Source organism: Lactobacillus sp. WILCCON 0149 (assembly GCF_057197965.1).
This window is the reverse complement of record NZ_JBUBHO010000001.1, coordinates 1724964-1782271: the sequence shown is the minus strand read 5'-3', so window position 1 is coordinate 1782271 and position 57308 is coordinate 1724964. Positions and strand designations below refer to the sequence as shown.

Below are 57308 nucleotides of genomic sequence, written 5' to 3'. Positions count from 1 at the left end.
TCCGCAGCCGCTAAGAAAATTTTTTAGAAAAGAAGCAACCGCTTCTTTTCTTTTTATTTGCCGGGCGAAATGATAGAATAAAGCTATTCTGAAAAATGGAGAACGATTAATGAACAAGAAACCCTTAATTATTTCAACTGATCCCGGGATCGACGACGCGGTCTGCTTAACGATCGCCCTGTTCGCCAAGGAACTGGACGTAAAGATGATCGTGCCAACCTGGGGCAACGTTTCTTTGGAGAAGACCTTGAACAACACCCTGCGCCTGCAAGCCTTCCTGGGCACCAAGGTGCCGGTTGTGGCTGGGGCCAAGCTGCCTTTGGTCAAGGAAGCCATCGATGCTTCTGAAGTGCACGGGGCAAGCGGGATGGACGGCTTTGACTTCCCGGAAGCTGACCGGAGCCTTTTGGTAGAGGGCCTGGCCGCTACCAAGATCCACGAAGTAGTCAGTCAAAGTTCAGAAAAGGTGACCTTGATGCAGATCGGGCCAGCTACGGACTTTGCCCTTTACTTCCGCCAATATCCGGAAGACTTGGACAAGATCGACCGCCTTTACATCATGGGCGGGGCCTTGGGCCGGGGCAACTACGGTCCTTACGACGAATACAACGTTTCCGGGGACCCGGAAGCAGCTAAGATCGTCTTTGACTTAGGCGCCAAGGGCCTGGATATCTATGTGGCTCCTCTGGAAGTCGGCAACCAGGCCTTCGTTGACGCGGCCAGCCTGGAAGAAATCAAGGCTTTGGGCCGGGTCGGGGAAATGATCTACGGCCTTAACTCTCAATACGAATTAAACGATGCTGACGCGGACAAGGGCAAGCGGATCTATGACGCCTTGACGGCGGCCATGCTGCTGGCGCCAGACCTGTTTGAAGTCAAGGAAGCATACGTGGCGGTAGACACCAAGGGCCCATACACTTATGGGGCTTCAGTCATGGACTTTGATGGCTTCTTTGGGCAAAAGGCCAATGCCAAGATCGCGGTCAAGGTTGACCGCCAGGCCTTCAAAGACTGGTTCCTGGCTGCGATTGCCCAGGCAAAGTAGGTGAACTGAATGGCTGATTATGTTTACAAGACGGTCATGCATGACATCAAGCGCCGGATTTTAGCGGGCGAATATGAGGGGATGCGGCTGCCCGACGAGCGCAGCCTGGCCGAACAGTACCAGGTCAGCCGGTCGTCGATGAAGCGGGCCCTGGAACTCCTTGCCCAGCAGGGCATTGTGTTTAAGAAGCGGGGCAGCGGGACTTTTATCAATCCTTTGTACCTAAAGAACCAGGCGATGTTTCGCTATGAAGGGTCCAACCTGGGCCTTACGGACAGCTTTTTGGTTCCAGGCAAGAAGCAGGGGATCAAGCTGCTGGAATTTAAAGTGGTCAAGGCCAGTCCTGAAACGGCCCAGGACCTCTTCTTGAGTGAAAATGACTTCGTTTACCAGTTTAAGCGCCTCCGCCTTTTGGATGGCCAGCCCTTTTTGATTGAAGAAGGCTTCGTGCCGATCAAGATCCTGCCGGAGCTTAAAGAAGAGATTCTGCAGGGGTCCTTGTTCAACTACTTGGAAGACGCGCAAAACAAAGCGGTCACCAGGTCCTATTTGACTATTACGGTTTCCCCATCAAGCAAAGAAGACCAAGAAGAGTTGCAGCTCAAGGCAACTGAGCCAGTCGGCGTGATGGACGGGATCTTCTTTTTGGATGACGGAACGCCATTTGAAGTCTCCAGCATGCGGGTTCACTACAAGTACATGCGCTTCAACAGCTTTGTCAATTTGAATTAAGACAAAAGATATATGCGGACAGGTGATACCTGTCCGTTTTATTTTTCACTATTTCTATCTATTTTTCCTCTTTGCAAAGTATTTTAAGGATTTGCAAAATTGGTAGGATCCAATTAATAAATTAGTTGACTTATTTTCAGCAAATGGTATGATTAAAGCAAATAAAGAAAACAAGTTTCCTCAAAGGAGTAAAAAGATGGCAGTAGATTACGATTCAAAAGAATACTTAAAGAGCGTTGATGCTTGGTGGCGGGCCGCCAATTACTTGTCAGTCGGGCAACTCTTTTTGCTTAAGAACCCTTTGCTTAAGGAAGAACTGACGGCTGATGACGTTAAGATCAAGCCAGTTGGTCACTGGGGTACGATCGCGCCGCAAAACTTCATCTACGCCCACTTAAACCGGGTCATCAAGAAGTATGACTTGAACATGTTCTACATTGAAGGTTCCGGTCACGGCGGCCAAGTTATGGTTTCCAACTCATACTTGGATGGGTCATACACTGAAATCTACCCGGAAATTACTCAAGATGAAGCCGGGATGACCAAGCTTTTCAAGCGCTTCAGCTTCCCTGGCGGGGTAGCATCTCACGCGGCTCCAGAAACCCCAGGTTCAATCCACGAAGGCGGGGAACTTGGCTACTCCTTGTCACACGCAACGGGTGCCATCCTGGACAACCCAGACGTGATTGCCGCTACAGAAATCGGCGACGGGGAAGCAGAAACCGGCCCGCTGGCAGCTGGCTGGTTCTCCAACCGCTTCATCAACCCGGTCAAGGATGGGGCTGTTTTGCCGATTTTGCAGGTCAACGGCTTTAAGATCTCCAACCCGACCATTACTTCCCGCATGAGCGACGAAGAACTGACCAAGTACTTTGAAGGCATGGGCTGGAAGCCTTACTTCGTATCTACCTTCAAGGGCGGCCGCTTTGACGGGATGAAGAACATTGACCAGATTCACGAAGAAATGGCCAAGACCTTGGACGCTATCATCGAAGAGATCAAGGCCATTCAAAAGAATGCCCGGGAAAACGGCGATGAATCATTTGCCCACTGGCCGCTTTTGATCTTCCAATGCCCGAAGGGCTGGACTGGTCCTAAGGCAGATCTGGATGGCAAGCCGATTGAAAACTCCTTCCGGGCCCACCAGATTCCGCTTCCGGTTGACCAGAAGCACATGGACCACAAGGAACTTTTGCTGGACTGGCTGAAGAGCTACAAGCCAGAAGAACTGTTTGACGAAAACGGCTACCCGACTGACTTAGTCCTGCAAAACGCGGTTCACGGCGACCAGAGAATGGCCATGAACCCGGTCACCAACGGCGGGATCAACCCTAAGCGCTTGAACCTGCCAGACTGGCGCGACTTTGCCTTTGAAGTTGGCAAGCCTGGTTCAAAGAATGCCCAGGACATGGTGGAATGGGCCAAGTACCTGACCAAGGTGGCGGAACTGAACCCGACTACTTTCCGCGGCTTTGGTCCGGATGAATCCAAGTCCAACCGGCTCTTTGACTTCCTGGACAGCGAAAAGCGGCAATGGGAAAGCGAAATCCATGAGCCAAACGATGAAAATCTGGCTGCGCAAGGGCGCTTGATTGACTCGCAATTGTCAGAGCACCAAGACGAAGGGATGCTGGAAGGTTACGTATTGACTGGCCGCCACGGCTTCTTCGCTACTTATGAAGCCTTCGGCCGGGTGGTTGATTCTATGCTGACCCAGCACATGAAGTGGCTGCGGAAGGCTAAGGAACAATACTGGCGCCGCGATTACCCATCATTGAACTTTGTGGCCACTTCAACTGTCTTCCAGCAGGACCATAACGGCTACACTCACCAGGATCCAGGTCTTTTGACCCACCTGTTTGAAAAGAACCGGCCGGATATGATCCATGAATACCTGCCAAGTGACACCAACACCTTGCTGGCTGTTGCTGACAAGGCCTTCCGTGACCGGGAAGGGATCAACCTGCTGGTAACTTCCAAGCAGGAACGGCCGCAATGGTTCACTCCTGAAGAAGCAGCCAAGCTGGTTGACAATGGCTTGGGCTACATCGACTGGGCTTCAACTGACAAGGATGCCAAGCCGGACGTGGTCTTTGCTTCAACTGAAACTGAACCGACCATGGAAACTCTGGCAGCTATCGACATCCTGCACCAGAACTTCCCAGACCTGAAGATCCGCTATATCAACGTGGTTGACGTGATGAAGCTGATGGCACCGAAGGATAACCCGGCCGCTATTTCTCAAGAAGAATTTGACCGCCTCTTCCCAACTGACGTACCGACCATCTTCGCATGGCACGGCTACAAGACCATGATGGAATCCATCTGGTTTGCCCGCAAGCGTTACAATGTTTCAATTCACTGCTATGAAGAAAATGGTGATATTACCACGCCATTTGACATGCGGGTCTTGAACCACCTTGACCGCTTCGACCTGGCCAAGGACGCGGTTGAGCAAATTCCAGCCTTGAAGGACAAGAGCGCGGCCTTCATTGACAAGATGGACAGCCTGCTGTCTAAGCACCACGCTTACATCCGGGACCACGGTGAAGACATTCCAGAAGTAACTTCTTGGAAGTGGACTGGCCTGGACAAGTAAGAAGAGAAAAATAATAATTACAGAATTAGCAGATATCGTTCCAAAAGGGACGATATTTTTATTTTTACTAGCTGAAAAGGATTAAATGTGATAAAATGTAGTTTGAACAAGATAGCTATATTCTTATTTTTAAACTTTAATAAGGATAGGCAAACGGATCTGGCATCTCGATGGAAGGATGCAATTAATACGTGCCAATTGGTACAGGAAATATTAAATTGCAACGGGAGAACCTAACATGATGCAGATTATGAAAAAATCCAGAGCTTTTTTGCTGGCTGCAGTGTTGATTCTGCAGCTTATTTTGCCTTCCTTTGCGGGAGTGAGTCAGGCCGCTGCCAGTGAGGTCAGTGACCAGCTCGTCTTCATGCAGAAGGACAAAGAGCTGACTGGTAAAGATAAAAATGATTCCTTAAATTTGAAGCTGAGTTGTCAAGAAACGCTCACGCTCAAGCGGAGTAAAAATGAGGCTGACCTGGAGGTAAAAGTCAGTCTGCCAGACTTGGTAGATTTGGATAAAACCGCCACGGACAAGGCCAATAAAGAATTGAAGATTGACAAGCCGGAAGAGGCTGTCAAAGAGGTAGCCGCTTCTGAAAAAGAAGGCCGGCACCTTTTGCTGCACTTTGCCAAAGGGCAGAGCGAGCTGAAGTTTACGCTGACTGGCAAAGAAGTCGGCAGCGGTCAGCTGATCGCGACTTACCAGGAAGATGGCAAGGACTATTCCAGCTATCCGCTGGTGGTCAAGGTGGAGAATGAAGATACTGAAGAATCATCATCTTCTTCATCTACGTCATCTTCTGCTTCTTCATCATCAGCAGCAGGTAATTCTTCAGTAAGTACTTCTTCAGCCAGTTCTGCGAAAGAAAAGCAAAGCTCACAAACTCAGAGCTCAAGCATACAGTCTTCTGCAAAAGAAAGTTCAAAGAGTTCTGCAAGTACTTCTAGCAGCTCAGTTTCTTCAGCAAAAGAAGACTCTGCAAGTACTTCTAGCAGCTCAGTTTCTTCAGCAAAGACAGCAACTAGTACATCCAGTTCAGAAAAATCTGCAACTAGTTCAATTAATTCTGAAAAAACAGTCACTGCTTCAACTAATCAGCTGACTACCAACCTGAGCCAGGCGAAGTCTGACTTCAGCGCTATCAACGCCCGTCTGTTTACCAGCAATCTGCTGGCCAGCACGACGGTAACAAGCAAGGCTAACGCTGACTTGGCAATTTCGTCTGATAACAACGGGTACATGGTTTGGTCAGGCGATACGGCTTTGTTTACGATCAACTTCAAGGTTTCTGGCTCCCGCTATGATGAGGCTGACCGCTGGCCGGCCACGCTGACCTTTAATTTGACGGGCAATGCCAATGGTCACTTGAAGCTGAAAACTGATGTCCTGCCAGAAGTTGCTGGCGTTAAGCCGACTGTTTCTGACGGCAAGGTCATCTATACTTTCCAAAAGTCCGACCTTAAGGCAGGTCAGTCCTACAGCTTCAAACTGGCTGTCAACACTGACAACGGCTACATCAATCATGCTACTTCATTAGAACTTGCCGGCAGCTTCAAGGACAACACTGGCTATGAAACAAAAGCCAGTGCCTACACCCAGGTTGCCGCAACTACCAGTGCCTCAATCAGCACGACTTTTTTGGGTGCAAAGAATGGCTCATTGAACACTGCTCCTGGCAGAGGGGACACTCTGGCTTGGCGGATCAGCTACTCGATTCCGAATAAGACTGGTCTCAACTTCTTAGACCCGACTCAAAAACTGCAAATCAGCTATTTGATGCAGGATGGCGTTTATGCCGGCATTACGGATCCGAATGGCAATGTGACATATGTTGGCACTAACGGAAAAACTATTACCTGGGAAATACCAACGCCTTCTATTGAGGAGCAGGCGGCCAGCTTGGCCAGTGGCCAGCCACTGGTGTCGGGGTCCTTTATTGTCTACACCAAGCCTGGCAATAGTATTTTTTCTAAATGGACTGCCAATGAAGTAATTACTAATACGGCCACACTGACTGCGAAAAATCTGCAGAATAATACGATTTCGGTTCAAAGCAGCGCAACTGGTCAAATCGGCCAAGTCATCAACGGGAATGTAAATTCTAACGGTGATGTTCTTTACCCGAACTTCTACGGGCCAAGCGATGGTGAAGGCAATATGGGCCTTAATGCCCTAACGACTGTTTATGACACGGCCAGCCTGCTTTTTGCCAGCCAGTACTTTACTGGGACTGAAGGGCTTGCAACAACGAAACAATACAACAGCAGAGGCAGTTTGGTCGGAAGCAATATCAGTTCTGGCACTTTCAACGGTTCAATTATCAATGGTCTGCTTAACACAGGCTTGCAAAAGTCGGTAGTTCACTACGATATTGATTCCCACATTATCATCAAGACCTTGGAATTCGCTACCCCATGGCTGCAACTTTATGTTTCTGAAGGTTCAACCAGCTACCCAAGCGGGATGGCTCCAGGGACTATGGCTACTTTGTACGTCAAAAATATGGAAACTGGGGCTCAAAGGACGATCACCAAGTATGTGACTAAAAACGGCCAGATTCCATTGTCAGACTTTGGCGTTAAAGACAATGAGCGCCTGGTTAGTGCTGATTTCAGTATTCAGTACGAAGATACCAGCCAGCTGATCAATACCAAAACGTCAGGGGCGGTCTACATGCGTGGCGGCGTTGAGGAAGGCTATGTTGGCAAGGCTACGATAACTACCCAAGCCTACATCGTAACAAAGGACGGGACCAAGTACGTCCACGAGTCAACGACCAACCAGAAGACTAGCACTGGTGAATTCAGTCCGATTGGTCCACGGTCAGTTCAAGTCATTAAGAAGTCCAGCTCAATTCCAATTGGCCGGACTGACGTTTCTTTTGCTCAGCATGCCCCAGAAGGAGACACAGTTATCAGAAAGAATGCCTCCAACCGGGTTATTGCTGACTTCTACAATGTGACCAACTCCCCGATCGCTACGAAGTCACCAACGGTTTTGTCAGTTCTTTTGCCAAAAGGGGTGACGGTTGACAACGCCAATACCGATGTCAAGATGTATCTTGTCAATGACAGTACCGGCCAAGAGACGCTCTTAGAGAGATGGGGTTCAGCCGGCAACTGGTCTGGCGCTTTCAATTACAAGCAGACCTTGAAAAATGCGGACAGCGTTGATACTGGCCAGCAATACGTTAAGTTTGTTATGGGTGAAGGACAAGGGGGCCTGCAGCCGGGTTACCACATCCGTGGTGAATTCAACGTCAATGTTGGAGATGTCAGTGGACCAGTAACCTTGAAGGCTTACGGTGCTTCCTATAGCCAGAAGCTGCTGGCTCCAACGGGTTACTCCCTGATCACGGACAAGGAATCTGACAAGGTCAAAGACGGCGAAGCCTACAGAGAAGTCGCCGATCTCTTTGGCGACGGAAACTTGAAGGTGGCTGTTGCTAGCCAGCAATCCTACAGCCTGTCAAACTATGATGAGTTGAAGACAGAAAAAGAAGTCAAGGGTGACCTGGACAGTGACTACTCTAGCATGGCTCATGCCAGCTTGGGCGGGCAGATTTCCTACCGGCTCAAGTTCAGCAATACTGACGGCCAGGCCATCACCAAATTGACCTTGCTGGACGTTTTGCCAACTGTTGGCGACTTAGGCATTACTGACAATGTTGACCGGGGCAGCCAATTTACTCCGGTATTGGCCGGCCCAATTACCTTGAGCAACTCCAACCTGGAGATCAAGTACTCAACTTCCAGTAAGCCAAGCCGGGCGCTTTTGAACAACTCAGTAGCTAACTGGCCATCTGGCGCCCAAAAGCTGCAGGACCCATCCGGGGCTGAAAGCCCAACTTGGCTGACGCAAGATCAAGTGACTGACTGGTCCAAGATCCGGTCCTTTACGATCAGCTTGAAGAATGGGCAAACGATCAAGGCAGGCCAAACCACAACCATCGAGTTCACCATGCAGGCGCCAAAGCGGACTGACTTAACAGCAAGTCAGCTGCAGACCTTGCTTAATCCAAATACGGATGAAAGCAGTCGGGCAGCCTGGAACAGTTTTGCGGTCACGACCAACAACCTGCTTCCAGTTGAACCAGCCAGAGTTGGGGTGGTACTTGAGGACGCGTCAGCGGCGATCATCAAGAAGGACGCTGCTTCCGGCAAGACTCTGTCGGGCGTTGAATTTAAGCTGGCGGACAGTGAAGCTAACGCCAAGGCAGGCAAGTTCCTCCGTCTGGCAGACGGCAAGGTTGTCGCGCCAAGTGATTCTAACTACTCTTCCGGCCAGGACTATGTCTTAAAGAGTGATGACAACGGTCAATTGCTCTTTACCGGCCTTAAGAGCGGCCAGACCTACTATGCGGTTGAAACGAAGGCGTTAGACGGCTACCAGCTGGATTCTACGCCTCACGCGGTAAAGGCCAGCTACCAGACCAGTCAAGCGGCTGTCACGGTATACAACCAAAAGCAGCCAATTCTGCCGCAAACCGGTGGACCAGGTGCTTTGATCTTTATCTTGTTAGGTTTGATCATGCTCTTGCTAGCTGTTTTGGGCTTAAGAAATTATAGTATTATAAAACACTAATGTACAAAATGGACTGAAAGCGTTGCGCCTCTAAGGCGCAGCGCTTTTTTGCCCTATTAGTAAAGAAGTATAGAAAAACTAATGATCTTATATTGAACTTTTTATAACCCGATGATATAATTATGATAGATTCAAGGAAATGAAGAAATAACAAAAGAATAATTAGCGAAAGATCTAGCTGGTGGCTTTCGGCCTGCAATCGCAGGTAAGCAGAATTGCTGATCCAACTTGTTCACGAAAACGAGATGCCATTGGCGGGTATTTTCCATCACACGCCCGCGCTAGACCAAGCACTAAGCCACTTTTAGGAGGTGACAGGACTTTAGGGAAAAAACGGAGATTGCTGATAATTAGTGTGAATTAAAAGAGACGGAGAAAAGACCATGAAAAGAGGAAAATTAGCAACTTTGCTGGCTGCCTTTACTTTGGCAGCCGCACCTATCCTGTCTAGCGCTGGCCTGGTAAGCGCCGCTGAAGACAACTATACGACTACTAAGCCTAACGAAGTAACTGTGGCCATCCACAAGTACAAGACCACCAGTGACTTGTCAGGCAAGACCAAGCAAAACGCTGACTTTGACACCAAGTCAACCAGCGATTTGAAGAACTTGCTGGGCCTTAGCGACAGTGACAACCTGGAGCCAATGGCTAATGTCAAGTTTAAATACTTCAAGGTCAATGACAGCGACAAGCTGGCAGACTTGGCCAAGAAGTCAGTTAAGGAACTGGAAGCAGCTTACTCAACTAACGGCGAGATGACTACTGACGCTTCTGGTTTGGCAACTAAGGTTATTCCAGAAGCTGATTACGGCAAGTATTACTTTGTCGAAGTAACCAAGACTGACTCAGCCTTTGAAACTGCACCATTCCTGCTGGAAGTTCCATCATACATTTCCGGCAAGGGTTACGCTAAGACCATGAACGTTTACCCGAAGAACAAGGTTACTACCCCAACTCCGGGCAAGGACGTCAGCGATCTGGGCAACAACGACGACTCAGCCAAGGTCGGCGACCAGGTTAAGTGGTACTTGAAGGGTACTATTCCTGCCGATATCGACACTTACCAAACTTACGAATTCATCGATACTTTGGATTCAGCTCTGACTTACGACAAGTCCTTCACTCCAGTAGTTACTGTCGGCACTAAGACTTTGAAAGCCGGCGAAGATTACACGGTAACTGAACCAACTGCTGACAGCAATGTCTTCAAGGTTACCTTGACTGAAGCAGGTAAGAAGAAGGCCTACGAAGCTTACCAAGCAGCAGGCCAAACTCCAAGTGCTGAAGAAATCAAGGACATTGCCAAGAACACTGACGAAAACCCATTCATCGAAGTTGAATTTGCAACTACTATCAACGAAAAGGCCGTAATGGGCAAGACCATCGACAACAAGGTTGTCTTGAACTACCACAACGGCGGCAGCGTTTCTGGCAAGCCAGAATCTGACACTCCAGAAGTTCACACCGGTGGTATCCGCTTCGTTAAGAAGGACGCCGTTAACAAGAACGTTCTGGAAGGCGCAGTATTCGAACTGTACGAAGCAGACGGCACTACTCCAGTTAAGTGGACTCAAGCCATGATCGATGCCAACGGCTCAACTGGCTTCAAGGACCAAGCAGTTGGCAACCAAGTTAAGCTTGTTTCAAAGAAGGACGGCACTTTCGAAATCAAGGGCCTGAAGTACGGCTCAACTGGCAAGAACAACGATGATTCTTCTACTAAGTACGTTCTTAAGGAAGTTCAAGCCCCAGAAGGCTACAACCTGCCAGACAATGCCACTACTACTGTGACTGTCAACGCAACTTCCTACTACAAGAATCCAACTGCAGTTGATGCTGTAGCAGCTGATCCTGTAGAAATCCTGAACAACAAGACTCCAAACCTGCCAATGACTGGTGGCATCGGTGCCCTGATCTTCGCTCTGACTGGTTTGGCAGCTGTAGGCTTCGCCTTCTACGAAATCAAGAAGCGTCGTCAAGCCTAATTGACTAAACTTAGTTGATTTGTTGATCACAATTTGTTACTTTTTGAAGCGGGAAAGTCAATTGGAAATTCAATTGGCTTTCCGCTTTTCTAAAGCAGGGGAGCTGGCCCTGAGCTTGCCTGCTTTAGAAAGGTTAGTCTTTAAAAATAATAAATGGCTGCATTGTGGAAGAAAAACAGTGCAGAGTGTAGAGTATAAGAAGGGTGAGAAGGGAGAACAACTTATGGCGACTCATTTACGGCGCGGCCACTTGGCTTTTGCCTGGCTTTTGGCCTTGCTCAGTCTGCTTTTTACGGCTGGCCGGGCTCAGGCCGCCAGCCAAGACCTGACCTTGGTCAACCCTAGTCCAAACCAAGCGACAAGTTTCGTCTTTAAAGGCTGGAAGGTTAATGACCAGGCTAAGCTGGCGGACTTAAACAAGCAGACCAGCGAAGAACTGGACCAGTCCAGCCAGGCCGTTTTCCAGGAAAAAATGGCTGCCGGCCAGAGCCAATTAAAGCTCTCCCTGGATCCCGGCCGCTACTACATCAGAGAATTGACCAAGCCAGGGGTGACGGTCCAGCCGCTTCTTTTGACTTTACCTAGAAACGGCAGTAACCAGCTAACGGTCTACTTAAAGACTGAAGCCATCACTGGCCAGGTCCAGCTGACTAAGCTGGGCTATGCCAGCGCTTCAGCCAAAGGCAAGGCCCTGGCCGGAGTTAGTTTCTACCTTTATCAAGAAGGCAATAATCTTCCCTTGCGAGTTGATGCTTTGGGCAAATTGTCAACAGACGACCGGGATTCCCGCCTCCTTTTGACTGACAAAAATGGGCTGATCAAGGTGACCGGCCTGCCAGCCGGCAACTACTACTTCGTTGAACAGGCGACCCTGTCTGGATACGTGAAGAATACCAGCCCGCAGCACTTTACCGTCAAAGCCGGGGAAACGGCCTACGTGACTGTAAAGAACTACCAGCCGACCGTGCCGACTCAGCCGCAGAAGCCGACCGTGCCAAAGAGTTCCAGCTCTAGCTCGAGCTCTAGTTCAAGTTCCAGCTCAAGCTCAAGCAAGCCAAAGGTACCGACTCAGCCGCAAAAGCCTAACGTTCCTAGCCAAAAGAAGAAGGGCTTCCTGCCGCAGACCGGGGAAATCGTCAGCTGGCTGGCCGTCTTTGCCGGCCTGGTCCTCCTCGTCTTTGGCCTCTTCTTAGCTGTGAAGAGCCGGCGGAAAAATGACCAATAGGATTTACGGAAATGAAAAAAGAAGCAAAAAAGCAGGCAAATAAACAAAAGCAGCAAAATAAGAAAAAGGGGCCAATCTGGCCCTTTATTTTGCTTTTACTGGTCGGCTTGGGTCTTTTGGCTTATCCTTTGTCGACTCAGGTCTACAACTTTTGGCTGTCTCACCAGAAGGTCCAGTCTTTCCAAAAGGCGGCCGGTAAATTGTCAGAAGCTGAAGTAAAAAAGCGCCTCCGCCTGGCCCGGGCCTATAACGCCTCGCTCTTGTCACCAGGCCAGCAGGCCAGCTTCAGTGATCCTTTCAGTAAGAAGGAGAAACAAGCAGGCGTGGCAGCTTATGCCAAGATGCTGGAATTAGAGGAAAACATCGGCTATATCGATCTGCCTAAGCTCCACCAAGAATTGCCGATCTATGCCGGGACCAGTGAATCAGTCCTGCAAAAGGGCATTGGCCACTTGCCAGGTTCATCCTTGCCAGTTGGGGGCAAGAGCACCCGGGCGGTTCTTACCGGCCACCGTGGCTTGCCAAACTCCCGCCTCTTTACTGACCTGCCCCGGATGAAAAAAGGGGATGTCTTTTACGTCCACAACCTGGGCCAGACCCTGGCCTACAAGGTTGACCAGATTAAGGTGATCAAGCCGACCCAGGTTGACCAGCTCAAGATCGTCAAGGGCAAGGACCTCTGCACCTTGATGACCTGCACGCCATACATGATCAATACCCACCGGCTGCTAGTGACCGGCCACCGGATTCCATACAATCCAAAGGCGGAAGCCAAGGCCAAGGAAAGAAGCCGCAACCGCCTCTTCTGGATCATCATCGCTGTTCTTTTGCCAGTTTTGGCCATCATTATTTTCTTCTGGCACAAGAAGCGGAAGAAGAAAAAGCAAGGTAAAGCGGCAGAAAAGAAAGAACAAGAATAAGCAGATAAAAACGGGCCGTCCGGATTCACGCGGGCGGCCCGTTTAATATTTTTCTAGAATGAACTCCTTTGTGAAAAAAACTCTGCAAATAATGATAGAATAAAGGTAAATAGTTCAATTAGAGTAATTTAGGTGAATTACAGTGACTACGACACAAATCTGGATTAATTTACTAGCAATACTTGTAATCTTTGTTTTTGCCTCCTTCTTTGTCGCGGCGGAATTTGCCCTGGTGCAGGTCCGGCCCAGCCAGCTGGAGGACATGATCGCCAATGGACAGGGAAACGTGAAGAAACTTAAGCGGGCCCTGCACATGTCGCATAATTTGAATGAGTACCTGTCAACTACCCAAGTCGGCACTACCTTAGTTGGGGTTATCCTGGGCTGGTTCGGGGCTGATACTTTGGCCACCATCTTTGAAAGGCTTTTGGCTCTGACTCCCATGTCCAAGAGTCTGGTCAACTCAGTCGGAGCTTTGATCGGGGTTATTTTCCTGACTTATCTAGAAGTTGTTTTGACGGAAGTCGTGCCGAAAAATATCGCCATTGACGCCCCAGTCAAGATGCTGATGTGGATCGTAACGCCCCTCCACTTCTTCCATACTTTGGTTTATCCTTTCGTCTGGCTCTTGAACGCCAGCTCATCTGGTATTTTGAAGATAATGGGCTTTAACCCGGCCGATGAGGAAAACCAGGTTTATTCTCAGTCGGAAATCATCCGTTTGAGCAAGAACGCGGTGCATGGCGGGGCCTTGGACAAGGAAGACTTGACCTATATGGAAAGAGCCTTCCAGTTAAATGACAAGACGGCCAAAGACATTATGACCGACCGGACCCGGCTGACGGTTTTAGATGCCAGCGAAAACATCAAGACTGCCCTGGCCAAGTACCTGGAAGACGGCTACAGCCGCTTTCCGGTCGTGCGGGAAAATGACAAGGACGACGTGGTCGGCTACGTTTATGCCTACGACATCGTCCAGCAGAGCCGGGTGGACGACAAGGTGCCGGTGACCCGGGTCAACCGGACGATCATCACGGTGCCTGAATCCATGCCGATCCAAGACATTCTGCGTCTCATGATCAGCAAGCACACGCCAATCGTTTTGGTAGTTGATGAATACGGCGGCACCAGCGGGATCGTAACTGACAAGGACATTTACGAAGAGCTCTTCGGGTCAGTCAAGGATGAAATTGATGACGTTTCCGACGACTACATCATCAAGGACGCTGAAGGCAATATCCATGTTTCCGGCAAGACGACCCTGTATGACTTTGAACGCTACTTCCACCAGAATCTGAAGAGCTTCCAAAACAGCGACATCATCACCATCGGTGGTTACATGATGGAGCGCTATCCGAATTTGAAGAAAGAAGAGTCAGTAGAACTGGAAGGCTTCCGCTTTACCTTGGACGATATTCAGCAGGGTTTCATGCGCTGGTTTATCGTTGAAGGGCCAAAGACAAACGATCAAGCCGAAAAAGAAGAATAAGATTCTTAAAAAGGAACGGTTTTTAGACAAATGCCGTTCTTTTTTGTCAAAATAATGTTATAATCTGAATGTATCATTTTGAAAGCAATTAGTAATCGAGGAAACCTAATGAAAAGTATTCATGACGCAGTTGATCACAAGTTGTACAGCGAAGAAGACATCGCGGAAATGACCAAGCGGCTTGGCCAGCAATTGACCAAGGACTACGCTGGCAAGCGGGTGCTGGTTGTCGGCGCCTTGAAGGGTGCCATCTTCTTCTTGACCGACCTCCTGCGGGAAATGGACCTGGCTTGCGACATTGACTTCATCGACGTTTCCAGCTACGGCAACGGGACTGAATCCAGCGGCAAGATCACGGTAACCCATGACCTGGAAGCTGACGTGAAGGGCCGTGACGTCTTGATCGTTGAAGACATCGTGGACACTGGCCTCACTTTGAAGTTCATGAAGGACGAAATGCTCCGCCGCGGGGCAAGCTCAGTCAAGTGCTGCGTCTTGCTTAACAAGACGGCCCGCCGGACTACTGAAGTAGATGTTGAATACTACGGCACTCACGTAGGCAACGAATTCGTCATCGGTTATGGGATGGACTTTGCCGGCCTTTACCGGAACCTGCCTTACATCGGCGTCATCAAGCCGGAAGTTGTCGAAGAATTCAGCAGCAAGCACGAACACGACTAATTTTTCCTAAAAGAAAATGGATCATCCATGTGGATGATCCATTTTTTTGCTCTAGTGGAGCTTTTTCCAGTAGTAGACGGGCAGGCCCAGGAGGGTGATGCCCAGGCCGATCACGGAGAGGGCAAACTGGTTGATGACGGTCATCACGATGATGAACAAACCGCCAATAATGGAAATCAAAGGGATAACCGGGTAGGCTGGCGTCATGAAAGGCCGGGCCAGGTCTGGCTCTCTTTTTCTCAGCAAAATAACAGCCACAGACAGGAGGGTGGTGAAGGTCCACATGACAAAGACCAGCATGTTGGTCAAGATTTCAAAGTTGCCCAGGGCGATCATGATCAAGGCGATGGCGTTGACCAAAAGGGCGGAGAAGACCGGGACCCCGCTTCTGGCAGAAGTCTTAGCCAACTTCTCAGAGCCGGGCAGGCGGTCTGCTTGGGCCAGGATGTAAGGAGTCCGCATCCCTGTCAGCATAAAGCCGTTGCAGGCCCCGTAAACCGACAGCAGGATGCCGACCGTGACGATTTTGCCCCCGGCCTGGCCAAAAAGCTTCAAAGAAGCATAGTAGGCGGTATTGTCATTGCCGATGATTTTGGCAAAAGGCAAAGCAGTCATAAAGGCGTAGTTGACCAGGATGTAGACGACAGTGACCAGGGAGAGGCCGAGGATGATGGCCCGGGCCAGGTCCTTTTCGGGATTCTTCATTTCCTTGGCCAGATTGGTCACCACGATCCAGCCTTCAAAGGCGAAGAGGGCGGAGAGCAGGCCCTGGCTGATCCCGGCCAGCCAGCCGCCGCTGCTAGCCACCGTAACTGGCCAGAGGCTGACGGAGACTTGCGGGCGGATTAAGGCGAAAACGATGATCAAAAAGAGAGGGATCAGCTTGATGACCGTGATCACCGACTGCATCCAAGCTGAAGCCTTGGTGCCCAGCATGTTGATCAAAAAGAGCAAAAGGACCACCCCAGCGGCAATCCACTTGCTGCTGGAGGCTGGCAGGCCCGCCAAAACTACAAACTGCTGGCCGAAAATCGATGCCAGGGCCGCGATCTGAGCGGGGAAGTAGACGGTCATTTCCGCCCAGCCGAAGAGAAAGCCCCAGATATTGCCATAGCTGTAGTCCAGGTATTCAATGGCCCCGTTGACGTTCAAAGCTGCCGCGATTTCCGACACGGTCAAACCTGAGCAGATTGAGATAACGCCGGCTAAGAGCCAGACCAAAATAGTGGCTGAAGCTGACCCGGTGCTTTGGGAAATGCTGCCGATCTTAAAGAAGACCCCGGCTCCGATGACTGAGCCGATGACGGTCGCCAGTGCCTGGCCAAAAGAAATCTGTTTTTTCACGAAATCCCTCCAGTAATACAAGTCTAACTATTCAATTATACAGGAAATCTTTCTACTTGGTCTAGGCGGATTTCTCGGCTAAAATGGTAGAAGGAGGTTTTGGGCGATGGGGCAAAAGAAGCATTTTCAGCATCCGGCAACTCTGCCGGCTCTTTTGATTCTGCTGGCCGCGATTATCGGCCTTTTGGCTTATGGCCTGTACAATTATGCCAGCCAGACTACCCTGCCAAAAGGGGCCAGTCAAAGCGCTGTAGGCCTTAAGGTTGACCAAAGCCAAGAGGATATTGACCTCAGCCGCCTTCAAAAGGGCGGCTTGTCTTTCGTCTATCTGCCGGTTGACCAGAATTTTTCCGCTAGACGCAAGGAAGTTGCTAAGACCAAATTAGCCTATGGCAGCGTACTTGAAGTAGCAGGGGAGAAAAGCGCCAAGAAGCAGCTAGCCCGGGCCAAGCGCCTGTCTGCCGGCCACTGGGGCGCCTTGCCAATTCTGCTGGACAGCGGACAAGATGATCCAAGCGCAGCCAATTTGACTGCCATGAGCCAGCTGGCCGCTTCTTTGATTAAGAGCCATGAGGTCATGGTCAACGCGCCGGTGAAGTATAAGAAGCTTTTTCCAGCGGGATGCAAGTTCCTGGCCACGTCGACGTCAGCGCCAAGCAAACTGGACTACTGCTTCTGGCGCTATACAGAAAAAGGCCACGTGGCCGGAGTCAGCGGGATCGGCTACAAGAACGTCATGTATGCCTACATCGGGACCAGCCAGCAATATAAAGAAAAGTACGGACAATTAGCACAATGATTTACACAGAACAGATTCAAGCAGTTTTAAAGAAGGAACATAAGGACCAGCCAACCTTGATTCAAAAGGAGACTTATGAGGCTATCAAGAACGGGGCCAGCCTGGTAGCTTTGGCTAAGACGGGGACGGGCAAGACCCTGGCTTATGCCCTGCCGGCTTTAGAGCGGGTAGTTCCTGGGGAGAAAAATTCCCTGGTGATTTTGGCTCCGACGACTGAACTGGCCGTCCAGATCAGAAATGCCATCCTGCCTTTTGCCAAGGCCCTGGGCCTCAAGACCCTGGCCTTGGTGGGAGCCGGAAACCGGCAAAGACAGGACGAGCGGTTGAAGAAGGACAACTGTGAAGTCCTGGTCTGCACCCCGGGCCGCTTCTTCGACTTCTTCTCTTCTGGCCGGATCAAACTGGTTCAGATCAAGACCCTGGTCATCGATGAAGCCGACGACATTTTGGAATTTGCCAAGCTGGAACTTCTGAGTTCTTTGGGCCAGAACCTGCCTTCTACTAGTCAGATTTTGCTCTTTGGGGCTACTGAATCCCAGATCACCCAGGAAGCGGAGGAAATTTTTGCCCGCCACTTCTTCTTAGTCGATGTCCGCCCGGACCAGGGCAGCCGGACTGAGCATGTCTTTTTGCAGGTGGACAATGAGCACAAGCTGGAATACCTGCAGCGCCTGTGCAAGCTGGACGGCTTTAGAGGCCTGCTCTTCTTTGACTCAAACGAGGGGATGCTGCGCTTTGCCAGAATTTTTGCCCACAGCAAGACCCGCTTTGAAGTTTTAGCCAACAATTTCTCAAAAGACAAGCGCCAGCAGGCTATCCGGGACTTGGCCAAGGGCAAGGTCAAGCTGCTCTTAGCCACTGACCTGGCGGCCCGGGGGTTGGACATTCCGAAACTGACCTACGTGGTCAACTATGAAATCCCTACTGACGCCAACACCTACATGCACCGAGCTGGCCGGACCGGCCGGATGCAGCAGGAGGGCAAGGTGGTGTCTCTGGGCAATGACCACGACCTGCGCAAGCTGAAGAAGCTTTTGGAAGGGGAAGTAACGGTCGACCGGGTCTACTTTGCCGGCTACCACTTAAGCAAAGAAAAGCCGGTCAAAAAGGAAAAGGGTGAAGCAAAAGACAAGCAGGATAAAAAGACTGCTGTCCTTGCCCAGCCGGCTAAGAAGAAAAAGAAGTCCAAGAAGAAAAACAAGAACAAGGGTTATCATCCACATTACTTGAAGGGAAAGAAGCAGAGTGAATAACGTGATTGACTGGCTGGAGCGGCACCTGCTGCCCCTGGCCAATAATCTGGCCTCAGTCCGCTGGCTGGTGGCCCTTAGGGATGCTTTTATCTCCACCTTGCCGATCAGTTTGACCGGATCAGCAGCGGTCTTGATCAAGAGCTTGATTGTCGCTGCTAATCGAAATTTAGGCTGGCATGTTTTTTACCAGCTCATGCAGCCGGCGATCTCCATCTGCAACTTTGTCTGGCGGGGGAGCGTGGCCATGTTTGCCCTCTTCTTTGTCCTCAGCTGGGGCTACCAATTGGCCAAGGCCTGCGAGGTGGATCCATTGGCCGGAGCCATGACGGCTCTATGCTCTTTTATGATGAGCATTGCCAACTATTCCTACCTCATGCAGGGGAGTAAGCGGATCAAGCTGGACCAGGTATTTAACACCAAGCAGCTGTCAACGACGGGGATGTTTACCGCCATCCTCTTTGGCGGTCTGGGCGTGGCCCTTTACATCCTGGGGGTCAAGGCCAGACTGGGCCTGCACATCCAGACTGCCATGCCGCCGGCCCAGATTGCGGCCTTTGAGGCGGCAATTCCAGTCATGCTGGCCCTTTTTATCGTGGGCGGGCTGAACTATCTTTTCCAGACCATTACTGGCCAATATTTTGGTGACTGGCTTCTGGAGATCATCCAGCTGCCCCTTTTGAAACTGGGCCAGGGCTTCATCATGGTGATTGCCGTTACGGCCTTAACCCAGCTTTTCTGGTTCTTCGGGATCAATGGGGCCAGTGCCCTGGCTCCGGTCGTTGGGTCAATCTGGGCCACGGCCCAAAATGCCAATATATTGGCGGCAGCTAATGGCCACAAGATCCCGTATTTATGGACCAACACTTCTTTTATGATCTTTGGTGTCAGCGGGGCCTGCCTGCCTTTGGTGATCGCGATTTTGCTGACTTCCAAGCGCAGCGACCACCGGACTTTGGCTAAGGTGGCCCTGGCTCCGGCCGTTTTCAATGTCAATGAACCCATGCTTTATGGGCTGCCGATTATTTTGAACCCGGTTTACTTTTTGCCCTTTACCCTGGCTCCTATTGCCAATGTCTCTGTTGCATATTTAGCGACCAGGCTGGGCTGGATCAACCGGGTCCAGGCCTCTGTTCCAAATATCATGCCCCCGATAGTCGGCCCTTACCTGGCTTGCAACTATGACTGGCGGGCCTTGGTTCTTTCTTTAGTCAACCTGGTCATTGCTGTCTTAATCTGGCTGCCTTTTGTCAAGGCGGCTGACCGGATTGGCAGCAATGATGAACCACGGCGCTTTTTCATGCCCCAATACTAATGACTTAAGCTAAAGCACTAGCTTTTTCAGCACATTTTTTGTAGAATTAAATGTGTTGCATGGCCCGGTAGCTCAGTTGGATAGAGCACTGGTTTCCTAAACCAGGTTGTCGCGAGTTCAAATCTCGCCCGGGTCATTGCCTGCCCCTCACGGAAGTGAGGGGTTTTCTTTTTGCCTTTTTTCTCTATTTTTTGCTATTTTTCTCTATTTTTTCTTCCGAACTTATTGCCTTTTGCCTTTAACTTTGTCAAAAACGGACGGCTTTTTAACAAAAATTTAAAGAAAGTAAAGTTGATTGAAAAAGAAAGCGGATTTTTTGCTTTTGATAAGAAAATTATGAAAGTGTTGCGGAAAAGGATTGCAAAGGTTGAGATCTTTCTCTATAATTCTAGACATCAGTTTATGAGAGAGAAATTAAACGCTATTAGATATCTCATAATCTGCGTCAATGTAATTATATTTTTCTACCGTTAGGAGGCGGAGACTATATGTCTGAAACAACTCAAACAAAAGAAACAGTTGGATCATTTACGATGAAAGTCCTCAATGGTTCAGCGACTGCCATTATCGTGTCACTTCTTCCAAGTGCCATTTTGTCAACCTTCTTGACTCCTTTTGCCGGGAGCAACGCGATTGTGGCCAATCTTTTGCACATTGTGACCGTCTTCCAATACTTCTTCGCTGTGATGTGCGGTTTCTCAACTGCCAAGCAGTTTAACCTGGGCTACACTGAAGCTGCCTGTGTGGGCGGTGCTGCCTTCCTGGGCTCCGGCTGTATTACCGCGGTAACTACCACTGTTAAAGGCGTGACTACCACCAGCTTCCAATTAGCCGGGATGGGTGACGTTATCAACACCATGCTGACGGCAGCCGTTGCCGTACTGTTCATCAAGTGGGTCGGCAACCGCTTCGGCTCACTGGGGATCGTCTTCTTCCCAATCCTGGCCGGGACCGGCGTCGGTTTCCTGGGCAGCCTGACCAAGCCTTACGTATCCCTGGTAACCACGGCTATCGGTGACGTCATCAACACCTTCACCAAGCTGGCTCCATTCCCAATGTGTGTCCTGATCGCCATGTCCTTCGCGATCATCATCGTTACCCCACTGTCAACTGTAGCGATCTCCGTAGCCATCGGCCTGGCCGGCATGGGTTCTGCCGCTGCTGGTTTCGGTCTGGCAAGTACCGCGGCCTTCCTTATCTGGGCAACCCTGAAGGTTGACAAGCCAGGTGTGCAAGTTGCCATCTTCTTAGGCGCCATCAAGATGATGATGCCAAACTTCCTGAGATACCCAGTGATCGGGGTGCCAATCGCTTTGACGGCGGCTGTCTCAACCCTGTCCGTGCCAATCCTTGGTCTGCAAGGGACTCCGGCATCCGGTGGTTTCGGCCTGATCGGGGCAGTTTCACCGCTGGCTTCTTACAATGCCGGCTTCCACAACGTGCTGGTGCTGGTAATCGTCTGGGTAGTCGTACCATTCGCGGTTGGCTACCTGATGAAGAAGATCTTCGTCGACTGGACCAAGGTCTGCAAGCCGGAATACTTCGTCACTCCGGCCCGTTAATTGTCATTAATCTCCTTAAATTATTCCAATAAACCATATTTTTCCTTATATAATTCAAGTCCGCGGCTGAAGCTTTGTCAGCCGCGGCTTTTTTTGACCTTCCTTGACAAAAAATAATATTATTAGTAGGCTAAAGTAAGTCAATTGTTAAGGAACCTTTAAATTCAGTCCCGTGAGGCTGACAAGGACATTTTGTTCCGGGTTCCAGTATTTGGAAAGGAAGATTTCTTTTGAAAGAAAACAAGACATTCCGGAACCCTGAAGCGGTTTTGGACGTCCAGGACAAGCCGAAGTTTGGTCCCTGGCTGCTGCTCTCAATCCAGCACCTCTTTACCATGTTCGGCTCGACCGTCCTGGTTCCGCTTTTAATCGGTTTAAAGCCAAGCATCGCCCTCTTTTGTTCAGGGGTAGGGACCTTGGTCTACATCCTTTGCACCCAGGCGAAGATTCCTGCCTACTTAGGTTCATCTTTTGCTTTTATCGCGACTATGCAGGCCTTGATGAAAAATTACGGCTATCCGGCCGTCGGGCAGGGGGCCATCGCGGCTGGTCTGGTCTACGTTATCGTGGCCCTCTTGATTGCCCGCTTTGGCTCGCGCTGGCTGGACAAGATACTGCCACCAATTGTGGTTGGCCCGATCATCATTGTTATCGGCCTGTCACTTGCAACGACCGCGGCTAACGATGCCATGTTCAATGCCAGCGGCAAGTACAGCCTGACTTACTTCGGGGTGGCGATTTTTACCCTGGTCATCACGATTATCTTTAACATGTTTTTGAAGGGCTTCCCGAGCATGATCCCGGTTTTGCTGGGGATCATCTGCGGCTATCTTATGGCGCTTTTCTGCGGGATCGTTGACCTGTCCGGCGTTGAAAGCGCCAAGTGGTTCTCTTTGCCGGCCTTTGACGTCATGGGGGTCAACTACAAGTTCAAGTGGTACCCGGCCGCAATCATCACCATGGCTCCGATCGCTTTTGTCACCATGACTGAGCACATGGGCCACATCATGGTCTTAAACAAATTGACCAAGCGGAACTTCTTTGAAGACCCGGGCCTGCACCGGACCCTGCTGGGCGACGGTCTTTCCAGCATCATCGCCGGCTTTCTGGGTGGCCCGCCAACTACCTCCTACGGGGAAAACATCGGCGTTTTGGCCATGACCAAGGTCCACAGCGTCTTCGTCTTGGGCGGGGCAGCCTTCTTCGCCATCGTCTTCTCCTTTGTCGGCAAGGTTTCAGCGGTGATTGAATCCATTCCAACCCCGGTCATCGGGGGGATCTCCTTCCTGCTCTTCGGGATGATCGCGGCTAACGGCCTGCGGATCCTGGTTGACAACAAGGTCGACTTTGAAAAGAAGCGGAACCTGGTCATTGCTTCCGTCATCCTGGTTATCGGGATCGGGGGCACCTACCTCAAGATCGGCTCTTTCCAGCTGACCAGCATCGCCTTGGCCACGGTCTTCGGGATTGTCTTGAACCTGATCTTGCCGGAAAAAGCAGCCAGCGAACAGTAGAATTTTTGCAAATAGCTTTCCATAATTGCATGGAAGGCTATTTTTTATTTAAAAAAGCGGCGATTTGGTTTAAGATAGGTAAGTAACAAAGAAAAAACAGAGGGATTTTTTGATGAACAATTTACCAGAAGAATTAGCAAAAATTGTCAAGGAAGTCGACGAGCAGATCGCCGGGCGTCTCCAAGAAATCGATGAACAGGTTATCTACAACCAGGCCAAGGTCCTGGAGGCCTTTGTCGACAACGCGGTTGCTGAATCAGACCTTAAGGGGACCAACGGCTACGGGGACGACGATGAAGGCAGAGACAAGCTGGAGCGGGTCTACGCCCAGGTCTTCCATACTGAAGACGCGCTGGTAAGGCCGCAATTCGTTTCCGGGACCCACACCCTGGCAACTGCCCTTGATGGCAACCTGGTGCCAGGCGATACCTTGACTTATCTGACGGGGATGCCGTACGACACCCTGCAGCACGCCATCGGTCTTACTCCAGACAAGGCCGGTACCTTGATTGAAAAAGGGGTTAACTTCTCTTACGTGCCGCTGAAAGAAGATGGCAGCGTCGACTTTGAAGCAGGGGAAAAGATCTTAAAGCGGGACCAGCCTAAGATTGTGGCTATTCAGCGGTCCCGGGGCTACGATACCCGGGAAAGCTTCCCAGTTGCCAAGGTCAAGGAAATGATCGACTTCATCAAGGAAGTCAGTCCCCAGTCCTTAATCTTCGTTGACAACTGCTACGGGGAATTTTCTGAAAAGCATGAGCCGACTGAATATGGGGCCGACTTCATGGCCGGTTCTTTGATCAAGAATGCCGGAGGCGGGATTGCCCAAACTGGCGGCTACATCGTCGGCAGAAAAGACTTGATCCACCGGGCAGCCAGCCGGCTTTTTGCACCAGGGATCAGCGACTCAGAAGGCCCAACCTTAAACAGCCTGCATGAATTCTACGAGGGCTTCTTCCTGGCGCCAAACGTGACCGGGGAAGCCATCAAGGGGATGATCTATTCAGCTGCCTTGATGGAAAAGCTGGGCTTCAACGTGTCTCCTAAGTGGGACGCGCCGCGGACTGACCTCATCGAACTGATCACCTTCAACGACAAGGAGAAGATGATCAAGTTCTGCCAGGAAGTGCAGAAGAATTCGCCGGTTGACTCCTTCGTCACGCCAATTCCAAGCCACATGCGGGGCTATGAAGATGAAGTCATCATGGCTGGGGGGACCTTTGTGTCCGGATCAACGGTTGAATTCTCAGCTGACGGCCCGATTCGCCCGCCTTACGCCGTTTACATGCAGGGCGGTTTGACCTATGCTCACGACAAGATTGCCGTAACTAACGCGGTAAAGGCAACCTTGTTTGGCGAATAAGCAAAAAGGCCAAATAAAGAAAATAGTTCAAGATATAAAAAACGTTGACACTGTCTTGTGTCAACGTTTTTGTCATTCTAAGATTCTTTGAGGACTTCAGCCCAGACTTCGCCTCCTTCTTGGTAGACCCCTTGGATTTCCGGATCCAGGCCTGGGAACTTTTGGGCAGCGCCGATCAAGACTTGGAAGTAGGCGACGTCCAGGTCCTGCCAGCGCTCACCAGGTGCCACGATGAAGACGCCAGGCGGGTAAGGGAGGGCGCCTTCTAGAGCTACCCGGCCTTTGGCGTCAGACAGTTTGACCAGTTCGCTGTTGCCGTGGACGAATTCACGGTCTGCTTCTTTTGGCGTCATCTCGTAATTTTGGAAGCTGCCTTTTAAGAAAAGGGCTTGCTGGAGCTTAAAGATGTCATGCTCTTGGTAATAGTGGTGGAGCTCCTGGCAGAGCTGGTAGAGGGTATAACCATTATAGCGGTCAGGATACTGGCTTACCAATTCCGGCATGATGGAAGAGAGAGGCGCCTTAGTCAAATAGGCATCTTCAAAGGCCATTAAGGCAGAGAAGAGGCCGTTCATGTCAACCTGGCTTTCGCCTGGCGTTAAGAGGTAGAGGGTAGAGTAGCTGTCGGACTTTTCCGGGATGATGTGCTTTTCGTGCAAGTAGAGGGAAACGACCGCGCCGGGGATGCCTTCTTCAGTAAAGGCAGCTTTTGCCAGGTCAATGCCGGGCGTCATCAAGGTGACCTTGACCGGGCTTAAGGCAACTTCACCTGGGGCGATCAATTTGAAGCCGTGCCAATCATCGTCTGGGGACAGTTTCCAGGCTTCTGGATCGTGGGCCAGGACATCGGTTGGCAGCTCTTCCCACTTTTGCCCGCGGACAGTTGGCGGAACGAGGGGCTTAAAAAGCTTGCTTTCTTTTAAGAGCCGCTTGCGGAAGTCGATGCCTAATTTAACCGTGTCGCTCCACCAGTTGTTAACGGCCGGTGAAGCAGCCATGGCGCTGTTGGCGACCAAGGAAGCGTAGACCGGGTAGGAGTAGCTGGTCGTAACGTACTTCATGTAGGCGTGGTTGAAGTGCTTGTGGTCGACGTAGCGCTTTTGCCCCTTGATATGGCTGTCTTTTTTCAAAATCTGGGAAGCTTGGCCCACGCCGGCTTGCTGCTTGTGGACGGACTGGGTGACCAGGATGCCGGGATCATCGGGACCGTAGGTCTGCTGGAAAGGAGAGTAGTCTCTAAGGACGTCGACAAATTGTTCATAGCCGCCCCAGGCACAGTCAAAGAGGATGTAGTCACAGAGACGGCCGAGCTTTTGCAAGATGAGCTTGGCGTCATAGAAGATGCCGTCATAGGTCTCCAGCTGCAGGACTGCCAGGCGGAAAGGCCGGTCAGCCTGGGCGCGGTCAGGGTCGATCTTGGCGATTTCTTGGCGGATCAAGTCTTCGTCCAGACTGGCGGTGGTTAAAGGCCCGATCAAGCCGTCGGCGTTTCTGTCAGTTGGCAGGTAAACCGGCTTAGCCCCGGTCATGACCAAGGCACTGTTGTAGATGGACTTGTGGTTGTTCCGGTCAAAAAGGACCAGGTCGCCTTCATCTAAAAGGGCGGTGGTGCAGATGGTGTTGGCGCTGGTTGTGCCGTTGGTGCAGAAGTAGACCTTGTCGGCGTTGAAGGCCTTGGCAGCTTCTTGCTGGGCTTCTAAGGGTCCTCCGGTGTGGTTCATCATGTCGCCGAGTTCTGAGACGCAGTCGGAAGTGTCGGCTCTGAAGTAGTTGTCGCCGAAGAAGTTGCGCAAGACTGCTCCGGCTGGGTGGCGGTCATAGAAGCGGCCGTTGTGGTGGCCAGGAGTATCGAAGACCAGGTCATCTTGATCAGAAAAAACCGTCAGCTCCCGGATGAAGCGGGGAACATTGGCTTCTTCGTAGGCCTGGGCCTGGCGGCTGATTTCAGCTTGGCTTGTCTCAGGGTCAAATTCGATCAAGGGCAAATCCAGGCCCAGCTTTTCCTTCATGGTCTGGTAGATGCCCCGGGACCGGCTGTCTTTTTCGTCGATGACCACGGCAGCCAGGCTGGCCGGGTTGACCAGCTCGGTCAGTTCAGTTTTGGGCCAGTCGATTGGTAGATAGGGCAGAAGTTCTTTTTTAGCAGCGATTGCTAGATAATGCATTGAAAAAATCCTTTCTGTTTTATGGATAGATGGAAGTTGCTACTTGTACTTGCGGTCACGTTCATCGCGGAATAAGTGATCAAAGAGCCAGTCGTATTGAGAGATAAAAATGAGAATGCCGATGCCAGCCGCGACTTGAAGCCAGACGGGGATACCGTAATCTCTGGTCAGCTTAAGAAAAGCAGCTCTCAAGTAGGAATGGCCAACAAACAGCCAATACAAAGAGTCAAGAATAGCTATCGCGGACAAAAGCGTCGCCGTTACTCGCAAAAACTTTTTCATATCGATCCCTTTCTGTTACTTGACATATTTATAAAAGCGCTTACCACTTGATTCAGTACCTTTATAAAAAATTGTAGTAGGCATAGGTAAATTATACACTTTCAAGCTTTTTTTGCCAAAAAGCATTCTTAATCGCCGCCCTTAGTGATGTTTCCTTTTTGCGCATTTACTTGCACGAAAAAGGCCAGTTTCTCTTGTCAAGGGCAGATTAACCAAATATTTTTTACTAAAAGCTGGCTAATGACCGGTATGCGGATAACTTCTGCTTAACAATTGAAAGAATTTTCATTGAATTAAAAAAACTATAGAACTTTCAAAACAATAGGAATAAAATGAAAACGATACTTTTTTGATTGGAGACGGTGCAGTGACCAGCTTTTTAAAGCGCCAGAACAAGCCCCCGTGCTGGCAAATTGCCGCTTAAGACAATTTGACCAATAAGGAGCTTGATTTACAGAATGATTGAAGAAACCCCAAAGAAACACTACATGGCCTGGATGACCTTGGCGATGCTCGACTTCGTCACCATCATCCGCTTTGAAGATGTTTTCTACCCATACCAAAACCAAGGTCTGTCCGTAATCTTTTCATGGATTTTCCTTTTGATTTGCTACCAATTGCCATATACCTTGATTGCTACCCAATTGGGTCTGGCTTACAAGGATACTGAAGAAGGTGGCCTGGCCTCCTGGATCCGGCGGGGGACGGGCAGCGACGTATTAGGCTATGCTACCAGCTGGATGTACTGGGCCCAAACCGTGCCCTACCTGGTGGACGTGTCCAACTCCATCATCGTCTCCATTTCCTGGATGATCCTGGGCAACAACACTTTAGGCAAGCACATGTCGCCCTTCATGTTCGGTCTTTTGACCTTTGTCATTATTTTGATCTTTATCTTGTGTGAAAGTGCATATAAAAATTCCCTGGATCTTTTGTCCTTGATTGGGGGGATTGCCATGTTCGCCATGTCCGTGATCTTCGTGATCTTGATCATCTGGGCCCTCATGCACGGCGGCCACATTGCCACCAAGATGGAATGGTCCAGCTTTAAGCCGAACTTCAGTGTCCACTACTTCTCCACGACTGGCTTGTTGATCTTTGCCATGTCCGGGGCGGAACTGGCCGCGCCTTACGTGACGCGTCTCAAGAATCCCCGCAAGGAATTTCCAAAGTCAATGTGGATGCTTTTTGCCATGACGGTCTTCATGACCTTGACTGAAACTCTCGGTCTGGCTGTCCTCTTTGACGCCAAGCACATCCCGCACGACTTTAAGATGAACGGGGCCTTCTACGCCTTCCAGCTTCTGGGTGAAGAAGCTGGCATGGGCAAGAGCCTTATGTACATGTATGCCATCGTCTGCCTCTTGAACTTCATGGCCGACCTGGCCGCCTTGATTGACGCTGCCAGCCGGGTCTTTGCCTCTGACACTTCAGAAAAGTACATGCCAAGCTGGCTCAGAAAGAAGAACAAGGATGGCCTGCCAGTCAACAGTTACGTGCTGACTTGCAGCATCACGCTTTTCCTTTTGCTTTTGTCAGGGACCTTGCCGGAAATCAACGATATCTTCAACTGGCTTTTGAACTTGAACGGGATCGTCTCACCGTACAAGACTTCCGTTGTCTTCCTGGCCTTCTTGGCCTTCCGCTACCGGCATAAGACTTTTGCCGACGGCGACTTCGTCTTCATCAGAAACCACAAGGGGGCCCTGGCGGTCGGCTGGTGGTGCTTCATCTTCACCTTCATCTGCGCGACGATGGGCTTCCTGCCGCAGGATGTTACTTTTGACAGTCCGCAATGGACCAAGCAGCTCTGGATGAACATCATCACCGTTATCGTCCTCTTCGGGACTGGCTTCCTTCTGCCATGGCTCAGAAAGCTGGAAGTAAAGCACCAAGCCAAGGCTAAGGGCTAATGCAGAACAATAAAATAGAGTAAAGAAATAAGGAATCAGTCTGGCTGATTCCTTATTTTTGTTTCATCAATTTACAAGCAGTGGATTCTTCAAGAGCCAAATGGTCAAGGGGATGATGACCAGGAGCAAAATAAGGCTGGTAATCCGCAAAATCCGCCGCGCCTTTTGCCCTAAGGACCTGTCAAAAGAGTAGACCAGGCTGAAGCCGGCCAGGATGATCAAGAGGCTGTCGCCCAGGAGGGGGAAAATATTAACTGTCATAGTGCACCTCAAAATTGTTTTCTCGATTATTTTATGAAAAATTCGCCGCCTTCGCGCCTTTTTTGCTATGATTAAGTTAGCAATTTGCTAAGGAGGCAATAAACCCAGTATGCAGAAAATTAAAGTAATGACCGTTTTCGGGACCAGACCAGAAGCCATCAAGATGGCCCCTTTGGTCCTCAAGCTGATCAGTGACGACCGCTTCCAGCCAGTTACTGTGGTTACCGCCCAGCACCGGGAAATGCTGGACCAGGTCCTGGAGATTTTTAAAATCAAGCCGGATTACGACTTAAACATTATGCAGCCCCAGCAGACCTTGGCTGATATTACCACCCGGGTTTTGACCTCTTTGAGCCAAATCATCCAGGAAGAAAAGCCGGATATCGTCCTGGTCCACGGGGATACGACGACTTCCTTTGCCGCCAGCCTGGCTGCCTTTTACCAGCAGACTCCCCTGGGCCACGTTGAAGCGGGCCTGAGAACCTGGAACAAGTACTCACCTTTCCCGGAAGAGATGAACCGGCAACTGACCGACGTCTTGTCCGACCTTTACTTTGCCCCGACTTCAGTCAGCCGGGCCAACCTCTTAAAGGAAGGACACCCGGAAGAGAATATTTTTGTCACGGGCAACACGGCCATCGATGCCCTGGCCCAGACCGTCCAGGCCGACTACCAGCATGAAGTCTTAGACAAGATCGGCCAGGGCAAGCGGATTATCCTGGTCACCATGCACCGGCGGGAAAACCAGGGCGAGCCTATGCGGCGGGTCTTCAAGGTGATGAAGGACGTGGTTGACCAGACTGATGACGTTGAAGTCGTCTACCCGGTCCACCTTTCGCCAAGAGTCCAGGACGCTGCCAAAGAAGTTTTAGGCGGTGACCCCCGGATTCACTTGATCAAGCCTTTAGACGTGGTCGACTTCCACAACCTGGCCAAGCGCAGCTACTTTATTATGACCGACTCTGGCGGGGTCCAGGAAGAAGCTCCGTCTTTAGGCAAGCCGGTTTTGGTCTTGCGGGACACGACCGAGCGGCCGGAAGGGGTCAAGGCCGGAACCTTGAAACTGGTTGGCACTGAAGAAGACGCGGTTAAGGAAGCCATGCTGGAGCTTTTGAATGACAAAGCTGCCTACAAGAAGATGGCTGAAGCCAAGAACCCATACGGCGATGGCCAGGCCAGCGACCGGATCTTAAATGACATTGCCTGGTACTTTGCCGGCAAAAAGGAGCAAAAAACTGCCGACTTTGCCTAATTAAACAACTTGCATGAATGAAAAAAGCAGTGAAGCTCAGCTTCACCGCTTTTTAATTTTCTTCTCCAGTTTCCGTCTGAGGCTTCTTTCCTGTTGCTCGAAGACGGATTTGGTGGTCAGGTAGTTGAAGATGCCGACCAGGATTTGGTCGATGATCTTGACGATCAAGGCCGGCCAGCCGAAGATGCTCATCCCCAGCCACATGATCAAGGTGTCCGGCAGCAGGCTGATGATCCGGTAGGCAAAAAAGGACAGCAGCTTCTGCCACAAACTGTGCTCATGGTCCACGTTCTTGGTAAAGACCGCCTTGTGGTTGAACCAGAAGGAGGCCAGGTTGGATACGATAAAGGCAACCGTGTTGTCGATGACCAAGACGGTGTGCAAAACGTCATGCATGAACATGAAGACAACCGTGTTGATCAAGGCCGCGATGAAGCCGAAGAACATGTAGACCCATAAATTGCGGTGGCGCTTGAAGATCCGTTCACCTAAAGCCCGCCGCCGGTTAAAATTTTTATCCATTTAATTTGTCCGCCAACTCCTCAGCAGCTTCATCGATGCGGGCGATGTCTTCATCGTCTGGTGCGTTTTCAACCGTGAGCGGGGGAATCAGTTCCTTGGCCCCGCAGGCCAGAAAGGCCTTCTCAAAGTCATAAACGTTCTCGCAGTAGTGTTCCTTATAGGTCTTGTCGCCTGAACCCATGACCGCAAAAGACTTGCCGGTCAAGTCCAGCTCCTTGAGCTGGTCGTAAAAGTCGGCAATTTCGTCAGTCATGGCGCCTTCGCCGTAAGTATAGGTGATGAAGACGCACAGGTCGCTGTCTAAATAATCGCTGGCGTCAGTAAAGCTGACGTCAGAAGAATCTACTTCCAGGCCTTGGTCCAGCAGGTCTTCCTCCAGGATTTCAGCCATATCCTCGTCGTTGCCGGTCATGCTGGCAAAAACAATCTTTGCTCTCATAAGTTAAGCTCCCAAAAAACAATTTCTAGAGTATTATACACGATTTGCCCGAGCTTGGCGAATTGGGCGCTTTGCTACTTTAGCAAACTTTTAAAAAAGGTTATAATGGTGAAGACAAACTACTTCATTATGAAAGGAAAAACAAATTGATTACTATTAAATCTGTTCGTGAATTGAAGGGCATGCAGGCTTCAGGCCACTTGCTGGCAACCATGTTCGAGGCCTTGCGTGACGTGATCAAGCCGGGTATCTCCACCTGGGACATTGAAGAATTCTGCCAGGAATTCGTTTCCAGCCGGGGCGGCCGCTTGTCAGAACAAGGTTTTGAAGGCTACAAGTACGGTACCTGCATCTCAGTCAACGATGAAATTGCCCACAACATTCCCCGCAAGAATGTCTTTTTAAAGGAAGGCGACTTGGTCAAGGTTGACGTAACCTGCAACTTGAACGGCTATGAATCAGACTCCTGCACCACTTACGGGGTTGGCCAGATCTCAGAAGAAGACCAGCACTTGATGGACGTGACCAAGAAGGCCATGTACATGGGGATCGACCAGGCAGTTGTCGGCAACCGGATCGGGGACATCGGCGCTGTCATCCAGCATTATGTTGAAGATGAAGAAGGCTACGGTGACGTCCGGGAACTGATCGGCCACGGCATCCAGCCATCTATCCACGAAGACCCGGAAGTACCGCACTGGGGCAAGGCTGGTCACGGTCTGCGCCTGCGCGAAGGCATGACCATCACCGTTGAACCAATGGTTGAAGCCGGCGGGGACTGGCGGATTTTGCAAAAGACGGTTGACGACCCGAATGACGACTGGGTCTTCTACGCTACTCCGGACGGGTCCAAGTCAGCCCAGTTCGAGCACACTTTTGCCATCACCAAGGGCGGCCCGAAGATCTTGACTTTGCAAAAGCCATACGACGGCCTGGAAAAGTACATCCCGCACTTTGACGAAATGGAAGACTAGGCATGACGGAAAAAGTTGAGCCAGGACAAAAGGGGGTCCGGCGCTTTTTTGCAACTCTTTCCTCGGTCGTTTCCCAAGGGGAGATTTTTCAAAGTTCCATCGTGATTGCCTACTACATCCTGTTTTCAATTTTTCCCATCGTCATCATTATCGGTAACGCCCTGCCTTGGTTTCACCTGGACACGGGCCCGATTGCCGATTATGTAGAAATGATTTTTCCAAGTGACGTGGCCCGCTATATCATACCGATCGTTGAGACCCTGCTTAAGTCGAATTCGACCAGCTATTTCTCCTTCGGTGCGATCTTGGCCCTGTGGTCCATGTCCTGTATGGTGAACGCGGTCAGAATCGGGATGAACCGTCTGTATGGCGTCCACAACAAGGAACTGAAACTTGGTTTCTGGCACTTTATCTGGAACCGGACCTTGACCGTGATCTTCAGCGCTTTGATGGTCACCATGTTTATCCTTTTGGCCCTGGTTGTGGTTTTTGGCCAGGAAGTCCTGCATTTTCTGGCGCCCTACCTCAATTTGTCTCTGGACTGGATCGACAGGCTCTTCAGCTACCGTTGGCTTGTTCTGCTGGTCTTGATGCTGATCGGGGTCTATTACCTCAACGCCGTAGCGCCCAATGTTCACTTCAAGAAGGCGGTTTTGCCCGGGACCATCGTGACGGTAGCCGGCTGGGAAGCCCTGTCTTATCTTTTTTCCTTCTATTTGAAAAATTTTCCGGTCAAATGGGAAAATTATGGTATAGTTGGAACTTTTATCATTTTTATGCTCTGGCTCAACCTCCTGGCCATTCTTTTGCTTTTTGGCACGGCGGTCAACGTCAGCTTGGACCAGCTGCGCTACGGGCCAGCGACCTATTCCAACGGCCCTTTGGCCGAGTTTATTGCCAAGCGGCGGAAAAAGTAATTGTCCATTTTCTAGGAGATTGGTCTAGCTTTACTAGATTCTTCTCTAGAAATATGTTATTATACGCTTGCATTTAAAATGCTTTCATTAATGTGCGAAGTTAAGAAAAGAGGATGTAAATACATGAAAGTCAGAAAAGCGATCATCCCAGCTGCCGGTTTGGGAACCAGATTTTTGCCAGCAACCAAGGCCATGCCTAAGGAAATGCTGCCAATCGTCGACAAGCCAACTATTCAATTTATCGTTGAAGAAGCCATGGCTTCAGGCATTGAAGACATTCTGATCGTTACTGGCAGAAGCAAGCGGTCAATCGAAGACCACTTTGACTCAAACCCGGAACTGGAAGACAACTTGACTGAAAAGCACAAGGACGCGCTTTTGAAGCTGGTCCGGGAAACCACCATGTCCAACATGAAGGTCAACCTTTACTTCACCCGCCAGCCGCATCCAAACGGCTTGGGGGATGCCGTCAACCGGGCCCGCAGCTTCATCGCCGGCGAACCTTTCGTGGTTATGCTGGGCGACGACTTGATGAGAGACAAGACGCCATTAACCAAGCAGCTGATCGACTGCTACGATGAAACCCACGCTTCAACCATCGCGGTCATGAAGGTGCCACATGAAGAAGTCAACAAGTACGGTGTCATCGACCCAATCGGCGAAACTGCTCCAGGCCTGTACAACGTTAAGGCCTTCGTGGAAAAGCCAGATGTTGACAAGGCCCCAAGTGACTTGGCTATCATTGGCCGCTACCTGCTGACTCCGGAAATCTTTGACATGCTGGACAAGCAAAAGGCCGGTGCTGGCGGTGAAATCCAATTGACTGACGCCATCGACGCCTTGAACAAGACCCAGCGGGTCTTCGCCCACGAATTCAAGGGCGATCGCTTTGACGTCGGCAACAAGGAAGGCTACATGGAAACTTCCATCCAATACGGGCTCAGTCACCCAGAAACCAAGGATGCTTTGCGTAAGTACATCATTGACCTGGGCAAGAAGCTGGAAAGCGAAGGCAAGAAGCCAGCCGCTAAGTAAAATATGCAAAGAAAGAAGCTGTCTGAAGATTAGGCAGCTTCTTTTTTATACTCTTTTTCGTCATTTGCAGACGATTTTTCTCTCAGCCGGCAGGATCTGGATTCCGTAGACGGAGATTTCTTTTTCCTGGCAATAGAAGCTGAGGGGGATGGACTTGCTCCCCTTGCCGGTCAGCTGACGGAATTTGGCCAGGGTCATGGGCTTTTTGCCGCACAAGAGCTGGCAGTCTTCCCGGGCCAGGACGAACTTGCTGAGGGGGAGGGTCTGATCTTTTACCTGCAGGTAGAGGGCGTTTTGCCCGCCCAGGTCAGTCAGAAGCTGTAAAAAATCTGCGAGCAACATAAATAATCCTTTCTTTTTTTATTGTGGTATACTGTTCATATTGCTAAAAATAAAGCTACAAAGCGATAGAAATAACAGAAACTATAGATAATGAGGGAAGAGGACAAAAAACAGGTGAATAAGAAGAAGCAAAAGAAATCCAAGTCCAGCCGGCTGGTCAAAATTCTGGCCGGCATTTTGGCTGTTTTAGCCTTGGCCCTGGCCGGGGCCGGCTACTACTTTTTCAACATGGCTGTGGTGCCGGGCAAGAAAAGCTTCGTGACCAACGGAACGGTGAAGTTGACCAAGTCCACGCCCCAGTACAAGCAAAAGCTCTGGTACAAGCAGGTGAAAAAGCAGCATTGGCAGATGCGGTCGGCTAAGAACAATTATCTCCTCCGGGCCAATTATATTCCAGCCAAAAACTCGGCCAAGACCGTGATTATCCTACACGGCTACATGTCCAACAAGGAAAATATGGGGGCCTACGCCCAGCTTTTCCACTCCCTGGGCTACAACACCCTCTTGCCGGACGCGGAAGCTCATGGGCAAAGCCAGGGCAAGTATGTCGGCTACGGCTGGCTGGAGAAAAACGACGTTAAAAAGTGGGCCGAGCAAGTAATCAAGAAAAATGGCCAAAAGAGCAAGATCGTGATTTTCGGGGTCTCCATGGGCGGGGCCACGACCATGATGACTTCCGGCTTAACCTTGCCTAAGCAGGTCAAGTGCTTCATCGAAGACTGCGGCTACACCAGTGCCAAAAACGAAATTGAGCACGAAGCCAAAGCTCTTTACAATATGCCGGCCTTTCCCCGTTTTCCCCTGGTGGAAATCTTGAGCGGAATTACCAAGTTAAAAGCCGGCTACTTTTTGGCCCAGGCTTCCAGCATTAAGCAGCTGAAGAAGAATACCCGGCCCATGCTTTTTATCCATGGCAGCAAGGATACTTTCGTGCCGACCGAAATGGTTTATAAAAATTACCGGGCCAGCCGGGGGCCAAAGCAGCTCTTGATCGTCAAAGGGGCCCAGCACGCCAAGTCCTATGAGCACAATCCGGCCTTGTATGCACGCACGGTCAAGCAATTTTTAGCAAAATACGGCAAATAGTCTCTTGCAAGCGTTTGCATCTAATGCTATACTGAAGGCGTGGAAGAGGTAGAAAACAACTGAACAGAAGTTTTTATCTCCAGATTGTAATTATTATTCGCTGTCTCTCTTATTGAGACCAAAATAAAGGCTTGAAGCTTTTAACCAAGTGGCGATACACAATAGTCTAATTCATTTCATACGCTAGCACGTAAAACTCGAACAAGTGACTGTTTTATCTTAGCCGGTATTAGCCATTGGTGAATTCTTAAAATTGAATATCGTGACTATTAATTTGATGAGCTACCTCATCCACTTGGAAAGACTGCCGGGGGCAGTTTAAAGGCGAGAAGATTTGATCTTCTCGCCTTTTCTAATGCTTATTTTCTTTTTACTTTTTGCGTAGGGTCAGCTTGGCGATGCATTCGCAGCGTGGCGTCTGCGGCAGCATGTCGACGTTTTCGATGACCCGGACGTCATAGGCCTCGCTGAGAAGCACCAGGTCCTGGGCCAGGGTGGACGGGTTGCAGGAAATGTAGACGAAGCTGGCTGGCTTGACTCTGAGCAGGGTCTTGATCAAAGACTTGGCCAGGCCGGTCCGCGGCGGATCGACGATCAAGGCGTCGATTGGCAGGCCATCTTCTTTTAAGCGGGGCAGGAGCTTTTCCACGCTGCCCTGCAAGTATTCAGCGTTTCTGACATGGTTGAGCTCAACATTGTGCTGGGCGTCCAAAACGGCTTCAGGGATGCTTTCGATCCCGACTACCTGCTTGACCTGGTCAGCGGCTAAGATCCCCAGGGTACCAACCCCTGAGTAAGCGTCAATCAAGGTCATGTCCGGCGTTAAGCTGAGCAGCTTCAAGGCTTCAGAATACAGGGTTGCCGTTTGGACCGGGTTCAGCTGGAAGAAGGCCCGGGGGCTCAAGGCAAACTTCTTGCCCATGATTTCTTCCGTGATCTGGTTTTTGCCCTGGAGCTTGCTGGTCTTGTTCCCCCAGACTTGCGGGTTCTGCCAGTCAGTTTCATTTTGGTAGACGGAAACGACCTTTGGCAGGCGCATGATTTCATCAGCCAGCTGGAGAAGATTGTCCAGCTTGTGGCCAACGGTGATCAAGGTTACCTGCATTTCCTGGCTGGCTTCTGCTTGCCGGACCACGATGGTCTTAACGCCTGGCAAGTTGCGCCGGCGGTTGGCAATCGGGACGCGGAGCTTGATGATCAAATCCCGGATGGCCCGTTCAGTATCCTGGGTGTCCTTGCTTTGCGTTGGCATTTCCGGCAGGTCGATCAACTGGTGGGAGTTAGGGGCATACAGACCAAGGGAAACATGATGGTTTTCCCGTTCGATCTGGTACTGGGCCTTAGCCCGGTAGTGCCACTGATCCGGCGCCGGAATGGTGTTCTTGATCTTGTAATTCTTGTAGCCCCGCGGGTGGTACTTTTCAAGGGCAGAGACCAGGTTGTCCTTCTTGAACTTGAGCTGGCCCTCGTAGGACAGGTGGGCCAGTTCAAGGCCGCCGATTCTCGGGTCAACGCCGGATGGGAAGGGAACCCGGTCCGGGCTGGCTTCCTTGATCCGGACTAATTCGCCTTCCAGGTATTGGGGGTGGTCCTTGACGATCTTGGCTACCACGACTTCATCTGGCAGGGCGCCGGGGATGAAGATGATCTTGCGCTTGTAGTAGCCGATCCCTTCACCGTTGATCCCCAGCCGCTTGATGGTGATGATGACGTGCCGCTCTTGAGGAGCATTTTTTAAAAAATGTTTTTTCTGCATGTGATGCCTTCTTCTTGCTTATTCTTTCTACAATAAAAAACTGGAAACTTTTTGACATACTATTATACCGGGCTTTTTAAAAGGGACGCAAGTTTTTCGCAGCTTTTGCGGCAATTTGCTAAGATAGAGTTGCCAGATTTGCCAAATAAGGAGGAAAAAATGGCCATTATCACGAAAGTTAGTGCACAAAAGCGGCAGGGGCGCTACAATATTTTTTTGGACCAGGAATATGCTTTTTCCGTCAGCGAAAAGACCCTGGCAGAATTTGTCCTGCTCAAGGGCCAGGAGCTTACCCCCCAGAAGGTCAATGAGATCCTGGACTTTGAGGCTGTTGCCAAGGCCAGTGACCTGGCGGCCAAATACCTGTCCTACCAGCCCCGGACGGTCAAGGAAGTGACTGACTATCTCAGCCAGCATGAAATTTCCCGGTCAGCGGCCAAGCGGGCGGTAGGAGAATTGGTTGACCTTGGCTACCTGGACGACGAGGCTTATGCCCGCCTTTTTGTCAAAAATGACCTTCAGGTCGGCAAGAATGGACCAGGGGCTGTCCGCCGGGATTTAAAGAAAAAGGGCGTTGACGATGACTTAATCGAAGCTGCCCTGGCGGACGTGACTGATGAGGAATGGGCCGAGGTTGGCCAGCGCCTGGTCAAGTCGCTTTTAGGCCAGCAGGGAAAGATTGCCAAGCGGGAAGTTGACCGCAAGATGCAGACTAAACTGCTCAGCCACGGCTTCTCCAGCTCCCTGGCCCAGGAAGTAGTCCAGGAACTGGTCCCGGAAGCTGACGAGGACCAGGAGCGTGAAGCTTTAGCCAAGCAGGGCCTTAAGGCCTACAAGCGCTTCAAGCGCTATGAGCCGGGCGTAAGAGAGCAGAAGATGCGGCAGTACCTGTACAGCCACGGCTTTTCCGGGGATGAAATCAGTGCCTTTTTGGCCGGGGAGATCATTCCTTTAGAAGAACTGGAAGAATACTAGCAATAGAAAGAAGCAGAGAAATGCAGACAGAAATCAACGAACTTACTTTTATCGGCAAGGCTTTTCCTGACCGGATGATGGACGCAAACGGAACCTTCGCGGCCGCCAACCAGGAACTGGAAGCCAACCCGGCCTTTCAAGACTTTGTTAAAGCAGCCGGCCTTGACGACCAGCGGGCGTCTTTGATCGTTTTTGGCCCGGAAAACTTTATGTACTGGTACGGGGTGATCGCGCCTAAGGGCAGCGAAGTTAGCGGCCTGCTTAAATTTTCCCTGCCAAGCGCCCAGGTTTTCCAAAAAGAAGAGACGGCCAACGCGGCCTACTTTGACCTGCCGCTGAACTTCGAACTGCCCCGCTTTTTGGATGAAGCCGGTGATTTAGGCAGCGACTTCCAGGCTCAGCTGGAAGAGAATCCCAACCCTTACATCCTCCGCCAGCTGGATTTAGGCAATAAAAAACTGACCAAGAGCCTTTACCTCCCGGTCAGTCAGAATTAAGATTGATTGATTTCAGCATCAATGGACAGGTTGTCGTACTCGATGTAGGCCCCCAGGCAAGTTGAGATGAACATGATCAAGATGACGAAGCCCATGGAGGTGCCGACGATCCATTCCAGGGGCAAAAGCAGGCGGATCACGATCGTGGCCAGGGTGCAGAGGACAAAGTCCAGGATGAAGTTGGCGACCTGCAGGAGCGGCCGGCGGCGGATGCTGAAGAAGCGGAGAATCTGCTGCAGGAAGCTGTCATAGATGTCTCCGGCCAGCAAATTCAAGGGCCGCTGGATGGTGGCCTTGACGGCCAGCATGATGATGGCCCCGACAAAGGCCCCTACAGCCGTGCGGAAGGGGTCTGTCGAGTGCAGGACCAGGGCATTGTAGCCGATCCCGATGATGGCCAGGCTGCAGATGTAGGGAATCAAGAGCAGGAAGACGAAAACTAACATAATGCGGCGCATTTTCATTGGTAAAACACCTCTTTCTACTGGGGTATTTTAACATATTACAGTAAGGTCATATGCTATAATGTAAATATTTAAGGATTTTACGAAAGAGAGTTAACAAAATGACAAGCGACCCTGCGACCGGCAGCCTGTTTGACAAATTGAGAAGCCGCTTTTCCAGCAATGAAGAAGGCGGCAAGGACCAGCTGCAGGCTGAAATTGACCAGCTGCATGCTGGCAATGTTTTGACTGATACCGAATATTCGATGATTGAGGGCAGCATGGCTTTCCACGATAAAGTAGCCCGGGAAGTCATGGTGCCGCGGACTGACGCTTTCATGATCGACATTGAGGATGACCTGGAGGAAAACCTGGATGACATTCTCCGCCAGCCTTATTCAAGAATTCCCGTCTACCGCCAGGACAAGGACCAGATCGTGGGCGTCATCCACATCCGCACCATTCTTAGAGAGGCCCGCCAGCACGGCTTTGACCAGCTGACTTATGACCGCTTGATTTCCCCGCCCCTTTTTGCCCCGGAAACGATTGAGCTGGATGACTTGCTGGTGCAGATGCAGACCAGCCAGCAGCAATTGGCCATCCTAACTGATGAATATGGCGGGGTGACTGGCCTGGCCAGCATTGAAGACTTGATCGAAGAAATTGTCGGCGATATCGATGACGAGGTCGACAAGGCCGAAGTTTTGGTCCGGCAGCTGAATGAGCACCAGTTTGTCATTTATGGCAAGATGCCTTTGACTGACTTCAACGAACGCTTTGGCACTGACCTGGAAATGGAAGATGTCGACACCCTGGCCGGCTACATGATCACCAAATTGGGCGTGATCCCGGGCAGAGGCGAGCAGCTGGAGGTGCCCCTGGACAACGGCATGGTTTTGACGACCAGAAGAATGCGGGGGTCGCGGCTCTTGACGGTCTTGTTGACCCTGCCAGAAGAAAATTACGAGGAAGAAACTGAAGAATAATGAACAAAGAACTTTTAGACAAAGTAAATAAGCGGCGGACTTTCGCGATCATCTCCCACCCCGACGCCGGTAAGACGACGATTACGGAACAGATGCTGCTCTTGGGTGGGGTGATCCGGAGCGCCGGGACGGTTAAAGCCCGGAAAACCGGGAACTACGCCACCAGTGACTGGATGGAAATCGAAAAGAAGCGTGGGATTTCCGTTACCTCATCCGTTATGCAGTTTGAATACCAGGGCAAGCGGATCAACATCCTGGACACCCCAGGCCACCAGGACTTCTCAGAAGACACCTACCGGACCTTGATGGCGGTTGACGCCGCGGTCATGGTCATCGACTCCGCCCGCGGGATTGAGCCGCAGACCAAGAAACTCTTCAAGGTCGTGCGGCAAAGAGGGATTCCGGTCTTCACCTTCATGAACAAGCTGGACAGAGATGGCCGTGAACCTTTGGACCTGGTTGCTGAACTGGAAGAAGTCCTGGGCATTGAAGGCGTGGCCATGAACTGGCCAATTGGGATGGGGCAGAGCCTGCTGGGCCTTTATGACCTGGCTAACCAGCGGGTTGAACTCTACCATCCGGAAGAAGGGCAAGACCGCTTTATCGCTTTAGAAGACGGGAAGGCGCCAGCAGGCAGTCCTTTGGCTGATGATCCGCAGTTTGAAGAAACTTTGGGTGAAATCGAGCTTTTGGAAGGGGCCGGAGCCAGCTTTGACCGGGAAAAAGTTTTAGCCGGCCAGCAGACGCCAGTCTTCTTTGGGTCAGCCTTGACCAACTTTGGGGTGGAGACCTTCCTGGAACAATTCGTTGACTTAGCTCCAGCGCCAGGCGAGCACGAAGTCAACGGGGATGAAGAACTCAAGCCAGATGATGATGAATTCTCCGGCTTTATCTTCAAGATCCAGGCCAACATGAACCCCCAGCACAGAGACCGGATCGCTTTTGTCCGGGTCTGCAGCGGGGAGTTCAGCAAGGGCTTGGACGTAACCCTGGCCAGAACCGGCAAGCCGGTCCGCTTGAACAATGCCGTTGAATTTGAATCAAGTGCCCGGGTCCAGGTTTCTGAAGCCGTGGCTGGGGACATTGTTGGTTTGTACGACACCGGCAACTTCCAGATCGGGGACTCCATCTACGCTGGCAAGCGCAAGCTGGAATTCCCGCCGCTGCCGGAATTTACCCCGGAACTCTTCATGCGGGTTTCACCAAAGAACGTCATGAAGCAGAAGTCCTTCCACAAGGGGATGAACCAGCTGGTTCAAGAAGGCGCCGTCCAGCTCTACCGCAACTACCAGACCGACGACTACATTTTGGGGGCGGTCGGTCAGCTGCAGTTTGAAGTCTTCCAGTACCGGATGAAGAATGAATACAACTCCGAAGTTGAAATGACGTCCATCGGCCACCGGGTAGCCCGCTGGATCAATCCTGACCAGCTGGACCCGAAGATGTCCTCCAGCCGGAACCTCTTGGTCAAGGACCGCTTCGGCAATCCACTCTTCCTCTTTGAAAACGCCTTTGCTGAACGCTGGTTCCACGACAAGTACCCGGATGTGGAACTGACGGAAAAGCTGTAATGCAAAAAAGCAAGTAAACAAGAAAAACGATGCCGCGAGGCATCGTTTTTTTAGTGCATGATTGGTTTTGACTGACTAGCATTCAGTCATTTCTGTTTTGCTTTTTGGCAAAAAGTAGTAAACGAGGTCAATGACGGACTGGGCAAACATTACCCCGGCCATCCAGTACATGGCCATCATCATCTTATCCGTAAAGGTGTAGAAGACGACGATCCCGTACAGCAAGACCCATAAAATCTTCAAGTAAAGGTTGTTGTTCATCATAATTCTTTTCCTCCAATTACTTCTTAGTGATGGCTGGCCCCGCTGGTCGCGTCGTGGTGGCTGGCACCCGATGAAGCGTCGTGATGGCCGTGGCCGGCTCTTGAAGCGGCAGTAACGGCTTCAACCAAGCGGCGGCTGGTTTCGGCTTCAGCCGCGTGGAAGCAGGCACCCATGTCCATGTCTTCAACGTCCATCCCTGGCATGAAGACTTCACCTGGTTCAACGCCCATTTCTTCAGCAAAGGCGTTCGTGATGGTTTCCATGTCCATCAGCTTGTAGGTCTTGTCCGGGTCCTTCGGGTCAACGATTTGGATCTGGGCCATCATGCCGGCATCTTCGTGTTCGATGATGTGGCAGTGGTACATGAAGACCCCGGCATTTTGGAAGTAGACCTTCAAGCGGACAGTTTCGCCTGGGCCGACTTCAATAGTGTCCTTGTAGACATTGATTTCGTTTGGGTTAGGCTTTTGCCCGTTACGGGAAACGACCAGGAAGTGGGCACCGTGGATGTGGAAGGGGTGCAGCATCCCTGAAGCAGAGTTGTTGGTGTTGGTTACGTCCCAGTATTCAACTGAGTTCAAGGTCTGCTTCATGTCGATTCTTTCCATGGAGAAGCGGAGGCCGTTGATCTTGTCGTGGTCGTCCATAGTCACGTGGCGGACTGGTGCTTCGCTGTTTACGGCCGGGTCATCTGGAGTAAAGATGTTGAATGGCAGCTCCCGGTCGTCTTTTTCAAAGGCGTGGATGCGGAATTCAACCAGCTTGAAGTCGTCAGTGTAGAGGCTGACAACGTCGCCTTCCTTGTAGCCGGCAAAGTCAACGATGACCTGCTGTCTTTCCCCTGGCCCGATCAAAAGCTTCTTGACCTCAATCGGGTGTCTGAGGAAGGAGTCGTCCCCGCCGATTTGGGTCATGGTCAGGTCGTTTTCAAAGTGCAGGCGCCATTCCCGGCGGTCAGACCCGCCCAAGAAGAGCAGGCGGACCTTTTGGGTGGTTACGTCAACGTAAGGACGAACCACGCCGTTGATCAAAGGAACTTCACCAAAGACGCCCATTGGGTCGTAGTCGGCCCGGTAGTCAAGCTGGTTGTCGTGGAAGGTCCGGTCCTGCAGGATAATTGGGAATTCATCGACCCCGTAGTTCTTTGGAATAGGCAGGCGGGCTTCGTTGTCATCAGTAACCACGACCCCCATGGCCAGGCCCATCCAGACCTGCATGGCCGTTGACGGACATGGGTGGGCGTGCAGCCAGGTCAAAGCGGCAGGCTGTTTGACCGTAAATTCGATATCTTTTTCTTCACCAGGGTAAACTGGGGCGTGGCAGCCGCCGTCAGTAATTGGTCCCGGAACTTCCATGCCGTGCCAGTGGAATGAAGTGAGGACAGGCAGGCTGTTTTTGAGGCGCACGTGGACTCTTTGCCCGGTCTTGACTACCAGGGTCTGGCCTAAAAGGGGAGCGTTGTAGCCCCAGGTCTTGGTCTTCTTGCCTGGCAGGATCTGGCTTTCACCTTCCTGAGCTTCGATGGTGTAGTAGATGTCATTGCCATCAACCTTGTCCGGCGCTAAAAGCGGGGGAACGGCTAAAGGCTGGGCCTCAACGCCTGCTGGAATCGTCAGCGGCTTGTAGCCCATGTGGCTCTTGTCAAAGTCTTTTTCAGCATAAAAGTAATCCGGATAAACTGTCATGTTTAGTACCTCCTTGTTTTTACCAAATCAACAGTTTAAAATTGCTGCTTTTTACACATTCACTTTCTTTTCTAAAAGCGCTTTCCAGTGCTCAAAGCAAATTGTAGAACTATTTCTTAATAAAAAAATTGACATAGATCAATTCTGGCGGATTTTTTGAAAAAAAGGCTATTTTTCGCAAGTAAATCTTCAATTTTGCTAAAAAACGGGTATTTTTTGAATTTTTCGCAGAAAAGAAAAAAGGAAGATAAAAGAAATAGGGAGCTAACGAAGAAAAGGAAAAGAAGGAATGAAAAAAGAGCCCGTCAGGGCTCTTTTGCAGGGATTACTTGTCAACGTGGATTTCAACCACCCGGCGGTGCTTGTCAACCGTGAGCTGGTAGCTGGTCCGGTCGGGAATCAGCCGCTTGGCCACGAATTCGAGTTCTTCTTCGCGGATCTTGCGGTGGTGGTTTTCTAATACAATCCCGATGGCGATTGGGCTTTCGGTATAAACTACGGTAGTGTTGCCTAAGGAGTAAACTTTAACGTAGTTCACGCTCGTAGTATTTAGCTGACTGTGAACTAATTCGGCATAGCTATTAGTAACATCAATTAAGTGCATAAAACTTCACCCGTTTCTATTTGTCTCTGATATTCCCCTCACTTTCATTATAACGCATTCAAGAAAAAAACAAGGATCCTTTTTGGAGAATCCTTGTTTTTTCTGTTCAGAGATAGTTATTTTTCTTCACTTGCTTCAGCTGCCGGCAGGGCAGGGACTTCTTCAGAGATTGCGATTTCCCCATCCTTTAAGTCGGCGACTAATTGCTTGGCTTCAGTGTGGTCCAGCTTGTAGTCGGCCACCTTGTCTTCGATTTCTTCCTGGATTACCCGGCGAAGCGGACGAGCACCCATTTCCGGATCGTAGCCTTCTTCAACCAGCTTGTCCTTGGCCGCGTCAGTAACCGTAATGTGCAGGCCTTGGTCGCTGACCATGGCGTTGGTCTTGTCCAAAAGGAGGTTGACGATCTGCAGGAGGTTGCCCTTGGTCAATGGGTGGAACTGGATGATGTCGTCAAAACGGTTCAGAAATTCTGGCTTGAAGTACTGGCTCATCACCTTGCGGGTTTCTTCAGCTTCGTTCTTGTTGTTTTCCGCCGCGAAGCCCACGCTGGCCGTCTTGATCCCCTGGCCGGCGTTTGAGGTCATGATGATGATCGTGTCCTTGAAGGAGACAGTCCGCCCTTGTGAGTCAGTCAAACGGCCGTCGTCAAGAATCTGCAAGAAGAGGTTCAAAACATCTGGGTGGGCCTTTTCAACTTCGTCCAAAAGGATCAGGCTGTATGGGTTGTGACGGACCCGTTCGGTCAATTGCCCGGCTTCTTCATAGCCGACATAACCCGGAGCTGACCCGATCAGCTTGGAAACAGAGTACTGCTCCATGAATTCGGACATGTCGAAGCGGATCATGGCATCTTCGCTGCCGAACATCTTCAAGGCCAGCTGCTTAGCCAGCTCGGTCTTGCCGACCCCGGTCGGGCCGACGAAGAGGAAGGAGCCGATTGGCCGGCCGGACTTGTTGAAGCCGATCCGGTTTCTTCTGATGGCCCGGGCCACCTTGTCAACGGCTTCGTCCTGGCCGATAACCTTGGCCTTGAGGTCGCTGGCCAGGTTGGCCAGCTGGTTTTCTTCCTGGGCCTGGATATCGCCGACCGGGATGTTGGTCTTTTCTTCGACGATCTTGTCCATGACCTTGGCCGTGATGGTTGGGGTCTTGTCCGGGTCGACGTTTTGGTCCTTCAGCTTTTCGTATTTTTCGATCTGGTCGCGGTAGTAGGCAGCCTTTTCGTAGTCTTCATTCTTCAAGGCGTCCTGCTTGAGCTTCTCAGCCGCGTCGATTCTTTCCTGGATCTTTTCCTTATCGATGTAAGGAATGGTCAGGTTCATTCTTGACCCGGCTTCGTCCAGAAGGTCGATGGCCTTGTCTGGCAGGAAGCGGTCCTGGATGTAGCGGGCAGACAGCTTGACGGCAGCTTCGATGGCATCGTCAGTGTATTTGACGTGGTGGTAGTCCTCGTAGCGCTTTTGGATCCCCTTGAGGATCTTGATGGTTTCGTCGATGCTTGGTTCCTTGACTTCAACTGGCTGGAAACGCCGGGCCAGGGCGGAGTCCTTTTCGATTTCCCGGAATTCCTTGATGGTCGTGGCCCCGACTAACTGCAGCTCGCCTCTGGCCAGAGCCGGTTTGATGATGTTGCCGGCATCCATGCCGCCTTCAGAATTGCCGGCGCCGACGATTTCGTGGATTTCGTCGATAAAGAGGATGATGTCTGGCTGGCTCTGCAGCTCTTTGACCAGCTGCTGCATTCTTTGTTCAAACTGGCCCCGGATCCCGGTCCCTTGCACCATGGAAACCATGTTGAGGGAGATGATCCGCTTGTTTTGCAATTTAGCTGGAACGGACCCGTCTACGATGTCTTGGGCCAGGCCTTCAACGACCGCGGTCTTGCCGACCCCGGCTTCCCCGATCAGAACCGGGTTGTTCTTGGTCCGCCGGTTGAGGATTTCGATCACCCGGGCGATTTCCCGGTCCCGGCCGATGACCGGGTCGATCTTGCCCTTCTTGGCCAAAGCGGTCAAGTCGGTCCCAAACTGGTCAAGCAGGGACTGGCCGCCGCCATTGCCGCCCCGGCCCGGGTTTTGCCCGGATGGATTTTGGTTGTTGTCACGGTTTGCGCCATTTGGCCGCCCGTTCAAAGCATTGAAGAGGTCGTCAAAGTCGCCGAAAAAGTTGTCATTGTTCATTTGATTGCCTTGTTGATTCCTTAATTCTTGGTAGCATTGCTGACATAAGTCGATTTCTTTGTTTTGGCCGTTAATCTTCGTGTAAAGATGTATCGAGGCCTGCCGTTGGTGGCAGTTTTGACACAACATGTTAAAATACCGCCTTTCATCAAAGTTCTGCCTAAATTATAGGACTTAGCACTCTAGTTAGTCAAGTGCTAAGTCTTGGAAAGAAAACAGCTTGCCTTTGAGTCTTCTTCCTTTAATTTTGACAAATAATTGCGCTAAAATAATGGACAGGAGGTTGTAACATTAATATGGACTATACTGATATTTTGGAGCAATTGGTCTCAGGCGACTTGCTTGAGTACCAGATCGACCCGCAGAAGGACCCGGAAGATGCTTTTGCCTTCCAGCAAAGCCTGCGCAATTACGGGAAAAACAAGAAAATTACCGGCCGGGCTGGCCGTGGCGGGGTTATTACCTATACTTCGATCGAGAATAAGCCCAAGTATTAATGAAAACATTTACAAATTAAGTTGTAATGACCTCGAAAACATGTTATTCTTTAAGGGAAACGGTACTTTGGTACCCAATTCTTGATTTTTAAAGGAGATAATTTACGATGGAAAAGAAAGAATTTCACATTATCGCTGAAACTGGTATTCACGCTCGTCCAGCTACCTTGTTGGTACAAGCTGCTTCAAAGTTTGGTTCAGACATCAACCTTGAATACAACGGCAAGTCAGTTAACCTTAAGTCAATCATGGGCGTAATGTCATTGGGTGTTGGCCAAGGTGCAGACGTTACTATCAGCGCTGAAGGCGACGACGAAAAGGAAGCTATCGCAGCTGTTGCTGAAACTATGTCAAAAGAAGGTTTGGCTGAATAATGACTGAAACTTTGAAGGGTATCGCAGCCAGTGACGGCGTTGCTGTTGCTCCAGCCTACCTCCTGGTCGAACCGGACCTTTCTTTTGAAAAGAAGTCCGTTGCCGACGCGGAAGCTGAAGTAGCCCGCTTTGACAAGGCAGTTGCCGAATCACAAGCTGAATTGGAAAACATCCGCAAGGTTGCAGCTGAAAGCTTGGGTGAAGAAGAAGCGCAAGTCTTTGACGCCCACTTGATGTTCCTGTCAGACCCTGAATTCACTGGCCAGATCAGCGCCAAGATCAAGAGCGACGCTGTCAACAGTGAAGCAGCTTTGGACGAAGTTGCCCAAAACTTCATCACTATCTTCCAAAGCATGACTGACAATGCCTACATGCAAGAACGTGCCGCTGACGTCCGCGACGTTTCAAAGCGGATCATGGCGCACTTGCTGGGCAAGGAATTGCCTAACTTGGCAAGCATCGACCACGAAGTAGTTCTGGTTGCTGAAGACTTGACTCCAAGTGACACGGCACAATTGAACAAGAAGTACGTTAAGGGCTTCGTAACTGACCTGGGCGGCCGGACTGCTCACTCAGCCATCATGGCTCGGTCTTTGGAAATCCCAGCTGTTGTCGGGACTGAAAAGATCACCACTTCTGTAGAAAACGGCCAAATGCTGATCGCTGACGGTTTGGATGGTGTTGCCATCGTTGAACCAAGCGAAGAACAAGTGGCTGACTACCGCAAGAAGGGCGACGACTTCGCCAAGCAAAAGGCTGAATGGCGGAAGCTGAAGGACGAACCATCAGTAACTGCTGACGGCAAGCACTTCACTATTGCTGCCAACATCGGTACTCCAGACGACCTGGCCGGCGTTCTGGAAAACGGTGCTGAAGCAGTCGGCCTGTTCAGAACTGAATTCTTGTACATGAACTCAAACGACTTCCCAACTGAAGAAGACCAGTTTGAAGCTTACAAGAAGGTTCTGGAAGGCATGAACGGCAAGCAGGTTATCATCAGAACCATGGACATCGGTGGCGACAAGCACCTGTCATACTGGGACCTGCCAGAAGAAATGAACCCATTCCTGGGTATCCGTGCCGTTCGTCTGTCCTTGAAGAACAAGGAAATCTTCCGGACCCAGCTGCGGGCCTTACTGAGAGCATCAGCTTACGGCAAGCTGGGGATCATGTTCCCAATGATTGGTACTTTGGACGAACTTCACCAAGCCAAGGCTGTTTTGGCTGAAGAAAAGGACAAGCTGGTCAAGGAAGGCGTCAAGGTTGGCGACGACCTGCAAGTCGGCATGATGATCGAAGTTCCAGCAGCTGCTGTTTTGGCAGACCAATTTGCCAAGGAAGTCGACTTCTTCTCAATCGGGACCAACGACTTGATCCAATACACTATGGCTGCTGACCGGGGCAACGAAAACGTTTCTTACCTCTACCAGCCATACAACCCGTCAGTTCTCCGTCTCATCAAGCACACGATCGACTCAGCTCACGAAGCTGGCATCTGGTGCGGGATGTGTGGTGAAGCAGCTGGTGACTCAACTATGTTCCCAATCCTGCTTTCCATGGGTCTGGACGAATACTCAATGAGCGCAACTTCAATTCTGCGGATCAGAAACGAAATGAAGAAGCTCTCAACTGAAGAACTCGCCAGCCTGGCTGACAAGGCTACCAAGGAATCATTGACCAACGAAGACAACATCGAATTGGTTAAGAACCTGATGGCTGACAAGTAAAGAGCAAATTAAAAGCGATTAGCGTGAGCTGACCGCTTTTTTTGTCCGATTAATTAAGAAATTTAAAAGAAAGCCAATTACCCCCTTCCTTTTTGTAAGTATCCATGTTAAACTATATAGTAAGTAACGAATGTGTGTTCATGCAATCTCATTTTAAAGGAGCGTGGTAACAATGGTAGATTTATATGTTTCTCCAAGCTGCACCTCATGCCGCAAGGCAAAGCAATGGCTTGAACAGCACAATATTCCCTACAAGGAAAGAAACATCATTTCTGATCCTCTGAACCGGGAAGAAATCATTCATGTTCTGAGAATGACTGAAGAAGGCACGGAAGAAATCGTGTCAACGCGGTCGAAGGCTTTCCAAGAGCTGAACATCGACCTGGACGACATTTCAATGAACGAACTGATCGATTTGATTGAAAAGAACCCAAGCCTGCTGAGACGGCCAATTATTTTGGATGACCGCCGGATGCAGGTCGGCTACAATGAAGATGAAATCCGCCGCTTCCTGCCGCGCAGCGTGCGCAGGCTGGAAATGGCCCGGGCTAAGCGCCTGGCAGACCAGGATTTATAATTTCAGAATAGAAAGTTGAAGGCGTTGGCTTCTAGAAGCTAACGCTTTTGCTTTGTCGGCTTTTTAGGTTACAATAACAGTACACACAAAGGAGGGATTGAGAATGCGCGTTGAAAAGGTAAATGAGAATACGCTCCGCGTAAGCATGACCCGGGAGGATCTGAACCAGCGGGGCTTGAAGATTCTGGACTTGCTCGGCAACCGGGAAAGAGTCCAGGAATTCTTCCTGTCAGTTCTGCGCGAAGTAGACGAGGACAATGACTTTGCCAGCGATGCGCCGGTGACTTTCCAAGTCATGCCCAACGATGGCGGGATCGATCTCTTGATTACCAAGATGAATAATAACAGCGACCTGCCGGAAGAAATGCGGCGCTTCTTTGATCCTGAAGCTAACGGGGTCGGAGGCGATATAGCTGAGCCAGTTGAGGAAGGTGACTGGGCCTTTTCTGACCTGGATCCGGCTGATGACGCCAACACTGAGATGGACCCGGTGATCATGCAGGACCTGGGCAACACTGATGATGATGACTACGAGGACTACTGGAGTTACCAGGAGACTCATGTCCTGGCCTTTGACGATATCGATGACCTCCTGGCTTTGGCTGACAGCCTCAAGGTCAGCGACCTGGCTTCCAGCGTCTACTACTACAAGCAGAAGTTCTATCTCAAGCTGGCTTTCATGGACGAGAATTACGCGGAAATCAAGCCGGCTGATGCCTGGGCGATCGCCAATGAATTTGGCTGCCAGGTGTCCGCTGACGAATTTCAGCAGGCCCAAGACCACGGCCAGTGCCTCTTCCAGCAGGATGCTCTGGGGGCATTGCGCCGGCAGTTTGCCAGCAAGTGGGCATAAGAATATAGACTATAATTTGCGGACTCCTTCGGGAGTCCTTTTATTTTTTTCAGCTTTTTTAAAAAAATCTCCCCCTTTTGGCGTACTAGTTAATGGGGGATTATTTTGTACGCAGCTTTATTAAACAAAGAACTGGTCCTGGCCGTCAGCGAGGCTGGCAAGGTCCGGGAAAACCCGGCCTATCTCAACCAGGAAGTCTACCGCTGCCCGCGTTGTCAAAAGCCGGTGATCCTGGTCTTGTCGCAGAAGGCTGAGCCCTTTTTCAAGCACTACCAGGCTTACCGGGGGCTGGGGGAACAAGAGGAGCACCGGCAGGGGAAAATGCTCCTGAAAGCTGCCTTGACCGCGGCGGGCCTAGCAGCGAAAACTGAGGTGCCGCTGGCTGAAGGCGCCTTGCGGGCTGACGTTTTGGCCACGCCGCTTTTGGCCTTTGAAGTCCAGTGCGCGCCCTTAAGCAAGGAAGAGTTTGCCCACCGGCATGCCCTTTACCGGGCGATCGGGATCAAGGATGTCTGGCTGGTTGGCCGCAGGCATTTTTTAGGGGAAAAATTAAAGCAGACCCAGCTGATTTTCTTTCGGGAAAACCCGGCCTGGGGGAGCTATTATCTGGAAATCCACCAAGAAGAAGGCCTAATCAGGCTAAAATACCAGATCAAGCAGGCACCCATCAGCCAGACCCTGCTCTACCGGCAGGTAGATTTTGCTTTGGACGCTGAAGGAATCGCTGCCTTGTGGCACTTTAGGCCCCTTTTGCCCCCGCCTTTGGCTGATGACTGGGTCAAGGAGCGGGACTATCTGGACCAGCAGCTGAAGGAAAAGAGCAAGCTGGGCCAGAAACTGGGGGAATTGATGTACTTGACCGGCTATACCGTCTTTAGCTTGCCCAGGGAGGCTTTTTCCACTTGGCGGCTGCCAGGGGAGAAAAGCTGGCTCTTGAAATTTCTGCAGCAAAAAGCCAGCCCCTAAAGGTGAGGCTGGCTATAAGAGATGAAGGTGACTGACTGGGCAGTAAAGCGGAGCATTCTCCGTCAGCTGCATCAAGGGTTCAAGGCAGCTGTCAGCGCTATTTTGAAAAATCTGCAGGAGGTCGTCGTCACTTAGTTCGCCGTCAAGCAAGATGCCGCTGTCGTCAATTTGGTCGTCAAAAACCACAGTTGAAGGCAGGGCAGTGACCTGGAATTTCCGGGCCAGCTGCTGGTCCTGGGCAATAACGTCTTTTAAGCAGGTGTCGTTCAAAGTAGATGAAATTTTCTCTGGTTTGATATTAAGGCTTGTCAGCAATTCTTCAGCCAAGGCCGGAGAGTAAGACCGCTGGCCGTCGCTCAAGCTTTCCTGCAGCTTAAACAGGAAGCTCCTGGCCTTCTTTTTGCCATAAGCAATCTGGACGGCATAGTAAAAGCTCTGGGCGCTGACTGAGGCATTATGGTAATTGGCCAAATTGATGGAAGTGTTGAAATTCCAGTTCCGCTTGACCATGTCGGCCTTCATGGCCTCCATGGTTACCAGGGGGATGTAATTGACGGAAATTTCAAGCTCCAAGTCTTTCGCCAGCAGCCGGATGCGCTTTTCAAGCTGGTAGCAGGACAAGCCTAACGGATTGATAAACAGAAAAAGTTCGAACATGGTCGACCTCCAATTTTTGCTTCATCTGCTACTTTAACAAAACTTTTACTTGAAAACAAAAGAAAAGCTTACGGCTATTTTTGCTTGGCATGCAGGCTGGCCCGGGCAATCTTGCTCATGTTGTTGGCTGACTTGACCGGCAAGGCAAAGCGGGTCTTGATTTCTTCCAGGGCTTCCTTGATGGCAGCCGGGGAGTCATTTTCAATTTCCATTTCCCAGTCCTGGTAGCCATCCGGGTAGCTGGTCTGGTCTAAAGTCAGCTCGCAGCCCTTCGGCCCGTCCAAAAGGATCCGCCGGGTCTTGCTCCAGGAAAAAAGGGTCAGCTGACCGGCTTTGTCCGGGTAATGCTCCAAAAGATACTTGCCGACATTGCCAACTAGGCTCGGCTTGCCTTCTTTCAAAAAGTCTTCGGCTTCAGGCAGGGTCAAGTCATCATTGATTTCCAGGCTTTCATGGTAGGTTTCCTGCAGCTTCTTGACCGGGACCTTGATGGTTTCCTCGGCCCGGTCTTTAAAGCAGCGGATTCTGAGGGCGCTGTGGTCTTTTTTCAGCTGCCAGTCCGGGGTGTCAAAATAATGGTTGCTCTGCTTGAAATCGCTCTTGACCGGGTAGGCGCTGGTAATAGCATCGTAGCTAGCCTGGTCCAGGGCGACTTTGGCTTCAATTTCGCGGTTCTTGCTCATTTTTGATAACTCCTTTGTTAGATAAAAATTAAAAGGCTTGCGTTGGTGCTTTCGCTAACATCTATGTTAAAATGAATTTGTTTGAGATGGAAGGAAAATGTCTGTGATTACTGATTGGGATACTTTTTTATGGCCATACAATGAAGCCGTAAATGAACTAAAAGTTAAATTCAGAGCTCTCCGGCAGAGTTTCTTGACCAAGGGAGAGCATTCACCAATAGAATTCGTGGTTGGCCGGGTGAAAACGGTCGACTCCATTAAAGAGAAAATGCAGCGGCGGGTCATCAGCCCGGACGTGATCGAAACCGACATGCAGGATATTGCCGGCATCCGGATCATGTGCCAGTTTGTCGACGACATCTACCGGGTCGTTGACCTGCTTCACGCCAGAGACGACCTGGAAGTCGTCGAAGAGCGCGACTATATTCAAAACGCCAAGCCGTCCGGCTACCGGTCCTACCACATGGTGGTGGCCTACACGGTTTATTTGCCAGAAGGGTCCAAGCGCCTTTTGGCGGAAATCCAGATCCGGACTTTGGCCATGAACTTCTGGGCCACGGTAGAGCATACCTTGAACTATAAGTACCAGGGGGCCTACCCGGAAGATATTTCTGAGCGGCTCAAGCGGACGGCGGAAGCGGCCTACCAGCTGGATGAAGAGATGTCCTCGATCAGAAACGAGGTCAAGGAAGCCCAGAAGATCTTTACCAAGAACAAGGGCAAGGAAAAGTCATGAAAGTAGCTATCGTTCACAATGACCGCGTGACCACCCAGGTGGCGGTCCGGCACCTGCAGGTGCTGCTCGCGGAAAAAGGCATTTTGCAGGACCAGCAGCATCCCGACCTGGTAATTTCCGTCGGCGGTGACGGGACCTTGATCTCTGCCTTTCACAAGTACAAGCAGCAGCTGGACAAGGTCTGCTTTGCCGGCATTCACACCGGCCACTTAGGCTTTTATACCGACTGGCGGAACTATGACATGGAGAAGCTGGTTGATGCCTTGGCCAGCCACCCCGTTGAAGAAAATGAGGTGGGCTACCCGCTTTTGGACATGAAGGTAACCACCAGCTGCGGGGAGCGGCGCTTTTTGGCCCTAAACGAAGCCTCAATCAAGCGGATTTCCAAGACCATGGAAGCTGAGGTCTGGCTCGGGGGCGAGCGCTTTGAGAATTTCCGGGGTGACGGGCTCTGCGTGTCAACTCCGACCGGGTCAACGGCCTACAGCAAGTCCTTGGGCGGAGCGGTGATCCACCCCCGCCTCAAGGCCCTGCAGCTGACGGAAATCGCTTCGATCAACAACCTGGTCTTCCGGACGGTGGGCTCGCCCGTTGTTATCGCACCGGATGAATGGATCACCATCGTGCCGAAGATTTCCGACCGGGCGGTTGTAATCGTCGATGGGGAAAGAATCAACCTGACCGATGTGCAGAAAGTAGATTACAGAATAGCGGCGGAAGAGATTCGCTTTTACCAGTATGGCCACCACCATTTTTGGGAGCGGGTCAACGACGCCTTCATTGGTGACAGATAGTGCAAGTATACAAAATGATTGTTGAGAAAAATGACCCAGGCCAGCTGAGTCATTTTTTGCTGAAAAAAGGCTTTTCCCGCCGGGCCGTCAACAACTGCAAGAACCACGGCGGGATGATGCTGGTTAACCATCACCGCAGAAACGGGAGCTATCGGCTAAAAGAAGGGGACGTGGTCCACTTCTTGATGGGGCAAGAGCCAGTCAACCCCTGGCTGAAGGTCTCCCGCCGGCCTCTGGCCGTCGTTGAAGAAACGGCCGATTATTTGGTAATCAACAAGCCCGCTGGCCTATTATCGATTCCTTCCGGTTTTCATGCTGAAGACGCGGTGATTAACCGGGTGCTGGCTTATTTTGAAAAGCAAGGGGTCAACCCAGCCTATGTCAAGCCCCACATCGTGACTAGGCTGGACCAGGACACTTCTGGCCTGGTCCTCTTAGGCAAGAACGCCATCGCCCATGACCGTTTCAGCAAGCTGGGCAAGGATGCTTTTATCAAAAAGTACCACGCAATCGTACATGGCAACTTCGCTGAAGGAGATTTAAGCGGCTTGATCGACAAGCCCCTGGCCCGGGTGGGCGACACAGTTAAACGGGAGGTCAACCCGAACGGGCAAAGGGCCTTGACTGAATACCGGGTGATCGACCAGGTCCCAGGAGCCAGCCTGGTTGAGCTCCGCCTATTAACCGGCCGGACCCACCAGATCCGGATCCACATGGCGTCTATCGGCCACGTTCTTTATGGAGACGACCTTTACGGGGCCAGGGATGCTTTTGCCCGCCAGGCCCTAAACTGCTTCTACCTGGCCTTTCCCAACCCCTTCAGCGGGGAAGAGAGGGAAATCCAGATTCCAGACCCGGAAGACATGCAGGGCTTGTGGCGCCAGCTTAAGCAGGAAGCAGAATAATAATCCAGATACCAAAAAAGGAGACAGGCAGTCCTGTCTCCTTTTGTTATTTGTCTGTATCTATTTTTTACGCGTTTGAGATTACTGCCCAGGCCAGGCCCCCAAGGGCACAGATGGCCAGCAGCGGCAAAACTACTGAGCTGATTAAGGCAAAGGCCAGGCCGACCCCGATCAAAAAGATCAGAACCCGCCAGAGGGCCACGCCCATCTTCCAGCAAAGCCACAAAATAAATAGTAAGCAAAGCAAACTTAACATGTTTATTCACCGTCCTCTAGCTTGCTATCCTTAAGCAATAATCATAGCATATTTTCGCGTGAATACAAGTATTAGGCAAAGACCAGACCGCAGATGATGACGATGATCCCCAAAACAATCCGGTACCAGCCAAATGGCTTGAAGTCGTGGGTCTGCACGTACTTCAGCAGGAACTTGATTGACAGGTAGGCCACGATGAAGGAGACGACCATGCCGACCAAGAGGATGGCCAGCTGGTTGCCGACAAAGACGTGGCCGGCCTTGAAGAACTTGACCAGCTTCAAAAGTGAAGCCCCGAACATGGTCGGGATGGCCAGGAAGAAGGAGAACTCAGTTGCCACGTAGCGGCTTGAGCCGATCAGCATGGCCCCCAGGATGGTTGCCCCAGACCGGGAAGTCCCCGGGATCATGGACAAGACCTGGAAGCAGCCGATCAAGAGAGCCGTCTTGTAGCTCATCTTGTTTAAGTCGGTCAAGCTTGGCTGACGCTTGGCGTAGTAGTTTTCCAAGATGATGAAGAGGACACCGTAAATGATCAAGGTGGCGGAAATTACTTGCCAGGAAGTCATGTTTTCTTCCAGCCAGTCATTCAGCGGTAGGCCGATGATGATTGACGGCAGGACGGCCACGATGACCTTGAACCAGATCTGCCAAGTCTGTCCTTTTTCCCGCTTGCTTTTTGATGAGGCAAAAGGATTCAGCTTGTTAAAGTAAATTACGATGACGCTCAAGATGGCCCCCAGCTGGATGACAACCATAAACATGTTGATGAAGCTGGTCGGCTGGTCTAATTTGATGATGTAGTCGGCCAGGTAGAGGTGGCCAGTTGAGGAGATCGGCAGAAATTCCGTAACCCCTTCGATGATGCCGAGAATGATGGCTTTGAAAATGTCTAGCATGTTACTAAAAAAATACTCCTAACTTAATCGGTAAATAAAACTCTGGTGCCTTCTGGGACCGCGATGTCCTTTTCCAGCGGGGTCAAAGTCCCATCGCTTTGCCGTTGGTAAAGGGTGGCGTTGTTGCTGTTTTGGTTGGCGGCAACGACGTACTTTTCTTCTTCATCCCAGTTGAAGTCCCGCGGGAATTCGCCAAAAGTTGACACCCGCTGGACCAGCTTCAAGGCCTGGTCTGGCAAAACGGCAAAGACAGCGATTGAGTCGTGGCCGCGGTTGGACACGTAAAGGAACTTGCCGTCACTTGACAGGCGGATGGCTGCTGCCCCGTTATGCTGGTCCCAGCTTTCCGGAATAGTTGAATAGGTTGCCAGGGACCGGAACATCCAGTTTTCCTCGTCAAACTTGACCACGTTGACCTGGCTGGACAATTCACCGGCCACGTAGAAGTACTTGCCGTCTGGTGAAAAGGCCAGGTGGCGGGTGCCAAAGCCGTCTTCATTTTGGTAGCTGGCCAGATGTTCAAGCTTTTGCCCGTCAAAGCCGTAGAAGTCGACTCTGTCTTGGCCTAAATCGCAGGAAACCAGGTGCCCGCCCGGAGTTTCGTCAAAGTAGTGCGGGTGAGCGCCGGCTTGTTCAGGCCGCGGCCCTAAAGCCTTGTTTTCGTGCTTGACCTGGTCAAGCAGGGTCAGCTGGCCCTGGTCATCATAGCTGATGACGGCCAGGACGCCAGTGTGGTAGTTGGCCGTGTAGAGCAGCTTCTTTTCCTTGTTGATGCCGATGTAGGCTGGTGAAGAGCCTTCGTGCAGCAGCTGGCTGACCAGCTT

General features: G+C 50.9%; 53 protein-coding genes and 1 tRNA gene (2 of these 54 cut by a window edge). 36 read left to right on the top strand and 18 right to left on the bottom strand.

Going from position 1 to position 57308, the window contains the following annotated elements; all coding sequences use genetic code 11:
* The 10 genes from rpiA to hpt all read left to right on the top strand — a co-directional run.
* Positions 1-14: the 3' portion of a ribose-5-phosphate isomerase RpiA gene (gene rpiA / locus ACYVUV_RS08215; RefSeq protein WP_439775761.1), read on the top strand. Its footprint begins 679 nt before the window's first position; the window shows 14 of its 693 coding nt (coding positions 680-693); its start codon lies off the left edge, out of view; it ends in the stop codon at positions 12-14.
* A 95-nt stretch (positions 15-109) separates the two neighbouring features.
* Positions 110-1045 carry a nucleoside hydrolase gene (locus ACYVUV_RS08210; RefSeq protein ID WP_439775760.1) on the top strand — a complete coding sequence of 312 codons (936 nt, stop codon included), beginning with the start codon at positions 110-112 and terminating at the stop codon, positions 1043-1045.
* Positions 1046-1054: 9 nt separating this feature from the next.
* Positions 1055-1777 carry a GntR family transcriptional regulator gene (locus ACYVUV_RS08205; protein ID WP_439775759.1) on the top strand — a complete coding sequence of 241 codons (723 nt, stop codon included), beginning with the start codon at positions 1055-1057 and terminating at the stop codon, positions 1775-1777.
* Between the two features lie 196 nt (positions 1778-1973).
* Positions 1974-4376: a phosphoketolase family protein gene (locus ACYVUV_RS08200; RefSeq protein ID WP_439775758.1), complete on the top strand. Its 2403-nt coding sequence runs from the start codon at positions 1974-1976 to the stop codon at positions 4374-4376.
* A 238-nt stretch (positions 4377-4614) separates the two neighbouring features.
* Positions 4615-8961, top strand: coding sequence for a prealbumin-like fold domain-containing protein (locus ACYVUV_RS08195; protein ID WP_484499251.1), 4347 nt, complete (start codon positions 4615-4617; stop codon positions 8959-8961).
* 383 nt (positions 8962-9344) lie between these two features.
* Complete coding sequence (locus ACYVUV_RS08190; protein ID WP_439775756.1) at positions 9345-10946, top strand: SpaH/EbpB family LPXTG-anchored major pilin; 1602 nt, start codon at positions 9345-9347, stop codon at positions 10944-10946.
* 223 nt (positions 10947-11169) lie between these two features.
* On the top strand, positions 11170-12171 hold the full coding sequence (locus ACYVUV_RS08185; protein ID WP_439775755.1) for an MSCRAMM family protein: 1002 nt from the start codon (positions 11170-11172) through the stop codon (positions 12169-12171).
* Positions 12172-12182: 11 nt separating this feature from the next.
* Positions 12183-13091 (top strand): class C sortase, encoded by a 909-nt coding sequence (locus ACYVUV_RS08180; RefSeq protein WP_439775754.1) that lies wholly within the window; start codon positions 12183-12185, stop codon positions 13089-13091.
* A gap of 142 nt (positions 13092-13233) precedes the next feature.
* On the top strand, positions 13234-14580 hold the full coding sequence (locus ACYVUV_RS08175; protein ID WP_439775753.1) for a hemolysin family protein: 1347 nt from the start codon (positions 13234-13236) through the stop codon (positions 14578-14580).
* Between the two features lie 108 nt (positions 14581-14688).
* Complete coding sequence (hpt, locus tag ACYVUV_RS08170) at positions 14689-15261, top strand: hypoxanthine phosphoribosyltransferase (protein WP_439775752.1); 573 nt, start codon at positions 14689-14691, stop codon at positions 15259-15261.
* Positions 15262-15312: 51 nt separating this feature from the next.
* On the opposite strand, the gene ACYVUV_RS08165 is transcribed toward hpt, so the two are convergent.
* A complete protein-coding gene (locus ACYVUV_RS08165; RefSeq protein ID WP_439775751.1) occupies positions 15313-16605 on the bottom strand; it encodes an APC family permease in 1293 nt (430 codons plus the stop codon).
* A gap of 106 nt (positions 16606-16711) precedes the next feature.
* On the opposite strand from ACYVUV_RS08165, the gene ACYVUV_RS08160 reads away from it, so the two are divergent.
* The 7 genes from ACYVUV_RS08160 (at position 16712) to ACYVUV_RS08130 (ending at position 24408) form a co-directional block, all read left to right on the top strand.
* The gene (locus ACYVUV_RS08160; protein ID WP_439775750.1) at positions 16712-17404 is read left to right on the top strand and encodes a 1,4-beta-N-acetylmuramidase; all 693 of its coding nucleotides are present in this window, start codon (positions 16712-16714) and stop codon (positions 17402-17404) included.
* The gene (locus ACYVUV_RS08155) at positions 17401-18657 is read left to right on the top strand and encodes a DEAD/DEAH box helicase (protein ID WP_484499250.1); all 1257 of its coding nucleotides are present in this window, start codon (positions 17401-17403) and stop codon (positions 18655-18657) included. The genes ACYVUV_RS08160 and ACYVUV_RS08155 overlap by 4 nt, the downstream gene beginning before the upstream one ends.
* On the top strand, positions 18650-19969 hold the full coding sequence (locus ACYVUV_RS08150; protein WP_439775748.1) for a PTS sugar transporter subunit IIC: 1320 nt from the start codon (positions 18650-18652) through the stop codon (positions 19967-19969). The genes ACYVUV_RS08155 and ACYVUV_RS08150 overlap by 8 nt, the downstream gene beginning before the upstream one ends.
* A 61-nt stretch (positions 19970-20030) precedes the next feature.
* A tRNA-Arg gene (locus tag ACYVUV_RS08145) sits at positions 20031-20105 on the top strand.
* 352 nt (positions 20106-20457) lie between these two features.
* Positions 20458-21531: a PTS sugar transporter subunit IIC gene (locus ACYVUV_RS08140; protein WP_484499249.1), complete on the top strand. Its 1074-nt coding sequence runs from the start codon at positions 20458-20460 to the stop codon at positions 21529-21531.
* Between the two features lie 230 nt (positions 21532-21761).
* Positions 21762-23045 (top strand): uracil-xanthine permease family protein, encoded by a 1284-nt coding sequence (locus tag ACYVUV_RS08135; protein WP_484499248.1) that lies wholly within the window; start codon positions 21762-21764, stop codon positions 23043-23045.
* Between the two features lie 112 nt (positions 23046-23157).
* Entirely contained in the window at positions 23158-24408 is a 1251-nt protein-coding gene (locus tag ACYVUV_RS08130; RefSeq protein WP_439774786.1) for a methionine gamma-lyase family protein, read from the top strand.
* A gap of 77 nt (positions 24409-24485) precedes the next feature.
* On the opposite strand, the gene ACYVUV_RS08125 is transcribed toward ACYVUV_RS08130, so the two are convergent.
* Both ACYVUV_RS08125 and ACYVUV_RS08120 read right to left on the bottom strand, forming a co-directional pair.
* Complete coding sequence (locus ACYVUV_RS08125) at positions 24486-26573, bottom strand: putative ornithine decarboxylase (RefSeq protein WP_484499247.1); 2088 nt, start codon at positions 26571-26573, stop codon at positions 24486-24488.
* Between the two features lie 39 nt (positions 26574-26612).
* Positions 26613-26855 (bottom strand): hypothetical protein, encoded by a 243-nt coding sequence (locus ACYVUV_RS08120; RefSeq protein WP_484499246.1) that lies wholly within the window; start codon positions 26853-26855, stop codon positions 26613-26615.
* Positions 26856-27313: 458 nt separating this feature from the next.
* On the opposite strand from ACYVUV_RS08120, the gene ACYVUV_RS08115 reads away from it, so the two are divergent.
* A complete protein-coding gene (locus tag ACYVUV_RS08115; protein ID WP_439774715.1) occupies positions 27314-28768 on the top strand; it encodes an APC family permease in 1455 nt (484 codons plus the stop codon).
* 66 nt (positions 28769-28834) lie between these two features.
* Here ACYVUV_RS08115 and ACYVUV_RS08110 read toward each other — a convergent pair whose 3' ends face one another.
* Entirely contained in the window at positions 28835-29029 is a 195-nt protein-coding gene (locus tag ACYVUV_RS08110; protein ID WP_439774714.1) for a hypothetical protein, read from the bottom strand.
* Between the two features lie 109 nt (positions 29030-29138).
* On the opposite strand from ACYVUV_RS08110, the gene wecB reads away from it, so the two are divergent.
* A complete protein-coding gene (gene wecB / locus ACYVUV_RS08105) occupies positions 29139-30281 on the top strand; it encodes a non-hydrolyzing UDP-N-acetylglucosamine 2-epimerase (RefSeq protein ID WP_484499245.1) in 1143 nt (380 codons plus the stop codon).
* A 42-nt stretch (positions 30282-30323) separates the two neighbouring features.
* Here the strand turns inward: wecB and ACYVUV_RS08100 are convergent, their stop codons facing one another.
* Positions 30324-30803, bottom strand: coding sequence for a GtrA family protein (locus ACYVUV_RS08100; protein WP_439776073.1), 480 nt, complete (start codon positions 30801-30803; stop codon positions 30324-30326).
* Positions 30796-31242: a flavodoxin gene (locus ACYVUV_RS08095; RefSeq protein ID WP_439776072.1), complete on the bottom strand. Its 447-nt coding sequence runs from the start codon at positions 31240-31242 to the stop codon at positions 30796-30798. The genes ACYVUV_RS08100 and ACYVUV_RS08095 overlap by 8 nt, the downstream gene beginning before the upstream one ends.
* 146 nt (positions 31243-31388) lie before the next feature.
* Here ACYVUV_RS08095 and map point away from each other — a divergent pair, with 146 nt between their 5' ends.
* From map to galU, 3 genes are all read left to right on the top strand, one after another.
* Positions 31389-32216 (top strand): type I methionyl aminopeptidase, encoded by an 828-nt coding sequence (gene map, locus ACYVUV_RS08090; protein ID WP_484499244.1) that lies wholly within the window; start codon positions 31389-31391, stop codon positions 32214-32216.
* A 2-nt stretch (positions 32217-32218) separates the two neighbouring features.
* Positions 32219-33133: a YihY/virulence factor BrkB family protein gene (locus ACYVUV_RS08085; RefSeq protein WP_484499243.1), complete on the top strand. Its 915-nt coding sequence runs from the start codon at positions 32219-32221 to the stop codon at positions 33131-33133.
* 123 nt (positions 33134-33256) lie between these two features.
* Positions 33257-34168 carry a UTP--glucose-1-phosphate uridylyltransferase GalU gene (gene galU, locus ACYVUV_RS08080; RefSeq protein WP_484499242.1) on the top strand — a complete coding sequence of 304 codons (912 nt, stop codon included), beginning with the start codon at positions 33257-33259 and terminating at the stop codon, positions 34166-34168.
* Between the two features lie 60 nt (positions 34169-34228).
* Here the strand turns inward: galU and ACYVUV_RS08075 are convergent, their stop codons facing one another.
* Positions 34229-34510: a hypothetical protein gene (locus ACYVUV_RS08075; protein ID WP_484499241.1), complete on the bottom strand. Its 282-nt coding sequence runs from the start codon at positions 34508-34510 to the stop codon at positions 34229-34231.
* A gap of 90 nt (positions 34511-34600) precedes the next feature.
* On the opposite strand from ACYVUV_RS08075, the gene ACYVUV_RS08070 reads away from it, so the two are divergent.
* Positions 34601-35596: an alpha/beta hydrolase gene (locus ACYVUV_RS08070; RefSeq protein ID WP_484499240.1), complete on the top strand. Its 996-nt coding sequence runs from the start codon at positions 34601-34603 to the stop codon at positions 35594-35596.
* Positions 35597-35966: 370 nt separating this feature from the next.
* Here the strand turns inward: ACYVUV_RS08070 and rlmD are convergent, their stop codons facing one another.
* Positions 35967-37352, bottom strand: a complete 1386-nt coding sequence (gene rlmD, locus ACYVUV_RS08065; RefSeq protein WP_484499239.1) for a 23S rRNA (uracil(1939)-C(5))-methyltransferase RlmD — start codon at positions 37350-37352, stop codon at positions 35967-35969.
* Between the two features lie 159 nt (positions 37353-37511).
* Between rlmD and recX the strand changes: the two genes are divergently transcribed.
* Complete coding sequence (gene recX, locus ACYVUV_RS08060) at positions 37512-38327, top strand: recombination regulator RecX (RefSeq protein WP_439776066.1); 816 nt, start codon at positions 37512-37514, stop codon at positions 38325-38327.
* 20 nt (positions 38328-38347) lie between these two features.
* Positions 38348-38824: a hypothetical protein gene (locus ACYVUV_RS08055; protein ID WP_439776065.1), complete on the top strand. Its 477-nt coding sequence runs from the start codon at positions 38348-38350 to the stop codon at positions 38822-38824.
* On the opposite strand, the gene ACYVUV_RS08050 is transcribed toward ACYVUV_RS08055, so the two are convergent.
* Positions 38821-39288, bottom strand: coding sequence for a hypothetical protein (locus ACYVUV_RS08050; RefSeq protein WP_439776064.1), 468 nt, complete (start codon positions 39286-39288; stop codon positions 38821-38823). The two genes, ACYVUV_RS08055 and ACYVUV_RS08050, sit on opposite strands and share 4 nt — an antisense overlap.
* Positions 39289-39389: 101 nt before the next feature.
* Between ACYVUV_RS08050 and ACYVUV_RS08045 the strand changes: the two genes are divergently transcribed.
* Both ACYVUV_RS08045 and ACYVUV_RS08040 read left to right on the top strand, forming a co-directional pair.
* Complete coding sequence (locus tag ACYVUV_RS08045; protein WP_439776063.1) at positions 39390-40253, top strand: hemolysin family protein; 864 nt, start codon at positions 39390-39392, stop codon at positions 40251-40253.
* Positions 40253-41824: a peptide chain release factor 3 gene (locus ACYVUV_RS08040; protein WP_439776062.1), complete on the top strand. Its 1572-nt coding sequence runs from the start codon at positions 40253-40255 to the stop codon at positions 41822-41824. Before ACYVUV_RS08045 ends, ACYVUV_RS08040 begins: the two co-directional genes overlap by 1 nt.
* Before the next feature lie 75 nt (positions 41825-41899).
* Here the strand turns inward: ACYVUV_RS08040 and ACYVUV_RS08035 are convergent, their stop codons facing one another.
* The 4 genes from ACYVUV_RS08035 to ACYVUV_RS08020 all read right to left on the bottom strand — a co-directional run bounded on the left by ACYVUV_RS08035 (position 41900) and on the right by ACYVUV_RS08020 (position 46689).
* Complete coding sequence (locus ACYVUV_RS08035) at positions 41900-42088, bottom strand: hypothetical protein (RefSeq protein ID WP_439776061.1); 189 nt, start codon at positions 42086-42088, stop codon at positions 41900-41902.
* Positions 42089-42111: 23 nt separating this feature from the next.
* Positions 42112-43773 carry a multicopper oxidase family protein gene (locus tag ACYVUV_RS08030; RefSeq protein WP_439776060.1) on the bottom strand — a complete coding sequence of 554 codons (1662 nt, stop codon included), beginning with the start codon at positions 43771-43773 and terminating at the stop codon, positions 42112-42114.
* 325 nt (positions 43774-44098) lie between these two features.
* A complete protein-coding gene (locus ACYVUV_RS08025; RefSeq protein WP_439776059.1) occupies positions 44099-44377 on the bottom strand; it encodes a DUF1827 family protein in 279 nt (92 codons plus the stop codon).
* Between the two features lie 116 nt (positions 44378-44493).
* Entirely contained in the window at positions 44494-46689 is a 2196-nt protein-coding gene (locus tag ACYVUV_RS08020) for an ATP-dependent Clp protease ATP-binding subunit (protein WP_439776058.1), read from the bottom strand.
* A 167-nt stretch (positions 46690-46856) separates the two neighbouring features.
* Here ACYVUV_RS08020 and ACYVUV_RS08015 point away from each other — a divergent pair, with 167 nt between their 5' ends.
* The 6 genes from ACYVUV_RS08015 to ACYVUV_RS07990 all read left to right on the top strand — a co-directional run bounded on the left by ACYVUV_RS08015 (position 46857) and on the right by ACYVUV_RS07990 (position 51554).
* Positions 46857-47057: a hypothetical protein gene (locus ACYVUV_RS08015; protein ID WP_296225879.1), complete on the top strand. Its 201-nt coding sequence runs from the start codon at positions 46857-46859 to the stop codon at positions 47055-47057.
* A gap of 107 nt (positions 47058-47164) precedes the next feature.
* Complete coding sequence (locus tag ACYVUV_RS08010) at positions 47165-47431, top strand: phosphocarrier protein HPr (protein ID WP_003614073.1); 267 nt, start codon at positions 47165-47167, stop codon at positions 47429-47431.
* A complete protein-coding gene (gene ptsP / locus ACYVUV_RS08005) occupies positions 47431-49158 on the top strand; it encodes a phosphoenolpyruvate--protein phosphotransferase (protein ID WP_439776057.1) in 1728 nt (575 codons plus the stop codon). Before ACYVUV_RS08010 ends, ptsP begins: the two co-directional genes overlap by 1 nt.
* A gap of 172 nt (positions 49159-49330) precedes the next feature.
* Entirely contained in the window at positions 49331-49735 is a 405-nt protein-coding gene (gene spxA, locus ACYVUV_RS08000) for a transcriptional regulator SpxA (RefSeq protein WP_270447465.1), read from the top strand.
* Positions 49736-49838: 103 nt separating this feature from the next.
* The gene (locus ACYVUV_RS07995) at positions 49839-50588 is read left to right on the top strand and encodes an adaptor protein MecA (RefSeq protein ID WP_439776056.1); all 750 of its coding nucleotides are present in this window, start codon (positions 49839-49841) and stop codon (positions 50586-50588) included.
* A gap of 105 nt (positions 50589-50693) precedes the next feature.
* The gene (locus tag ACYVUV_RS07990) at positions 50694-51554 is read left to right on the top strand and encodes a competence protein CoiA family protein (RefSeq protein ID WP_484499238.1); all 861 of its coding nucleotides are present in this window, start codon (positions 50694-50696) and stop codon (positions 51552-51554) included.
* Between the two features lie 12 nt (positions 51555-51566).
* Here the strand turns inward: ACYVUV_RS07990 and ACYVUV_RS07985 are convergent, their stop codons facing one another.
* Positions 51567-52211 (bottom strand): DsbA family protein, encoded by a 645-nt coding sequence (locus ACYVUV_RS07985; protein ID WP_439776054.1) that lies wholly within the window; start codon positions 52209-52211, stop codon positions 51567-51569.
* A 74-nt stretch (positions 52212-52285) separates the two neighbouring features.
* The gene (locus ACYVUV_RS07980) at positions 52286-52894 is read right to left on the bottom strand and encodes a CYTH domain-containing protein (RefSeq protein WP_439776053.1); all 609 of its coding nucleotides are present in this window, start codon (positions 52892-52894) and stop codon (positions 52286-52288) included.
* Between the two features lie 103 nt (positions 52895-52997).
* On the opposite strand from ACYVUV_RS07980, the gene yjbM reads away from it, so the two are divergent.
* The 3 genes from yjbM to ACYVUV_RS07965 are packed head-to-tail and all read left to right on the top strand — an operon-like array spanning position 52998 to position 55329.
* Complete coding sequence (gene yjbM, locus ACYVUV_RS07975) at positions 52998-53630, top strand: GTP diphosphokinase (protein WP_412135955.1); 633 nt, start codon at positions 52998-53000, stop codon at positions 53628-53630.
* On the top strand, positions 53627-54424 hold the full coding sequence (locus ACYVUV_RS07970; RefSeq protein ID WP_439775058.1) for an NAD kinase: 798 nt from the start codon (positions 53627-53629) through the stop codon (positions 54422-54424). Before yjbM ends, ACYVUV_RS07970 begins: the two co-directional genes overlap by 4 nt.
* A 14-nt stretch (positions 54425-54438) precedes the next feature.
* Positions 54439-55329 carry an RluA family pseudouridine synthase gene (locus ACYVUV_RS07965; protein WP_439775057.1) on the top strand — a complete coding sequence of 297 codons (891 nt, stop codon included), beginning with the start codon at positions 54439-54441 and terminating at the stop codon, positions 55327-55329.
* Positions 55330-55396: 67 nt separating this feature from the next.
* Here ACYVUV_RS07965 and ACYVUV_RS07960 read toward each other — a convergent pair whose 3' ends face one another.
* The 3 genes from ACYVUV_RS07960 to ACYVUV_RS07950 form a co-directional block, all read right to left on the bottom strand.
* Positions 55397-55585, bottom strand: a complete 189-nt coding sequence (locus ACYVUV_RS07960; protein ID WP_270447475.1) for a hypothetical protein — start codon at positions 55583-55585, stop codon at positions 55397-55399.
* 71 nt (positions 55586-55656) lie between these two features.
* On the bottom strand, positions 55657-56484 hold the full coding sequence (locus ACYVUV_RS07955; RefSeq protein WP_484499237.1) for an undecaprenyl-diphosphate phosphatase: 828 nt from the start codon (positions 56482-56484) through the stop codon (positions 55657-55659).
* Between the two features lie 23 nt (positions 56485-56507).
* On the bottom strand, positions 56508-57308 hold the 3' portion of the coding sequence (locus tag ACYVUV_RS07950) for a lactonase family protein (protein ID WP_439775289.1). It continues 210 nt past the right edge of the window; the window shows 801 of its 1011 coding nt (coding positions 211-1011); its start codon lies off the right edge, out of view; its stop codon occupies positions 56508-56510.

What these genes read in the sequence shown, in the direction of transcription:
- ACYVUV_RS08035 (WP_439776061.1), bottom strand. Translation starts at nt 42,088, where the DNA reads ATGATGAACAACAACCTTTACTTGAAGATTTTATGGGTCTTGCTGTAC.
- ACYVUV_RS08210 (WP_439775760.1), top strand. Translation starts at nt 110, where the DNA reads ATGAACAAGAAACCCTTAATTATTTCAACTGATCCCGGGATCGACGAC.
- ACYVUV_RS08200 (WP_439775758.1), top strand. Translation starts at nt 1,974, where the DNA reads ATGGCAGTAGATTACGATTCAAAAGAATACTTAAAGAGCGTTGATGCT.
- ACYVUV_RS07980 (WP_439776053.1), bottom strand. Translation starts at nt 52,894, where the DNA reads ATGAGCAAGAACCGCGAAATTGAAGCCAAAGTCGCCCTGGACCAGGCT.
- rlmD (WP_484499239.1), bottom strand. Translation starts at nt 37,352, where the DNA reads ATGCAGAAAAAACATTTTTTAAAAAATGCTCCTCAAGAGCGGCACGTC.
- ACYVUV_RS07970 (WP_439775058.1), top strand. Translation starts at nt 53,627, where the DNA reads ATGAAAGTAGCTATCGTTCACAATGACCGCGTGACCACCCAGGTGGCG.
- spxA (WP_270447465.1), top strand. Translation starts at nt 49,331, where the DNA reads ATGGTAGATTTATATGTTTCTCCAAGCTGCACCTCATGCCGCAAGGCA.
- ACYVUV_RS08115 (WP_439774715.1), top strand. Translation starts at nt 27,314, where the DNA reads ATGATTGAAGAAACCCCAAAGAAACACTACATGGCCTGGATGACCTTG.
- ACYVUV_RS08205 (WP_439775759.1), top strand. Translation starts at nt 1,055, where the DNA reads ATGGCTGATTATGTTTACAAGACGGTCATGCATGACATCAAGCGCCGG.
- ACYVUV_RS08120 (WP_484499246.1), bottom strand. Translation starts at nt 26,855, where the DNA reads ATGAAAAAGTTTTTGCGAGTAACGGCGACGCTTTTGTCCGCGATAGCT.
- ACYVUV_RS08025 (WP_439776059.1), bottom strand. Translation starts at nt 44,377, where the DNA reads ATGCACTTAATTGATGTTACTAATAGCTATGCCGAATTAGTTCACAGT.
- ACYVUV_RS08020 (WP_439776058.1), bottom strand. Translation starts at nt 46,689, where the DNA reads ATGTTGTGTCAAAACTGCCACCAACGGCAGGCCTCGATACATCTTTAC.
- ACYVUV_RS08100 (WP_439776073.1), bottom strand. Translation starts at nt 30,803, where the DNA reads ATGGATAAAAATTTTAACCGGCGGCGGGCTTTAGGTGAACGGATCTTC.
- ACYVUV_RS08030 (WP_439776060.1), bottom strand. Translation starts at nt 43,773, where the DNA reads ATGACAGTTTATCCGGATTACTTTTATGCTGAAAAAGACTTTGACAAG.
- ACYVUV_RS08010 (WP_003614073.1), top strand. Translation starts at nt 47,165, where the DNA reads ATGGAAAAGAAAGAATTTCACATTATCGCTGAAACTGGTATTCACGCT.
- ACYVUV_RS08055 (WP_439776065.1), top strand. Translation starts at nt 38,348, where the DNA reads ATGCAGACAGAAATCAACGAACTTACTTTTATCGGCAAGGCTTTTCCT.
- ACYVUV_RS08130 (WP_439774786.1), top strand. Translation starts at nt 23,158, where the DNA reads ATGAACAATTTACCAGAAGAATTAGCAAAAATTGTCAAGGAAGTCGAC.
- ACYVUV_RS07985 (WP_439776054.1), bottom strand. Translation starts at nt 52,211, where the DNA reads ATGTTCGAACTTTTTCTGTTTATCAATCCGTTAGGCTTGTCCTGCTAC.
- ACYVUV_RS08070 (WP_484499240.1), top strand. Translation starts at nt 34,601, where the DNA reads ATGAGGGAAGAGGACAAAAAACAGGTGAATAAGAAGAAGCAAAAGAAA.
- ACYVUV_RS08190 (WP_439775756.1), top strand. Translation starts at nt 9,345, where the DNA reads ATGAAAAGAGGAAAATTAGCAACTTTGCTGGCTGCCTTTACTTTGGCA.
- recX (WP_439776066.1), top strand. Translation starts at nt 37,512, where the DNA reads ATGGCCATTATCACGAAAGTTAGTGCACAAAAGCGGCAGGGGCGCTAC.
- ACYVUV_RS07965 (WP_439775057.1), top strand. Translation starts at nt 54,439, where the DNA reads ATGATTGTTGAGAAAAATGACCCAGGCCAGCTGAGTCATTTTTTGCTG.
- ACYVUV_RS08160 (WP_439775750.1), top strand. Translation starts at nt 16,712, where the DNA reads ATGGGGCAAAAGAAGCATTTTCAGCATCCGGCAACTCTGCCGGCTCTT.
- ACYVUV_RS08110 (WP_439774714.1), bottom strand. Translation starts at nt 29,029, where the DNA reads ATGACAGTTAATATTTTCCCCCTCCTGGGCGACAGCCTCTTGATCATC.
- ACYVUV_RS08075 (WP_484499241.1), bottom strand. Translation starts at nt 34,510, where the DNA reads ATGTTGCTCGCAGATTTTTTACAGCTTCTGACTGACCTGGGCGGGCAA.
- ACYVUV_RS08095 (WP_439776072.1), bottom strand. Translation starts at nt 31,242, where the DNA reads ATGAGAGCAAAGATTGTTTTTGCCAGCATGACCGGCAACGACGAGGAT.
- ACYVUV_RS08195 (WP_484499251.1), top strand. Translation starts at nt 4,615, where the DNA reads ATGATGCAGATTATGAAAAAATCCAGAGCTTTTTTGCTGGCTGCAGTG.
- ACYVUV_RS08085 (WP_484499243.1), top strand. Translation starts at nt 32,219, where the DNA reads ATGACGGAAAAAGTTGAGCCAGGACAAAAGGGGGTCCGGCGCTTTTTT.
- ACYVUV_RS07955 (WP_484499237.1), bottom strand. Translation starts at nt 56,484, where the DNA reads ATGCTAGACATTTTCAAAGCCATCATTCTCGGCATCATCGAAGGGGTT.
- ACYVUV_RS08045 (WP_439776063.1), top strand. Translation starts at nt 39,390, where the DNA reads ATGACAAGCGACCCTGCGACCGGCAGCCTGTTTGACAAATTGAGAAGC.
- ACYVUV_RS08050 (WP_439776064.1), bottom strand. Translation starts at nt 39,288, where the DNA reads ATGAAAATGCGCCGCATTATGTTAGTTTTCGTCTTCCTGCTCTTGATT.
- ACYVUV_RS08155 (WP_484499250.1), top strand. Translation starts at nt 17,401, where the DNA reads ATGATTTACACAGAACAGATTCAAGCAGTTTTAAAGAAGGAACATAAG.
- ptsP (WP_439776057.1), top strand. Translation starts at nt 47,431, where the DNA reads ATGACTGAAACTTTGAAGGGTATCGCAGCCAGTGACGGCGTTGCTGTT.
- ACYVUV_RS08140 (WP_484499249.1), top strand. Translation starts at nt 20,458, where the DNA reads ATGTCTGAAACAACTCAAACAAAAGAAACAGTTGGATCATTTACGATG.
- ACYVUV_RS08125 (WP_484499247.1), bottom strand. Translation starts at nt 26,573, where the DNA reads ATGCATTATCTAGCAATCGCTGCTAAAAAAGAACTTCTGCCCTATCTA.
- ACYVUV_RS08015 (WP_296225879.1), top strand. Translation starts at nt 46,857, where the DNA reads ATGGACTATACTGATATTTTGGAGCAATTGGTCTCAGGCGACTTGCTT.
- ACYVUV_RS08040 (WP_439776062.1), top strand. Translation starts at nt 40,253, where the DNA reads ATGAACAAAGAACTTTTAGACAAAGTAAATAAGCGGCGGACTTTCGCG.
- wecB (WP_484499245.1), top strand. Translation starts at nt 29,139, where the DNA reads ATGCAGAAAATTAAAGTAATGACCGTTTTCGGGACCAGACCAGAAGCC.
- ACYVUV_RS08185 (WP_439775755.1), top strand. Translation starts at nt 11,170, where the DNA reads ATGGCGACTCATTTACGGCGCGGCCACTTGGCTTTTGCCTGGCTTTTG.
- ACYVUV_RS07960 (WP_270447475.1), bottom strand. Translation starts at nt 55,585, where the DNA reads ATGTTAAGTTTGCTTTGCTTACTATTTATTTTGTGGCTTTGCTGGAAG.
- galU (WP_484499242.1), top strand. Translation starts at nt 33,257, where the DNA reads ATGAAAGTCAGAAAAGCGATCATCCCAGCTGCCGGTTTGGGAACCAGA.
- ACYVUV_RS08180 (WP_439775754.1), top strand. Translation starts at nt 12,183, where the DNA reads ATGAAAAAAGAAGCAAAAAAGCAGGCAAATAAACAAAAGCAGCAAAAT.
- hpt (WP_439775752.1), top strand. Translation starts at nt 14,689, where the DNA reads ATGAAAAGTATTCATGACGCAGTTGATCACAAGTTGTACAGCGAAGAA.
- ACYVUV_RS07995 (WP_439776056.1), top strand. Translation starts at nt 49,839, where the DNA reads ATGCGCGTTGAAAAGGTAAATGAGAATACGCTCCGCGTAAGCATGACC.